The following is a 51,240-nucleotide window of genomic DNA, read 5'->3' on the forward strand; positions in this document are numbered from 1 at the left end:
AGGATCACCGCTATCGGGAATAATGGAGAGAGATTCATCGAGACAAAGAAAATGCTCGAGTTGAAATGACTTCGTCAATTCGACGAGAGTCCGCCGAAGTCCGCCCCTGGCGGACGCAGGCAGAAACGCCGGAAGATTCAATGAAGTCGTGAACATGGACAGGTATGCCAGCGGAGTGTATTTATATCGAATTACTGCGATTGGAATCAATAGTGAGAAGTTCGTCTCGATAAAGAAACTTGTGCTCATGAAGTGGGAGATTCGCTCATAGTTACCCATGGAAGACGCGGCACGAGTAATCGTGACGGGACTATCTATTCTTAACCTTCGGAGAACCTGTAGTTCAAAAGAAAACCCACTCCGTATCCTCATGTTCTCTTCGCTTGAAATCCACCCTCAGAAATAGTCTCCCCCCGCGCGAATCTTGGGACACCGACCGAAAGTCTAACCATCATATAGTTCGAGTCATCGTTCCGTTCGGCGAGCAAAGCCTGCCCGACATCGGAGACGCCCAGTTGATAGTCTGAATTCCGTTTCGTTCTCCTAATCAATCACTGTGTTACTCTCATCGGGGAAAATATTTCTATCGTGTGATTGGAGAATGACGTTGAGAGAAACGTTTCGGGCATGACCGGGTCACTCTGACTTGGTCATCTTCACCGCACAAGGCGGTCAATTGAAACTGAGTATCGGAATTGACCATATTCACAAGTCTGCACCGGGAAAGGCGTGAATAGAACCTGTAGATTGTATGATGGTTTCCATCGGACCCGGTGCTAGCGATTTCCACTTGCAAGGGCTGTTCAAAGCGGAGTGACCATGAAGAGAATTGCTGTACTCACAAGCGGTGGCGATGCTCCCGGCATGAATGCCGCCATTCGTTCTGTTGTACGGGTGGGCATCGACACGAACAAGGAAGTATACGGAGTAAACCACGGCTTCTTGGGCCTCGTGGCCGGAAATTTCGTCCCACTGGGTGCCCGCGATGTGAGCGGCACTCTGGAAAAGGGAGGATCGTTTCTCGGGAGCGCTCGCTGCCCCGAATTCAAGACCGAAGACGGCCAGTTGAAAGCTCTCCATGTGCTTCGCGAACATAAGATAGAAGGACTCGTCGTGATAGGCGGGAACGGTTCCCAGACCGGATCGTACGCTCTTACCAGAAGAGGATTCCCCGTCGTGGGAATTGCATCCACTATAGACAACGACCTTTACGGTTCGGAGATAACGATCGGCGTCGATACCGCGCTCAACGTTATCCTCGAAGCGATAGATCGCCTGAAAGTCACCGCATCATCTCACGAGAGGGCGTTCGTAATTGAGGTGATGGGACGCGATTGCGGATATCTTGCGCTCATGGCAGGCATCGCAGGGGGAGCCGAGGCCGTCATAATCCCGGAAGTCGAAACGGACCCCGATGCCGTGGCAGCTGAAATAAGGTCGGCTTATGAGAGAGGGAAGACACACGCAATTGTCGTCGCGGCGGAAGGCGCAAAATATAATGCTACCAGGCTCGAGGCATATTTCAGGGAGAATCACGAGCGAATCGGATTCGACCTAAGGGTCACGATACTCGGTCATGTCCAGCGCGGTGGAACGCCCAGCGCCTTCGACAGGATACTTGCATCGCGGTTTGGTGAAGCGGCCGTGCATGCCTTCGACGAGGGAGATGCGGGAGTCCTCGTGGGACTCGTGAACGACGAGATCGTCAAGACGCCTCTGTCGGAAGTGGTCAGCAAAAAGAAGGCGCTCAGCCCTCGGATCGTAAAACTCGCGGAGGTCCTCGCAAAGTAGGCTGAAAAGCCGATTCCGGTTTAGGATTGAATTAAACTGTAAAATCCCTACTAAGAACGACCCTCCCTCTGGCCATTTTCATGACATTCATGGGAAGTTTGACTTTCAAAAAGTTCGAGTCATCGTTCCGATCGGGGAGCATAACCGTGTCCGATGTGAAAACTTCCCGCTTAACGACTTCATATCCTTTCATGTCTGTATGCCAATTCCTTGTGTTACCACAGTAGCAAACTTACTCCCTTCTGCAGAAGACCAAGCGTGCGTGAAAGGTATTCGAGTTGTCAATGTCTTACCGGATTACTAACGTCACGTTGGTGAGTCAATCGAGGGCATATCAACCCTCTATCTGATTCTACCTTTCTATGATTTGGCAAATAATGTATTATTGGTCGCGGCCACAAAGTGATTAATCAAACCTTGGCAAAATTGTTTTGCATCCGGTAAATTCACCGCGACTAGAATTGAGCGTGATATGAAGAAGATGGTTAATCTTTTCAATTATTTATCGATCAATTTTCTGCTAGTTCTATTTTTCGCCCATCCAAGCTCGTCAAGCGCACAACAGGTGACAATTCTGACCATCAGTCAAATGCCGAATCTGCCTGCGCAATATGTAATGAGAAATTGGAAGGGGGTTGCGCGCGGATATGATTCTCTTGTATTCAATCCCGGCGCTTCGGGCCGCTACCTCCCTCTCGTGATGACCGGATTGGGCACTGAGAATTATCCGGGCCAGGCCCGATTCGGATTGTACACTGTGGTAGGACCGACTGCGAGCACCGGGACGGATGAAGCAATCAACTGCATTCCTGCCGTGATCGGCGCCTCCCTGGCAGGTGCCGACAAGTCCAGCCAATTCGGATATGATTGGTCCCAGATGTGCGAGGAATGGTTCAACAAATCGAACGGACAGAATATTTACAAGAACGGATACGATGATCAGACTAATGACGACTTCTGGTATGAGACAATGCCAAATGTCTTTTTTTATGAGCTTAACTACTTGTACCCGCACTTGCAAAACTTCGACAGCCAATTTGTATCAGTGGCAAATCAATTTACCAGAGCGGTTGCCGCAATGGGTGGAGCGACGACGCCATGGCAGCAGCCGAATATTAATCATGAGGGATTCGATTTTTTAAGGATGCTCCCCGTCGATATTTCGGGTAGCGGTGTTTCATGGAGGGAGCCCGAATCCGCAGGAGCTATCGGATGGATCCTTTATAATGCATATGTCGTTACCGGTAATACCAGGTACAGGGTCGGCGCCGAACTGTCGATGGAGGCATTGAACCAATTTCCATCCAATCCCGCTTATGAGCTGCAACTCTCTTACGGCGCCTACACCGCTGCGCGGATGAATGCCGAGATTGGAACGGGATATGACGTCGAGAAAATTGTGAACTGGCTCTTTACACAGAGCGTTGAACGACCCTGGGGGACGATTACCGGAAACTGGGGAGGATATCCTGTCGACGGCTTGGTTGGAGCGACGGACGATCCGACAGGATATGCATTTGCAATGAACACTTTTGAACAAATCGGATGTTTGGTCCCACTTGTCAGGTACGATCCAAGATTTGCAGCCGCGATAGGCAAGTGGGTCCTCAATGCATCGAACTCCGCACGCCTTTTCTACCCAAAGTACTTGCCTGCCGCTAATCAGGATTCCAGTTACAATTGGGCGATGCAGTACGATACGAGCTCGTTTATCGCACATGAGGCTATACATCAACAGAATCCGGCAAATGGAAAGATATCGCCCTACGCCTCCGGAGATGCAATCACAGGAGGGTGGGGGCTCACGACTCTGGCGCTGTACGGCTCGTCTCACGTGGGAATTTTGGGAGGCATCATAGATACGACGAACGTGAATGGAATCCTGCGGCTCGATCTATTGAAGACCGACTACTACCATGATAATGCTTACCCCTCGTTCCTATACTACAATCCGGACTCAACAGCTCAGACTGTCAACATCGACGTGGGAACGGGCGAGCACGACGTGTACGATGCTGTTTCAAAGGCGACGGTCCTTAGCAGTGTAACCGGCTCCACTTCGTTTTCCATTTCGCCGACATCAGCGATTGTCGCGGTCATCATCCCACCGGGACTCGCGCCGACCTACGATCATGATAAGATGCTGGTCGGCGGCATCGTCGTTGACTACCATTCGGGTCACGGCGCCGCGAATCTGCCACCGCGTATCAAGGCGCTGGCTGCGGGGAGCGCAACCCTTGCGCTGGGCGACTCCGTGAAGATTTATTGCACTGCTTCCGATCTGGACGGAGATCAGCTGACATTTGCGTGGCAATCGAACGGCGGCCTGATAGAAGGGAACAGTGCTACCATAACTTGGAAAGCTCCGGATACGGCGGGAGTCTACATCGTACATTGCCAGGTGGACGACGGTCACGGCCTTCAGGATACTGCGACGGTGTGGATCACAGTGGTGGCACGAATCAACTCTAACCCGATTATTCTAGGCATCGATGGAGATCCAAGAGTCGTGAATATTGGGGGGGAAATACAACTGACATGTCACGCGACCGACCCCGACCATGATACGCTGACTTATACGTGGGGAGCTTCTTCGGGGAGCGTCAGCGGCATTGATTCTACACGCACCTGGACAGCCCCGCTTATGACAGGATACTTCTATGTGGCGTGTACGGTGAGAGACGGATATGGTGGTACGGCAATGGATAGCCTGGGAATACTTGTGCAGGATTTTTCAAAGCCGCAAACGGGGAAGCTTGTTGCCTCCTACCCCTTTGACAATGGAAGTGCAAACGATGTGAGCGGCAACAACAATAATGGATCCAAATTCTACGTGACGTCGGACAGCGATCGTTTTGGGGTCCCGGATGGTGAGTTCTACTTCGACGGTACTACAAGCTACATTGAGGTGTCGAATACCACGTCTTTGAATTTCCAGAATGCGATTACGGTGAGCTTCTGGATGAAGATCGCACAGATATTTTCTCGCGAAGAATATCCGATCTCTCACAATAAGTGGAACAGGTGGAAAGTATCAATCTCAAACGGCCGTCTGAGATGGAGCATCACAACCTCCGCGGGTGTAAGTGATCTTGATTCGGATTCTCCTGTGATTGCCGACAGTCTTTACTTCGTCACGGTTATTTACGATGGATCGGCGATGGAGATTTTCCTAAACGGAAATCTGAATGCGTACGCCCCGTGGTCCGGGCTGCTTGCCACGACGAACATCAACCTTATGATCGGTGCCGTGTATCCCGGAGATAATACGGTGAGTTACTATGGCTCTCTGGACGACATCAGGATATCTGATTATGCAATTCCCTTCGACGACATCAGGAATCTATTCGTGACCGGAGTTAGGGATCGTGTCGTCAATCAATTGCCTAAGTCATTTGCATTGCATCAGAATTATCCGAACCCATTCAATCCGAGCACGACAATTGATTACGACGTTCCGACATCGTCTCATGTTTTGCTGGTAGTTTATGACGTGCTTGGTCGAAGAGTGAATACACTGGTTGACGCAAGATTGCAGCCTGGAAGATACTCGGTAGTTTTCAATACAAGCGGTCTGTCGAGCGGTGTGTATTTTTATGTTGTCCGCGCTGGTGCATTTTCCACAAGCAGGTCTATGATGTTGATAAAGTAGAGTCTCCCCTTTTTGCGGCAGTACACCGCCAAGAACGCTCTTTTACGATTACGATCACCCGGGGCGCGCGGAAATAGTTTGCGGGAGACTTGACATGGAAAGTTAAAATGCTTAAACTTTATCGAAACGTTTCGCTAAATCACTGAATCGAGGCGCCAAATTCTTTCAGATTCGCGGAAATTGACTAAAATCGTTTCATGAACCAGAGACGTTATACGATCAAAGACGTTGCGAAACATGCCGGCGTTGCTGTGAGTACCGCGTCTCTTGCGCTCAACAACAAAAGGTATGTCAGCGACAGTCTGAAAAAGAAAGTCCAGCTGGCGGTGGAGAAGCTGGAATACGTCCCCAATAGATCGGCACGATCTCTCATAAGTAAGGCTACAGGAAATATAGGCTTCATCGTCAGCGAAGAACACTTCTCAACTGCAGAGCCTTTTTATACAAGAGTCTTCCTCGGAACTGAATTCGCGGCACGGCAGAGAGATTACTACATCCTTCTTACCACGGTGCCCAACAAGTTCCTGTCGTCGCATCTCCCGAGATTTGTGCTGGAGAGAAACGTCGATGGAGTAATCCTCGCCGGAAAGATTAGCGAAGCATACGCTGCCGCCGTCACTTCAAGCGGAATACCGGCGGTGGTCGTCGACTACGATTTCAAGAAGACTCGCATGCCGGCAGTCAACGTCGATAACAAGATGGGGATTGGAATCGCTGTTGAGCATCTGTTCGGGTTGGGACATACTGACATCGCATTCATCGGCGGCGATCTTGCACATCCCTCCATCAGGCTCCGCCTGGAAGGTTATCGAAGCGCGATGGAAAGACTTGGTCTGAAAATGAACGATGCGCTCGTCTCTGTCGACGAACCGAACACAGGAGTTGAAGACGGTTACAAGGCGCTCTCGAAAATACTTGATAGGAAAATAAATTTCACCGCGGTGGTTTCGTGCAATGACGCAGTGGCGATTGGAGCAATGCGCGCATTGAAAGAACGAAGCCTCAGTATTCCTGATGATGTGTCGATTGTCGGATTCGATGATGTTGAATTGTGCGAGCACGTCGAACCTAGATTAAGCAGCATTGGAGTGCCGAAAGAAGAGCTTGGCGCGACCGCCCTCCGCATTCTCACGCAAGCCATTAGGGAAGGAAATCATAAGATCTCTACTGTCTTGATCCAGCCCGCACTTGTTGGGCGCGAATCTACGAAACAAACTCTAAACGACTAAGCGAAGAAAAATGCGCGGACTTGAACTCGACTCGAAGCTGAACCTGTCTCTCGTCGATAAGACAGACCGGCAGCCCAGGGACAGAGAAGTGATCGTGCGAGTCGTGTCAAGCGGAATTTGCGGAACCGATAACCACATTATCAAAGGTGAATCAAGAGTAACCCTCCCCGTTGTCCTCGGTCATGAGTTCGGCGGCTTTGTCCAGGATGTGGGCAAGAGTGTCCGCTCTCTGAAAAGGGGAGACCTCGTCGTCGTCGACCCTAACATACCCTGTCACTCCTGCGCGTATTGTCGCGAAGGCAAATTCAATCTGTGCAGCAACCTCACCGCGATTGGTGTGGACATCGACGGAGGGATGAGCGATGTCTGCATTGTGCCGGAAACGCAAGCTTACCCCGTCGCATCTTCATTCGATCCCACCGAACTTCCTTTCGTTGAACCTCTCTCGTGTGTGCTCCACGGCTTGGACAGGGCGGCTGTCAGGAGCGGAGAACGCGTCCTTGTTATCGGGGCGGGCACGATCGGCTTGATGTTTGTGATGTTATTGAAGGAAGTCGCAGCGGAGCTGTGCATCGATGAGCCTAATCCGGTCAGATCAGGGAAGGCGGCAACGCTGGGCGGGCGGATTAAGGGTGCAGACCGATCGGAGTACTTCGATGTCGTGGTAGAATGTTCGGGAACTGTCACCGGCTTCGCCGACGCGATTGCCAGGGTTAAGCGTGGGGGAAGAGTTCTGGTTTTCGGTGTCGCGCCGAGGAAGGCGGCTGCTTCTGTTTGGCCGAACGAGATCTACGCCAGGGAGCTTACAATATTGGGCTCATACGTGAACCCCAGTACATTCTCCAGAGCTGTTGAAATTGTTTCGAACAAGAAAATATCTCTCTCAAGCTTTGATGTGAAAGCGTACAAATTGAATGAATTCAACGATGCCTTTGAAGCATCACGGTCAGGTCGATATTCGAAAGTTATGTTCAGCCTGGAGGAGCGCGGTTTAGATTGAAGGTTATTTGCTACGGTGAAGTTGTCATAGACCTGATAGCGGAAAATAGGAGCACTATACTGCCTAAGGTTGGCGGCGCCCCCCTGAACGTGGCTGTCGGCCTGAGAAGACTTGGCGCCAGGAGTCTTTTTGTCTCGAGCATCGGAGCGGATTGGTTCGGAAAGCTGGCCATTGAATATCTTGATTCAAACGGAGTCGATCACTCCCTTGCTCTAAGAAAGAGCCTTGCGACCAGGCTTGCCCTGATCTTTCATGACAAGAACAACGAAAGATCGTTCGAATTCTCCCAAGGACTAGCGGCAGAGAACGTCCTGCCGGATAAAGAATTGCGATCAGCGTGTAGCTCCGGCCCGGGTGTTTTCTACTACGGTTCTTTTCCGTTTGCAAAGGGAAATTCACTGAATGCGTTTGAGAAACATGTGAGGCGGATGCGTGACGCCGGAACCGTCACACTATTTGATCCGAATCTCAGGCTGGAAATTTTCACTTCTCCTTCTGATGCCATAAAGAAATGCCGACGGCTGGCGGCCTTCGCGGATGTCGTGAGATTAAACGTTGAAGAGTTGCTCCATCTGATGCGTCTAACGAACGATTATCGAAACAAGAAATCTTTGATCCGGAAGGCTGCCGCCGCCCTGGCAAAAAAAGGTCCGAGGGCCATCTTCATTACCGATGGAAGCCAAGGGAGCTATTTCTTTTCGGCAGGGGAAATAGAGTATTGCCCCGCGTTCGCCGTTGATGCCGTGGACACCACCGGATGTGGAGACGCTTTCACTGCCGCAGTTATCGCAGAACATCTCTGCACGAAGAAATCTGTCCCGATGCCGGACGTTCTTCTTTTCGCAAATGCGGCCGGAGCTCTCGCCGCTACTAAGATGGGCGGTGGAGACTCGATGCCCACGCGACAATCAGTGGAGGAATTCGTGAAAATTCGCGAATCAAACAGGGGAAGTTCCGATGTCCCCAGGTCTTTTACCTCAAATCACGAACAGAATCATTTTTCTATTTAACTAAAAAGGAGGATTATCAAAATGCTGTTCCGAAACGATCTTGGTCGGTTTATTGAGCTGGCCATCATTGTTCGAGGTCTTGGAAAAGATTCTATCTCGGTCAAGAAGTTCATCTGTTTTAGAATGTCAAATAACACCAAACTTAAAGGAGGATCACATGAACAAAGTTAAACTTTCCTTCTGGTCCACGTTGGCTGTTCTCTTGATGGGTGTTTTGTTTGGTCCGCTAAATATTTTAGCTCAGACAAATTACACATTAAAGCAGATAGCCGGCTTTGAAGGGAGCGTGCCGTCTTTTTGGAATATGGGTAACCACCCATCAGGCAGCACTCTTACCTGGGCTACCGACCAGTCTCTTTCTATGGGGCACTCTATAGAAATACAAAAGAGTGCAACATCGGATTCTGCATCCTGGATTTCAGACAATATGTGCGATATCTGGTCGCCGACGGTTACTGCGAACGTTGATCTTTTATTCGGTGCCATGGTTAAGACGTCGGGAGTAAATACAAGTCCGACCTCCGACGATCAGAAGTGGTACATCGCATACAGTTTCTATGATAGTGCTGGGACTTTAATCGGCACCTTTAAACTTCCCATAGATCAAACGCAGGCGACTAGCACAAGCTGGATAGCTGATACAACAAGCGTAGGAGAAGTCTCGCTCCCCAGAGCTGCGTGGAAAATGATTCTCAGTTTTGTCGGCGGTAAAAATGCAACCGGAACTGTTTGGGCTGACAATTTTATTTTTACCGGAAGAGGAACCTGGGCTGGTCAAGATTGGAATACATCTTTAGGGGTGCCTACAGGCTGGTACTATTGGCTGCCGCCAAATGGTGGAAATGACGGGCTAATAAATTCCGGATTCGAAAATACAGTAGTCACAAACTCAACCGCTCATTCCGGAAACTATTCTTTGGAATTCAATATGCCGGCAGGCAGGGATGCACATGATGGTTATGTTGGTACTCATCGTTTGCCATTTAGTGCAATCGATCCAACCATTAAACCCGGAGATGTTATTCAAATAAGCGTTTGGATTAAAGGAAGTAATTTGCTCCCTGATTCAGCTGCCGCTCATCCAACTACATGGTCAGTCGGGATTACCCCACAGTTCGTTACTAAGCTTGGTAACAACGACGGCTATGATGGCACAGGAAGTGATTATAATTTCACATTTCCAAATGTTACTTCATTTGATTGGACAAAATATACTGTCGATGTTCCGGTTCCGACAAATCCAGCTACTTCGGGTTTGGAAATCCGGCTTCATGTTTATTCCACTTTTACGGGTACAGTGTATTTTGATGACATGAGTGTTACAAAGATTTCTAATCCGACATTTTCAGAAATTGCCGGATTTGAGGCTAATGAGCCGGCATTCTGGTACATGGGAAATAATCCCGGTAATAGCACAATGAGTTGGGCTACTGATCAATCGGTGTCATTGGGACACTCTCTTAAAATTCAAAAAGGCGTTACAAGCGACTCTGCTGCATGGGTCTCAGAAAACATGTGCGATATCTGGTCGCCCGATGTTCCTGCAAATGTTGATCTACTCTTCGGAGCTTGGGTAAAGACTCAAAATGTCAATACAAATCCGACATCAGATGATCAGAAGTGGTATATCGCTTACACGTTTTATGATACTAATGGTGTATTGATCGGCACTGTTGAACTACCGATTAATCAATCGCTAGCCTCAAGTTCCACATGGATTGCAGATACTACCACCGTTGGTCAGATATCTTTACCGAAAGACGCTTACAAAATGATTCTCAGTTTTGTCGGCGGCAGAAATGCAACCGGAACTGTTTGGGCTGACAATTTTATTTTTACCGGAAGAGGAACCTGGGCTGGTCAAGATTGGAATACATCTTTAGGGGTGCCTACAGGCTGGTACTATTGGCTGCCACCAAATGGTGGAAATGACGGACTATTAAATTCCGGATTTGAAAATACCGTCGTTACAAATGAGGCAGCACATAGCGGAAGCTATTCGCTGAAATTTGTAATGCCTGCAGGAAGAGATACGCATGATGGCTTTGTAAGCACTCATAGAATGCCTTTCACTTATATTGATTCGACGATTCATCCTGGTGATTATCTCACAGTCGGTATCTGGATTAAAGCAAGCAATCTGTTACCGGATTCTGCAGCTGCACATCCGGGGCAATGGGGTGTTGGAATAACCCCCCAATTCTTTACTCAATTGGGAAATAACGATGGCTTTTCTGGAACTGGTCCGGATTCCGTATTTACTTTACCGGCTGTTACATCATTTGATTGGACTCAATTCTTTATTGGTTTTCAGGTACCCAGTGACAAGGTTTATACGGGTGCGGAATTTCGCATTCATATATATTCCTTGTTTAGCGGTACAGTCTATTTTGATGACATGACAGTTCAAGAGGGTCTCACCGGGGTCAAAGATATCGGCAAATTAATTCCGGCAAAGTTCGAAGTTTTCCAGAATTATCCAAATCCGTTTAATCCGACAACCACCGTTAGTTATGCGTTGCCTAATCCTTCGCTTGTCAAAGTAGTAATTTATGATATTCTTGGACGTGAAGTGAAAACGCTCGTCGACGATAAGCAGGGACCTGGGGTTCACAATGTTATCTGGGGCGGATTAAATAATTCCGGACAACAAGTAGCCAGCGGAATTTATATTATTAGAGTTACCGCCGGTAGTAATGTTCAAGTAAAAAAGATGCTTTTGTTGAAGTAACTTTTCATAACCTTCGGGGTCAGTGTCTCTGATCCCGAAGGTTTTTTATTTGTAAGGCAAGCAAATAATCCTCTTGCTTAACACTCGTCAATCAGCAAGTGAAAAAGCCATGAGCAATTTTTACAAAGTGTTAAAAAATCTTTTACAATGTTTTTTAACTGTGGCGCTGTTGTCTGTCGATCTTTTTGCCGGAACGACGGGAAAGATAGCAGGCAGAGTTGTTGATGCCAAGACCAAAGAACCGCTGATAGGCGTTAACGTGCTCATTGTCGGTACATCAATGGGAGGCGCAACCGACGTTGATGGGAACTATTTTATTTTGAATGTACCGCCGGGTGCATATGAAGTGAAAGCATCCACGGTCGGATATGGTGCGGTGGTGGAAGAGAATGTGCGCGTATCCGCGGATCAAACTACCAAACTTAATTTTGAACTAAGCGAACAAGCAGTTCAGGTACAAACTGTTGTTGTTACCGCATCGAAGCCGATAGTTCAAAAGGATCTTACTTCAACTCAATCTAGTATTTCAGGAAGCAACATCTCCCTGCTTCCGGTTGAAGACGTTCAGTCTGTTATAAATCTTCAAGCAGGCGTGGTCGACGGTCACTTTAGGGGCGGCAGATTGGGCGAAGTAAAATATTTAATTGACGGCGTTTCGGTCAACGATGTTTATTCCGGCGACGCCACCATGGAAGCAGCTACTAACAGCATCCAGGAATTGCAGGTAATTACCGGCACATTTAACGCCGAGTACGGACAGGCTATGTCCGGCGTCGTAAATCAAATTACTAAAATTCCGGAAGATCATTATAACGGCGGTCTCTCCGTCTATTCAGGGGATTACGCTACTTCGAGGACGAATCTCTTTCAGTACATGGGCGGATTTAATCCATCAAGAACTTATAATATTCAGGGTAACTTGAGCGGCCCTATTCCATTATCGGATCAGTTTGCCAAATTTTTTGCATCTGCAAGATATCTTAGTGATGACGGATATCTTTACGGGAAAAGAGTGTTTAACCCGCAGGACTCCTCGAACTTTTCATCCGACGACCCCAGTAAATGGTACATTGGAGCTACCGGTAATGGCGCAGACGTTCCGATGAATTTTTCCAGGCAATTAACTTTGCAGGGCAAACTCAATTTTAAAGTCGGGCAGGGTAGAGGAATCGTACTCGAAGGACTTTACCAAAAACACGATTACGAAAACTATGACCACATGTTTATACTAGACCCTGATGGTAATTATAAGAATTACGAATACAGCTATCTCGCCAGTTTAAGTTACACCCATGTCTTCAGCGAGTCTGCATTTCTTGATCTGATGGCTTCGAATTATACTTCGGATTATAAGCAGTACGCTTTTGCTAATCCACTTGACCCGCAATATCAAAATCAGGATTTGTTTAGTGAAGTGAGCGGGAATGCTCTTTACGTTGGCGGAACCCAGAACTGGCATTTTATGCATAATACAAAAACGTATACTCTTAAGGCCGATTTTACCGATCAATTAAATTACATCCATGAATTGAAGACCGGCTTTGAAGCCGATCTAAATAAACTAAATTACCAAGATTTCCAGGTTTTGGTTGATGCATCGACCGGCAATAAACCAGCACTTCCTACGCCCGGCACTTTTGATTATAACGTTTATAACAACCACCCTTATCAGGTCGCAGCTTATATTCAGGACAAAATCGAACTTGATTATCTAATAGTGAATGTCGGACTCAGGTTCGATTATTTTCAGCCTGATGCTAGCGTTCTTAATGATCCGAATAATATAGCGGAGCTTGATACCTTACTTCCGCCTTTTCCAAGCAAATATTTTCACAGGGCATCTGCCAAATATCAATGGAGCCCGAGGCTTGGTATTTCTTATCCGATGAGCGACAAAGGCGCGATACATATTTCGTACGGACATTTTTTCCAGGTTCCTCCATTCCAATATTTATATGATAATCCGAATTTCAGAATTCCTCTCACGGGGAATTATCCCGATTTGGTCGGCAATACTATCGGCAATGCAGATCTGAAGCCGCAGGAAACTGTTATGTACGAAATAGGACTTCAGCAGGCGTTGACAGATGATATAGGATTAAACGTAACTGCTTATTACAAGGACATTCGTAATCTTTTGGGGGTCGAACTTTTTGTAAAAAATAATTTTAAGAAGTTTGCGGAATACATAAATACGGACTACGGTGACGTAACCGGTTTCACTCTTTCTTTGGATAAGAAATTTACCAACGGTATCGGTGCAAGTGTTGACTATACGTTTCAAGTTGCCAAAGGCGATGCTTCTGATCCTAATGAAGCTTACAACCTTGCTCAGGCTTCACCTCCCATAGAAGCGAATAAGCAACTGGTTTCGCTTGATTGGGATAGACGCAACTCATTGAATTTCACAATCACTACTGGTATCCCGGGTGATTTTATTGCCAGCGCTGTCGGGCAATTAGGTACGGGTCTGCCTTATACTCCTTCGTATCAAAATCAAAGAACCGGTCTAGAAAACAGTTCTAACAAGCCGACATTCTTCGACGTGGATATTTTTCTAACAAAATATTTAAAACTTTTCGGAATCAACTTTTCTATATTTGCAAAAATCTATAACGTCTTTGATACTCCTGATGAGCTTGACGTATTTACTGATACCGGCAGAGCGGGTTACACACTCGATGAAACACGAGCGCAAGCTCCGCCGAGGGGGGTTAATACGATACAAGAATATTTTACAAGACCGGATTTTTATTCGGCTCCAAGGCAAGTGTTGCTTGGAATGTCCATGGATTTTTGATTTAGAACTTTGAGGTAGGTTGCCGTGAAAACTAAATGGTCGCCAGATTATTTTTTCCTTCTTGTCGGAATAATACTTTTATGTTCATCAAGAAGCTTTGCACAGCAAATTGTCGATAAGAATAAAGGCAATCATAACTATACTAAAATGGGAATGATGGACGGCAATCTCGTCCAGACCGTCTTTTACAACTTCGGTGAAGTTGCCGACTGGCAGAACGAGCCGACATTGAGCGGTGTGTGGCCCAAAGGGACAAACCATACTTATGTCGATGGTGTCGCCATTATAGTCCAGTCAGAAGTAAACAAGGATGGACAGACGTTTCATCCGCTTGAAACTAATTACTACGAATATACTCGGTATAATCCTGCTACCGGAGTTACTTACGGCTGGTGGCCACTACCAGGCTACGCAAACCCAAATCAATCCAGCGTTGCACGAAGCGACGATCCAACCACGTGGCCCTCAACTTGGCCGGACAGACCAAGCGATTGGAATGGAACGTGGGACGGCTTCTTTGGAAAGGGAATTCGAAATGCCGACCTCGAATCATACTTTGTTTTCGATGACAATGAAGACCGCGATTACATAAATAGATATGGCTTTCACCCGGATGCTGAAGATACCACAAGAGGCGGATTGGGGATGCAGGTTCACGGAAGAGGGTTCCAGTGGTCCCAGGTTTTAGCCGAAGACGTAATCTTCTGGTATTATGAAATTACGAACATGGGCACTACCGACTATCCCAAAACTCTATTTGCTCAATATGTCGACTGGGGTATAGGCGGTCATGACAACTCTTCGAACAACGCGGGAGATTATGATCAGCTATTAAATATTTCTTATGCATGGTCAACAGTTTCTTATGGAAGCCCCGGACATTGGAGTCCTGTTGGAATGGCTGGCTATGCGTTTCTCGAAAGTCCGGGAATAGATTACGATGGCATCGATAACGACCATGATGGTATGATTGACGAAACCAGAGACGATCCCGCCGCAACTTGGCCGCATTACCCCGAACTTCATGGCCCTATTTACGAAGCGTCATCGCCTTACGCAGAAAGGTTACAAAAGCTCTATGGCGTTCCACCTGTTGCACCTGGCGGGGTAAAAGCGGCGTTCATTGCAACTCACGATACTGTTGCCTTCTTAAAGTTTTTTAATTACGGGTCAATTGATGACGTTCCTGCGGTTCAAAATAAATTGTGGTGGCCCGGTGATGAAAATGGAAATTGGAATCCGCAGTATGATGATGTCGGCAGTGATGGTATTGGTCCGTATGATGCCAATTACACAGGTCCTGATGCGGACAGTACCGAAGGAAATTTGAGACCGGACCAGGGCGAGCCTCATTTTGGTATATTGGATAAAGACGAATCAGACCAGCTTGGCTTAACAGGATTTTTGATAGCTGCTGTTCACACTTACGATTTGAATAACGATGAAAGAAACTGGGGTGCATTGTCGGCTCTGCCTTCTCCTCATGGCCAAACTTTAGTTGGAGTAAACCTGGCAAATTATTTTTCAAGCTATATGTTCCATATGGATGGCAGGAATACTTATTCGCAATCGCAGGGACAAATTGAAGAGACAGGCGAAACACAGAGATATTCCATGGCGTTAATTTTTGGAATTAACGCAGATGACCTCTTTAGAAGAAAGAATACAGTCCAATCTATTTATAACGCAAGTTATAATTTTGCTAAACCGCCCGACAAGCCGATTGTCACATCAATTGCCGGCGACCACAGAGTTACTTTGTATTGGGATGACAGAGCTGAGCGTACGTTCGATGCTTTCTATCAGCGCGTAAATTTTGAGGGCTACAGAATTTACCGTTCTACCGACCCTAATTTTCTTGAAGACCAGATCATTACCGATGCTTATGGCAAACCGACATTCAGACAGCCTCTCGCTCAATTTGATCTTGTGGATAGTGTCAGCGGGTTGTTTCCGATTTCTGTAAACGGTGCTATGTTTTATCAGGGAGACAACTCCGGACTTCAGCATTCTTACGTAGATACTACCGTCGAAAACGGACAAACTTATTTTTATGCTGTATGTGCTTACGATAAAGGTTTTCTGACCACAAACGTTGCCGGTCAGCAAGAAGGAATACCTCCCGCAGAGACAACCAGCATTATAAAGGAAGATGCGGCTGGTCATTACACAACGGATGTCAATACCGCCGTAGTTATTCCCAGTGCACCAGCGGCTGGTTATGTTCCCCCTGGAATATCTTCTGTAATTGCGAGCGGTCCCGGTACAGGTACCGAATCGATCCAGATACTTAATCCGGATTCAATAAAGAACTATGACACATACCGTGTGGTGTTCAAGGATAATTCTAAATTTCATGCCGACCCTGCTCCATATTACGCGGTGATCAATTACTCGGATAATGATACGCTCGTTCGTTTTACCCAATTCATAGGCAATCAAGCCATGACTCCGGTAATCGATGGCTTGAGCATAGGACTAAATAACGACACAAGCGTTACAATCAACCAGAGTAAATCCAGCTGGCAGACTGGAAGCAGCAGCTACATAGTCCAACTTGGATTTGATCCCAGGTACGCTAATAGTTTTGCAGGTCAACGTGTAAACTTTCCGGCAGATTTTGAAATTACCCTTACTCAGCCGGGACAGGGAGATACTTCATACCCGACAAGTGTTTTTGCTCAGCCGATACCTTCCAACGTAATTATTAAGGATGTTACCGATAGTATTCCCCATATGCAGTTCATGTTCTTCGATAACAATAACGATCAACAATTCGATGCCGGAGATGCTATCTTTATTATCGCGGGTGATTCTATTAGCGGGAAGGTAACCAGTAACTCAAACCGTCATGTCGGGTGGTCGATCTCATTGATTCAGGATACTTCCATCGCTGCTGCTAAACAAAAGGCTCCTCAGCCGGGTGACATTTACGAACTTTTCACTACCAAACCGTTCAGGACCGGCGAATATTATCAGTTCACAACAAAAGCATCGTACTTTGACAAATCGAAATTTCTCCAAGACATGAACGACATTGCAGTAGTTCCGAATCCATATCCAGGAGCAGCTTCATGGGAACCGGCTTCACAGCAAGTAGGAAGAGGAGAAAGGTTAGTCTACTTTATTCACCTTCCCAACAATTGCACGATAAGAATTTTTACGCTAAGCGGAAATCTTGTTCAAACACTTCATCATCAAAGTAATTTTGCAGACGGACAAGAGCCATGGAATCTTGTTTCAAAAGATGGAATGGATATCTCCTTCGGAATTTATGTTTTTGTAGTGGAGTCACAATTAGGAAAGAAAATCGGCAGGTTCGCTGTAATCAAATGAACACGCTGGGCGGAATTTTGGCTGAGAGGCGTTTATGAAAATTAAATTTTTACTCTGTCTTTCAATAGGTTTAATATACGTTGCTTCGTCTTTCGCGCAAGTAAGCGTTTCAAAAACGGGAACAACTGCAGCAACTTTTTTGGAAATTGGCGTCGGTGCAAACGCCAATGCTATGGGATCTGCTTACGTGACTCGCGCTGCAGATGCAACTTCTATTTACTGGAATCCCGCCGGTATCGCTCAACTTGAAAACGCTGATGCGGTTGTGGTTCATGCTAATTGGATTGCTTCTACAAATCTTGATTGGGCAGGACTTGTGCTGCCCTTGGGTGATTTCGGGAATATCGGTTTCAGTTTTACTTCACTTTCCATGCCTGATGATAAAGTAAGGACGGTTGAACAACCCGAAGGGACGGGAGAATATTTTAGTGCAGGGGATCTTGCTCTCGGAGTTTCTTACGCAAGAACTTTGACCGACCGTTTTTCAATCGGCTTCAATGGCAAGTACATCCAGGAATCAATCTGGCACATGTCGAGCAGCGCTTTTGCCTTCGATATCGGAACTTTGTTCAAAACAGATTTATTCGGCGGAATGATAATAGGTGCGTCAATTTCCAACTTTGGTACGCCGATGAAACTATCTGGAATTGATACCCGAACTTTTGCTCAGGTTGATCCGTCGATATACGGATCAAATGATCAAATCCCTTACAGCATTGACCTTGATTCGTGGGGTCTCCCCTTGCTGTTCAGAATCGGAGTATCAACAAACGCAATAAAGACCGATGATTACAGATGGACAATCGCAATCGATGCTCTTCATCCGAATGATAACTATGAGACATTGAATATCGGGACCGAATTCGCTTTCAAGGAATTCTTGTTTTTACGTGCAGGTTTCCAATCTCTTTATTTCGTTGATCCAAATACAGGGTCAGCCGATAAGAGTTTCTTCCGGCAGCCGCTCTATACAGGTCAAGGCGGGTTGTCTTTGGGTATTGGTGTAAACTCCAAGATGCTTTTTAGTACGGATGTCGTTGAGTTCGATTACGCGTACAGAAATTTTGGCATTCTCGAAGGGGTCCAATTCTTTTCTGTTGCCATTGAATTCTAATCACAGAACAAAATTACATACGAGCTCTTACTTGTGATCGATTTAGATAAAGCTGAGATAATACTGTTTGAAAATATTGAATTGTAAAGCAATGAAAAGTAATTCCAGGACAAGTTCCGCTTTAATATGCTCCTTGATCATTTTGCTTGCTGGTTTTTTTCAGGGCTTCTCATCTGAAAACAAATCCAAAACCAAAGGGATAGATTTTGATACTGCTTATAAATCTCCAATTGGAAATACTGTGCTTGCGAAAGTTGGAAATAAAAAAATAACCGTAAGGGAATTTTTATGCGGCTACGAATTCGGTCCGGCATTTGTAAAGAGGGAAAAGGATTCCAAGCGCCGCTATCTAAATTATATGATAAATGAAAAGCTGCTTGCAATGGAGGGCTACAAAGAAGGATTCGCCGATTCCGCAAGAGTTAAGGACCTTCTCGATGCCATCGAAGGTGATTTGGCTTCGATGGAAATGTATAAAGACGACATTCTAAGGAAAGTGACAATACCGGCAGACATGCTTAACAGAGCCACCGAAGAAAATAAAATTACATACAAATTGAAATGGATTTACGCTCCAACTGCCGACAGCATGGATTTTTATGTCACTGAACTCGGAAATGGGATCTCATTCGATTCGTTATTTAATCTGCAGTTGAAGGACTCTGTCGTTTACGCAGATCAAAGGTCGCTGGAAGAAACCGAGTTTAAGCTGAGGATGCGCAACTTGGCGATGTTCAAAGATGTCGCTAAGATGAAAGCCGGAGATATTTCCGAGCCGATTAAAGGACCTGACGGTTGGTACCTTTTCAAGCTCGTAGATGTCTGGAAGAATTTGATTACAACACAAACAGAATTTGAAAAAGAAGAGTATGATTCACGTCAGGCTCTAACTATCGATACCGCTGACACCCTTTCTGACGAGTATGTCAGGGCAATGATGCTTGAGCATAATCCGGTAATACAAGCAAGGGCCTTTGACATTCTCCGTTCTTACATGGGTAGTTATGTTTTAGCGGAAGATAAATTTAAAGCATGGAAACTTGACGATAGGATGCAAAGTGAAATTGGGCGTTTCGATTCCGTGAAGTCCCCGGACTTTTCCAAATTGATTCTTGTAACGCTGACTAACGAAAATATTTTTCTCGGCGATTTCATAAACTGGTACAAGATGCGTGATGCATACTTGAAATTCGACGAGACCGGATTTAATCCCTTCTCCGCTTCGCTCGAAAAAATGATCTGGCAAATGGTAAGAGATCATCTACTTGTTCAGAGGGCTTATTCAAGAGGCTACCAAAATTTGGATATTATAAAACAGCAGGCGGATTGGTGGCAGGACAAAATCGTTTATGCGGTTGTCAGAGATGAGATTGAAAAATCCATTGAATGGAACGTCGAATTGCCGGCAGGAAATAAAAATGATCACGTCGACAAAACGCAGGAAATGATCGCTAAGCTTTTTAGAAAACTTCAGCAGCTTAAGAAAGATTACAAGATTGAGATAAATACAAAAGTTCTGAATGAAATTCTCGTGAAGAACAATGATGAACCGAGTGCCATCGATGTTTACACCGTGAGGAAGGGAGGAACTTTTCCGCATCCGGTCTATCCTTCAATCGATTACTCGTGGCAGGATTGGGAATGATCGGATTGAAAACGGAATCGCAATTCAAGGACATCCTCTTTATCATTATTTCCTTAATATATTTCCCGGGTTTAATTCTAGCGCAAACACAACTTTCTGGGACGGATAATTTAGCTATGAAATTCGACGGGAAATATGGACAAGTCGAAGTCGGCGGGAACTATGTCGGCGCGGAATTCCACCATAGCCTCCCGCTTCCATCTCGTATAAGTTTTTATTATCCCGTTGCCAATAGTATTGACCTGAGTACAGATTATTGGAAAAGGGGAGAATCTCACCCGTTCAGTATCGTGGTGAATGTGGATAAGAGAACTGATACTGTCGGAGTCGAGCCTTGTGTCTATTCATGGACACCCTACCAGGCAATTTTTTTTGAGGATAAAGAAACTTACACTGTCAATTACAGCTATCAATTTTGTGATGACCTACCTTTGATGGTTGTCAGGGTGAAGTTCACGAATCGATCCACGGAGAAAAAGAAATTTAACGTCAACGTAAAACTCTCTACCGTTGTTCGCACTTGTCAAACTTACGCTTTCAAAGACACTGCTGAATTTAGATATGCTGATGCTGGTAAAATGTATGTGGCAGATTTTAAGTATCGTGATACAGATTCCACATCGGTATTCGTTGTAAACGCCGGCGATGTGCCGACTAAAGTGAAAGGAAATGACGATCTGAAGATAATGGCTAATCCCCGGGCAAGTTTTAGCTATTCAAAACTTTTGATCCCTTCAGGTAAATTGGAAATTGTTTTGCTCGTCGGCTCATGTAAAACAGACGAAGAAAGAAGAATGAGAGCGAAGGCATCGGACTACTGGTATAAAAGCGTTGCCAAAAATGAAGATCGCATCCAACGATATGTGTACCATGATACGAGAATATCCATGCCTGATAAAAACCTCGAGCAAACTGCATACTGGTCGAAAGCGACGCTTGCAACCGACAGGCATTATATTAATGGTTCCATTGTACCGATGCCCTGTCCGGCAGAATACAACTTTTTCTTTACGCACGATGTGCTTCTGACGGATCTTGGCGCAGTTTTTTACGATGTCCGCCGCGTCAAACACGATCTCCTCTATATAAAATCACTGACCCGGGTCGACTCGGTACTTCCTCACGCTTATTATTGGCGTGACGATGGGTTCAAGACTGAATTTGCGTCCGCCGACAACTGGAATCATCTTTGGTTCATGATTCTCTGCGGAACTTATTTGAAACACAGCGGCGACAATAGAACTCTGGCTGAAATCTATCCTGTCCTCAGAAAAAGTGTCGACATGACACTTTCTAACATAGGACCCAACAACCTGGTGTATTCAACAAGACCGGATTGGTGGGACATCGGCGACAATTATGGCGCGAGGTCTTATCTGACAGCTTTGATGGTAAGGGCCTTGCGAGAGTATTCGTTCGTTGCTGAGTCACTCCACAAAGATGCAGCCTTTGCTCTCCACTGTCTGAATATATCCGACTCACTCAAGGTCGACCTAGTTGATCGGCTTTGGGATAATCGTACGGGGTACCTGCTCGATACTTATGACACGAATTCGGTAGACATGCATTACTACGCCGGACCACTCGTCGCAGTAGACTATGATTTGTTGGATGAGAAGAAGGCTGAAACGTTAATGCAAACAGCTCGCCGGGAGTTGGTCGACCCGAATCTCGGTGTTAGAACTGCGATGCCTCCAGACTTTGATAAGCTTACGAGTCTCTACAAATTCAAGGAAGGGGAAGTGGGCGCGCCATTTGTTTATATCAACGGCGCAGTGTGGCCGCAGACCACAGCGTGGTACATACTCGGTCTGATCGAACTTGGCCATGCCGATTCTGCACTCGAGTCGCTCCTAAAATACTTCACTCTCTCCGGCATTGAGCATAGTCCGCATGGCCAACCATCTTTCTACGAGTATCGCTTTTCCGATCCGAACTCGCCTGACTATGGGAAAATCGACAAGCCGAACTTCCTGTGGGCTGGCGGGTGGTACCTGAACTGCCTTTACCACCTGATGGGGATCCATGAAAATGAATGGAACATTTCTTTCAGCCCGAGTGTCCCCGTGAAATTTACTGGTGTCCAATATGATCTCGCGTATAAGGGCCAGCTTGCCGGGATCACGCTGAGTGGGTCGGGAAAATTCTTCAAACAAATTATTGTCGACGGCAAATCCTGTCAGTCCGCCATTTTGACTGGAGATATCAGAAAGGTGAATCTCGAACTTGGAGTGCCCTCTGCTCCGTATGTCGCCGGTGCTTCCTGCATCGTAAATCAAGTGCGCGCTGCCGGGCACTCGAAGATATTGAACATCCTGGTAGAAGGTGTGGTGGGCCAGAAGTCGAAGATTATAGTTGTGTCACCAACCCCCATTCGAAAAGTAATGTTGGGCGGGACTGATCGCGGTACTCAGGTCATCAGTGAATCGCTTGACAGCGCTTATCAGGTCACACTTCCTTTCACTTTTGATAAACAGGTCGAGAGTGCATATTTTGAGTTTTGAGCTGCATCGAATCAAACCAAGGGCTATCCGCATTTGATTGAGAGGACTTATCGAATTTGTCCGATTAGTGTACGGCTTGCGGTTCCTGTCATGTTCCTGTCTGTCCTTCAGTTAAGCTGCGGCAGTACCGGGACAAGGTCGGATGCGAACCCAAACAAAATAGATCTTACGTACTGGGCAGCTCCGAATCCTGAAGAGATTGAACTGGCCAATAAACTTGTGGCCGAATGGAACGAGTCTCATCCCGATGTTGTCGTGCACATGCAGCCGCTGCCGGTCAATCTTTCAAGCGAAGAAGTTTTGATGGCCGCTATTGCTGCGAAGACAACTCCCGACGTTTGCTCGAACATCTGGCCGGGAAGTGTGCCGGAATACGCGAGGGCCGGTGCACTTGTGAAGCTGAATTCCTTTCCTGATTTTGATTCTCTCGTTTCCGTTCGCGTAGGAAATGAAATCCAGCTCCAATATCAATCGGTCGACGGGAATTTCTACCAGATTCCGTGGAAAACAAATCCGACTATGATGATTTACAACAAGAAGTTGTTTGAAAAGGCCGGAATAGAGAGTCCTCCACGAACCTATTCGGAATTCCTGAGGGATGCACCCAAGTTGACGTACGACGCGAATGGAGACGGGATCATAGATCATTGGATGTGTTATCGTGATGTGAGGCCCTTGTGGTGGCAGCGTTTTTTCGACTTCTTTGCCTTCTATAAGGCGGCGTGCGGCGGCAAACCTTTCGCGAGAAACGGTGAGGTGGTTGCAGATACTCAGGCGGTGACTGAAGTATTTAATTTCTTCAGGACTTGCTTTCAGAAAGGATTTTTCCCCAGGACATATTTTTCATACGATCCTTTCATGGAAGGTGTCGTCGCGTCCGAATTTGTCGGCCCATGGACGATATCGTACATAAAGAAGAGTTATGGCGGGCGGCTCGATTACGGAGTCGTGCCCATACCCGTCCCTGACGGTCACGTCGGTCCGGTCGACACGTATGGGGACCACAAATGCGTTGCCATATTCAGCACTACAAAACATCCTCGCGAGTCGTGGGAATTTCTGAAGTTCATCCTGAGTGACCACGCAGACCTTGAATTGATGAGGATCGCAAGTCAGCTTCCCGTTCGGCAGAATATCCTGACATCCAAAGACTTCTCAGGTTTCTTCAAGAGCAATCCTGACATGAAGATTTTTGCAGAGGAAGTTCCGTACGCTTTTGAAGTGGACCAGACACCTGACCAGAAAGAGATCTTCGACGCAATTTCGCAAGAGTTCGAAAAATGTTCTGTTTATAATGTGAGCGATCCCTCACTTGCCGCCTACAACCTGATGCGAAATGTCAACGTGATCCTCAATTGGGACAAATGATGAGGAAGTCAGGCAAGCTTGGTTTCGCCCTGTCAGCTCCATACCTGATATACGCTCTCATGTTCGTCATATTCCCGCTCCTGTTTTCGGTGTTCCTGATTTTCCACAGGTGGGATGGTATGTCGGCTCCGACATGGATCGGATTGAAAAACCTGGTCAGGCTGGTTAATGATTCGTTGTTCTACCGCTCACTCCTTAATACTCTTCAATTCCTGTTGATCCACATCCCGCTGCAAATCTTCTTTGCACTTCTGTTCGCTGTGGCATTGAACTCGGTGAAGCTGCTGAGAGGATTCTTCAGGGCCGTATATTTTATGCCGGTAGTAGTCTCAGGAGTCGTGGTGACTATTGTGTGGCTGCAACTCTATTCTTACGACAACGGAATACTGAACGGTATCCTCACCTCGATTCACCTCCCTCGTGTTCCATGGCTCACCAGCACGACGTTCGCGATGCCTTCTATCGCCGTCATGGCGACCTGGAAAAATGTCGGGCTTTACACAATCATGTTCCTCGCGGGACTCCAGGGAATTCCCGACGAGTTTTATGAAGCGGCGACAATGGACGGCGCGTCCCAATATCGCAAATTTGTCAGCATAACTATACCACTGCTGGCCCCGACAATGACACTTGTCGTCGTGCTCTCAACTATTAACGGGTTTTCCCTCTTTGTCGAGCCGTTCGTTATGACCGGCGGCGGTCCGCTCAATGCAACACTCTCCTCCGTATTATACGTCTATAACCAGGCTTTCTCATTCGGCCACCTCGGTTACGCTGCCGCGCTCGGTTTCGTCTTTGCTTTGGTAATTCTTCTCTCTATACTCATTCAAAGAAAATTCTTGGGGGCGGAATGAAAAAGGGAGGATCGAAGGCATTCACTTATATCTTCCTCGTATTTTTCGCCTTAATATTTTTGTATCCCTTTCTCTGGATGCTATCAGGATCTCTTAAGCCCGATTTTGACGTGATGAACCTCGGGCTTTACTCATCTCACTTTACGTCTTCGAATTATTCACTCGTGTTTGATAGAATACCTATTCTCAGATCCTTCGTAAACAGCTTGATTGTCGCAACCGCGGTGACGTTCTGTGTCGTTGTGTTCGGTGCCATCGTCGGATACGCGCTCGCGAAAGTGAACTGGAAAGGCGCTCGATATCTTATTGTCTTTCTTATCTTTACTATGACGATCCCGTTCCAGCTCACTCTCATTCCTCTTTATACTATGATCGTAAAATTCCGTCTGACGGATAACCTCCTCGGATTGATACTTCCGAACATGATGACCGCAGTTTCAATTATAATGTTCAGGCAGTTCTTCCTGTCGCTTCCCGATTCGCTGATCGAGGCGGCACGGATCGATGGCTGCAGTGAATTGAAGCTGATCTTTAAAATTGTCGTACCCCTTTCGAGACCGGCAGTCGTGACCGTCGCCATAATTACATTCTTGACGTCGTGGAATGATGTCCTCTGGCCTCTGATCGTAATACGTAACCGGAGCCTTATGACACTTCCGCAGCTAATAACGATTTTTGTCCTCGGCGGTGAAGCTGAATCCCATCTCGGCGCTGAACTCGCTGCTTCTACAATGCTCGCCGTCCCGATTCTATTGTTATATTCTTTCTTCCAACGATATTTCATTCAGAGTTTCGTTTCATCCGGGGTCAAGGGATGAGTGCTATTGTTCTCTTGATTGCTGCCGTTGCCGGCCTCTCAACTTCCGGAATTAATGCACCATCAAGTCCCGACTCGATTAGATTTAAATCGATGGACGATCCTGTTCTTGACTCTCTGGTCGTCGTTACAGTTGGGAGTGTCAGGCTGACCCGGGAAGTTGCCCAACTCGGGTTCGATTCTGTTTACGCAGCAGCTGATTCGTCCGGCGGTTTTCGAAAAGCCACAGACTATTTCCATCTCAAGATGAATTCGCCCGAAATCCTCAAAATGATGAGCGAAGAAAAGGAAGGGAGTGTCTCTGAACCCGTTAGGGGACCGGACGGCTACTATATTTTTAGGATCGATGAAACTTCACTTTCACCAATAACAACAGATTACGAGAAGACGAATCTAAGTCAGCAGCTGGAGAATGAAATCAAGCAGCATGAGGCTGACATAGCTTCTGATGCTTATGTTGAAGAATTAATGAAGTCGGTGCAGCCGGTTATCAAGCGGAACGCTTTCAACCTGTTATGCGGAAACATTGCATCAGAATATCTGCCGCGCGATAAGTTCGACGACTGGCACTTGTCACGCCTCCTGATGTCCGAAGCCGGACCCATTCGCGGCGACCAGGTTCGAAATCACAGTTCTGTCCCTTTGATCGACTTCAATGGAGGGAACGTTAACCTTGGTGAGTTCTTCGAGTGGTACAACTTGAGAAGCGCGAACTTTAATATTGCCGCCGACACGAGAAATAAAATCATGAGTATTGTTGAGAGTTACGTCTGGCGAATGCTCAGAGACAAGCTCCTGGTGAAACAAACCGTCAAGGAAGGTTTGAATAGATCTGAGACCTACAAGAGTCAGATGAAGAAATGGAACGCGAAATTATCGTACCTGTCGCTTCAGCGGCATTTAAGCGGACTGATGAGGACCGACTCGGAGAGCGTTGCGAGATATTTTCTCGAGAATTATCCCGACTACGGGAAGAGCGGCGACACCACACTCGATCTCGGCGAGAAATACGATGACGCGAAATGCGATTATGTCGAATTCATGACGAGGTCGAGTCTCCTTCACACAATTGCATTCGCGCGACAATATGTCAAAGTCAAGGAAATTTACTCGGTAGTTGACAGGCTCGCCCTGCCACCTCAATCCGGGCACAATCCCGTAGAAGTTCTCTTCTTCAAGACCGGCGGGACTTTCCCTCGTAAAGCTTTTCCTAATATAGATGATGTATGGCAGAAGATAATACCATGAAAGGATCGATTTGATTTATCGTTATCCGGTAGAAAAATTACATGCGGGTTCCAATCTCGGCAACTTATTTACATTTGTTCAGCTGGACGCCGAGAGCAACATCCACGGAATTTGGTCGTCAGTAGACAACAGATTCTATCTCGGAAGATTGTCGACTCAATTCAGCTCGGACTCCCGGGCGCCCAAACCAGTCGAGACGATATTCGCTGAATGCGAACAGTCGACTCACTTCGAGGGAAGCGGTGTCCGGTTCGCGAAAAAGATCTGGCTCCCTTATTCCAGCTTGTCCAACTCCTCCGTGAAAGAGCTGCAATCAATATTTATCGAAATTGAGATAAACAATCTTTCCGATTCTCAAAAGACGATAGGGATTTCGGCGGAATTCAATTTTCCACCGGTGGCTTCATCGCTCTTCACGAAGAAACCGCCACTTGAAGAAACGAAGAGGAAATTCAAGATCGATCACACCGCCGGATCGATTTACGCTAAAGATGCCGGCAGCCAGAAGACGACGAGGGTTCTGTTTTCAGATGACGGCGAGGTAAGTGTCGTCGATGACAAATCCGTCCGGGCCGAATTCAAATTCCTACTTTCGCGTAATGAAACAAGGAAGTTTAATATTGGTGTGGCGCTGGATCCGGCGGGAAAGAGAGAAATCAACGCGAAGAATTTCTTCGGACAAAGCGCTTCTTTGAAGGAGAGTACCGCATCAGCACTCCACGATATGCTTTCGCGCTCCGAATTTCTCACCCCGAGCGGCACAATAAACAGAGGAATCTATTGGGCAAAGGTGAACACTCTTCGTGTTCAGCACAAGTTCAGATCTGGATTCGCCTTCACGAATGATCCACCTCAGGATATTGTCGTTGTCCGGGATCTTGCATGGTATGCTATGGGCTGTGATTTCCTGTCCCCGGAATTCTCCGGAAGACTTATTGAATTCGGTGAGCAGTTCTGTTTTCATCCCGAAGGGAAGCTGACTGAATACATCCATGCCGACGAAGATAAACCGGTTCTCCATGACTACGACCTGAACATAAACGACGACACGCCTCTTTTCATACTGGCGCTTGAACATCACGCGGAAGTCAGCGGAGATGCGAATTTCAGGTTGAAGGCTGTCGGCCTGGCCGCACATGCTGCGGATTATATCATAAGTCAGCTTAACGACGGACTTGTATATTGTGATGCGCACGGCGTGAACGTGTGGGGAATAGCGAGTTGGCGAAACATTATAGATGATTATAACCTGACCGGATTCGTGACTGAGATTAATGCGGAATGTTGTGCGGCTCTTCGTTCTGCCGCCCGCCTTGCGAAATCGGTTGGCAGCTCCTCTCTGTCAGAAAGGTACCAATCAGAAGCGAAAAAGCTGGAAAGTAATATTCTGAAAAAACTGCGAAAGGACGGATCGAGCCTGTTCTACCTCAATATCGACCAGGAAGGGAAACTTCACGATGACCTGACGGGCGACCTGGTCTTCCCTGCGATGTTCGAAATTGGGAATGAGACATCAAACCGGAGCGTCGTTGAAAGACTTTTCCAGGCTGACCTCTGGACCGACTATGGAGCGAGGACGGTTGCGAAATCCGATCCCAGTTACAACCCGGAGTCGGGTATGAATCTAATGGGAGGTGTTTGGCCGAATCTGACTGCATGGTTTGCGATGGCCGCGAGACCATTTTATCCCGAAAGAGTCGCCGAAGCGATGGAACGCATCTACAAAATAAGCGAGCCGGAATCTCCGGTGAAATTCGGTAATGTGATACCGGGTGAATTCCCGGAAAGGCTTCATGGCGACAATTTCAAAAGCATGGGCATGGGAATGAGCCCCTGGATGCCTCCTTCTTTTCTCTGGCTGGGGATTGAAGGTCTGCTCGGACTGGAAATCGTTGATGGAGAAGTGACAATAGATCCGGCTTTGCCGGATGGGTGGAAGTTCCTTTGTGTCTTTGATCTTCCGGTGATCGGTCGCAGGTTGGATGCGATTTATTTTGACGGGATGATTTTCACAAACCTGGAAGTCCGCTCGAGACTTCCGGTCAGAGTGGGCTCGATCAAGCATTTCGAAGACTCGGCGGGCGTACGAGTATTTCAGTTTGCAGATAAGCTTGGGAAGAAGATATTCGCATTTTCATCTACGGGATTTGAAGGAAATATCTCCATCCCGGTTAACGCTCATCTGAAGGGTGTAGATCTGGAACTTCGTCAGAATGAAATGAAGGAGATTAGTGTTAGCGAAGAGTAAAAGCCCGATACTTCTCCTCCTTTTAATTTCGGCTTCGGTTTCAGTTTCGCAACCACTTGCTGTCAACAAGGCACACCTTCTGGCACTCACTGAAGAATTGAAATTCGACGGCGACTCGATAGCTGTTGTGGATATTTATTCTAACTACCCCGCTTACGAGCCGGTTGATGCCAAAGGAGAAGGTTTCGCCTGCGTTGATGACGCCGCCCGTGCCGCAGTTTTCTTCATGAGGTATAATGAGGTGTATGGAAAATCCGAGGACGAAAAGATAATCCGCGGGCTAATAAATTTTGTCCTCCGCATGCAGACGAGCGACGGTAGATTCTACAATTTTCTCCAGAGAAGCGGCGGAGAGATTCAAATTAATGAATCGGGTCGGACAAGTTATGCGTGCTTCGGCTGGTGGGCGGCTCGAGCGATCTGGGCTCTCGGTGAAGCGTCGACATACTTCAAGAATAGAAATCATGAAATGTATGTCGAGGTCGTCTCTGCCGCGGAGAGATCACTTCCGCAACTCGATTCCATTTTGACCAATTACGACAGACTCGACAGCCTTGGCTACCCGACATGGCTGCTGTACAATGATGGCGGAGATGCCGCTTCTGAGCTCGTGCTCGGGTTGAATCGACTCTACAGTGCAACCGGAGACAAAAGGTACCTCAAGATGTCGGAAGAATTTTGCGATGGAATGATGAGACTTCAATCCGGGAGTCGCCGAACCCGACCATACTCCATGTTTCTTTCAAACCATGATGGCTGGCACGGATGGGCGAATTCACAATCAGCGGCGATACTGGAATATTCAAGATTGGCGAATGACCGCTCGGTGGCCGAGAAAGCGCTTCAGGAGTTGGAATCCTTCTTCCCGCGTTGGGCTGGATCTCTCTTCTTTAGATCCTGCGATAGGACCGGAAGGAATTTGGACTATTCAGGTCAGATCGCATACGCAATCCAGCCTGCTGTGTCTGCAGCGGCCGAAGCGTTCGAGATTACGCACGACCGCAGGTTCAAAACGCTTGCTTCCATTCTCGCTTCATGGTTTCTCGGCAACAATACTGCGAAGACAGGATTCTATAATTCTGGAAGCGGAATTTGCTTTGACGGTACCGAGGATTCGCTTCACGTCAACAGGAATTCCGGGGCCGAGTCCACCATCGAAGCGTTGCTGACCATGGTAGATCTGAAAAGGCTCGGAGCCGATTTCAAAAGTATAAAACTGATAAGTCGTCCGTCGTTTGACGCCGAACGCTACATTTATGAAATCGACGGACGCAAAGTGATTTTTAAAATGAACGCAACGGGTTTTTCAATTCAATAACTATCCGAACTATTACAAATCTCCATCACGAAATAATCCAGACAAGACATGAATGACCGAGTTCTACCCGAAGTGCTTAACGTGGAACGTTTGCACGACTCAAAACCGATCTTGTCCGCCGTAAGAGAGCATCCGTGGGAAAGTGAAGTTGTATTCAATCCGGCGTGCTTTCTTCTGAACGAAAAGTCGGACATCTCCCGTCTCCTCGAAAACTTGTCCCTGCCAAAACATCTGCTCGAGAATTTGAAAAACAGCAAGGCAATCTGCGTGTTGATCTACAGGGCGCAGGGAATCACGACGGAGGCCGAGGACTTTCGCCGTTCCAGGTTGGGGCTGGCGCTTCTGACCCCGGAACTCGAACTACTGTACAGACATCTGGCGCCGATTGTCACACCGGAAAACGATTATGAGGATCTCGGCGTCGAGGACCCAAGAATAATCAGAATCAAGAATAGATTCTTCATGCTCTATACCGGATATTCATCGAAAGCGACAGGAGAGCATGGATCCACTCACGCAAACAAGATTAATATTTGCCTGGCAGTTTCAGATGATCTCGTGAGCTGGAAGAAATTCGGAGTTCTGAAAGGGAAGTTGAACGAGATCGACAATAAGAATGCAGTCTTCTTTTCCAAGAAAGTCGGCAGCAAATACCAAATGCTGCACAGACCGATGGAAGGAAAGGACCCAATGTCGATTCATATTGCGCATTCGGCCCGGATCTTCGGTGAATGGACGGATGATGGGGTCGCTCTCCGAGCAGATGAAGCAGCACGATTCTCGAAATCCTGGATCGGCGCCGGAGCACCGCCTCTGCAAATATCAAATAATAAGTTTCTTATGCTGTATCACACCGGGCATTACAAGATCAATGGCGCTCGGGAATATGACCTTGGTCTATGTGTATTCAGTCTCGACGGCGGGTTCCAGGTGTTGGAAAAGGTCGAGCCCTTAATGATTCCTGAAACTTCTGCTGAGACGGAGGGGAATGTGTCGCTCGGGGTCAACAACGTCCTCTTCGTTTGCGGTTCATATTTCTACGGCGGCTATTTGTATTTCCCATACGCCGGCGCAGACAGCGTCATCTTGGGCGCAAGAATCAAAATGGACATTTGAGAAGACGATTCAAAAATGATAATGTCGAAGTCTAATTGAATAAGAGAATCAGCCTCAACGGAGAATGGAGACTGAGGTCGTTCGGGAAAGCTCCGGCGGGTGTTGACGTATCCCAAGCAGAGATTAAGGCGACTGTTCCGGGAACGGTACACACCGATCTTTTGAAGGAAGGGATTATTCCGGATCCGTTCTACCGAGACAACGAATCGAAGGTCCAGTGGATTGAAAAGGTCGATTGGGAGTATTCAAGAGAATTCCATCTTAATGAAGGTGAAGTTTCATCTCCTTTGATCTACCTGACGTTTGAGGGTATCGACACGGTTGCAGACGTTTACTTTAATAACAGGTGTATTTTACGTACAGCAAATATGTTCGTGACTCATCGAGTAAGGATAGAAAAGATCGCGCGTGCGGGAGAAAATTCCCTTAGGGTGATCATTCACTCTCCAACAAAATACGCGGAGGCGCAGGAGCGTAAGCACGGGAAAATCTTTGCGGAGTTAGACACTTACAGAGTGCATATCAGAAAGGCCCAATACTCGTTCGGCTGGGATTGGGGCCCGCGATTGGCAACAAGCGGAATATGGAAAAGTGTCTATCTCGATTTTGTGAAGGATGCTTTGATAGAACAGCCGCGTCTTTCGACGCTCGACGTCAGAGGAAAAAAAGTTGACGCTTTATTAGCGGCCAATCTTACGTTTCCTCCCGGATATAGCGCATCCGGCAAGAGGTTACACTTAACATTCTCGGGTAATCAGTATCCGATCACTCTCTCTATGCCGAAGGGAGAAGTGCTAAAAAAGAAGCTAAGACTCACCGACGTCGATTTGTGGTGGACGCACGATCTGGGAAGTCCCAAACTGTACGAAGTGAAAATGGAAATCGTCGGAGTAGACGGAGAAGTTTTGTCGACCTGCTCCTTCACAACGGGTTTCAAGGTCGTCAAACTAATTCGCGATAGAGACAAAAATGGCGAGAGTTTCATATTCGAATTGAATCAAAGGAAGATCTTTGCCAGAGGAGCGGACTGGATTCCATCTGACAGTTTCTTGCCGAGGCTCAAGGCTGACGACTACCGAACTCTTGTGGCTGCTGCAAGAGAAGCCGGAATGAATATGCTCCGCGTTTGGGGAGGAGGAGTGTACGAAGACGAGGAATTCTACAAGGCTTGCGATGAGTATGGAATTCTAGTCTGGCAGGATTTCATGTTCGCGTGTGCTTCTTATCCAGACTACCGCAAATTTGTAAATGAAGTCGAAATCGAAGCGATTCAGAATGTGCAGAGAATTTCACGGCATCCGTGCGTCGCGATCTTCTGCGGCAACAACGAATCAGAATGGACATGGAAAACCAAAACCGGACAACCGGTCGATGAAATGCCGGGGACACTTCTATTCAAACGAAAGCTCCGGGAGATCGTCGGTAGAATCTCGCCGGAAATTCCTTACTGGCGGTCATCTCCGTTTGGTGGAATTGATCCGGACAGCCAGGACGAAGGGAATCACCATCAATGGGAAGTCTGGAGCGGTTTCAAGCCGCCCTCGGCCTACAAAAATAATCGGGCAAGATTTGTGACGGAGTTCGGATTTCAGTCGCCGCCCACTCTCGCCACTATAAAGGAGTTCACAGAAGTCCAGGATCAGGACATGCAGAGCAGGGTGATGAGACTGCACAACAAACAGGTGGAGGGGACGGAGCGACTTTTTCGATTCGCTGCAGGTGAGGTCCGGATCGCAGGCAATTTTGAGGATGTAGTCCTGCAGATGCAGCTTGTGCAGGCTAAGGCCATCAAGACCGGAGTGGAGCACTGGCGGAAAAGGAAATGGAAAACTTCCGGTACCCTCTTTTGGCAGCTCAATGACTGCTGGCCTGTTTCCAGCTGGTCCGCCATAGATCATCGAAAACGTCCCAAGGCACTTTATTATTGGGCAAAGAAATTTTACAAGCCCATGAAGCTTGTGATGGAACAACGGAATGATCTCGTAGAGATATACTTCGTGAACGACATCCTGACTCCACTCGAATGCGAAGTGCGCATATTTGCAATGGATATTTCTGGAAATGTTTTCAAGAAACAGTCCAAGAATGTCCGCGCAAGAGGCAATTCAGCATCACTGGTTGACACAATCGATGCGTCGGGTTTTCGAAAGGATGAGACCGTTATCCACGCAGATGTTGTCGGGTTGAGGGATGGAGCCATGATCGACGAAGACGACGCTATTCTTGTTCCCTGGTTGGATTTCAAATTCCAGCTTCCGAGGCTGGAGATTAATGCGTCCGACGGAAATGAGGGACATCTCATCAGTTTAAGATCGGACAAATTTTTGCAGGGGGTCTATCTTCCTCTCGACGAATTCGTTGGGGATCTTTCTGACAATTTCTTTAGCCTCCAGCCGAACAAAGAAAAGACAATCTTGTATAAAGGGAATAGTTCTTTGTCCAGCCTGCGGCCGAGGTTCCCGCTCATATCAAGTATCGATTCGGTTTAGCGCGAGCGTACCTCTGAGATTGCGTTTGCAAGCCTTCCGCAAGTGTCATCGGTTTGAGTATGGCGTTCTTCTCAGGAATGGTCAGTCTTTGATTCTCTTCAAAGCACTTAATGCTTTACTTACCCACGCGCGACTCGTCCCAAGATATACTGCAAGCACAGACTGGTTCTTTACAACTCCACTGTCGATAAGAGATTTGTACTCCAGAGCTCTTTTCACCGGATCAGTTCTCACTATGGGTGATCTTTGACGATCATGATAAATGATTTTGTCGCAAAGGGCGCTTGACAGAATATCGATGTCGACATTTCTAGGTCGAAGTACCGGGCCAATTCGGTCGAATTGAGATAGAATATATTCTCGCCTCTCTCGGTTTTCTTGCAGATCATCGGGAATTTGAGGATTAAAAAGTTGGTGGAATTGGGCAGACCGGTGAGCAAAGGGCAGAGATCTTCCAACTGCCGCGCGAGCGGCGGCTGAAGATCTAGTAAACAGAAAAACTGGCACTCAATTTCTCTGGCAGTCTACCGAACATCGTCCCCAGGATTCCAGCCATTTCTGTCCGAGTAATCATGAAGAGTGAAGTAACTTGTCAGGGTGGCACGCAACGATGCCTGACCGTCCCACTATCTTCACAATAGTGCGTCAATCGGGGGCAGGTCGGTGAATCTATTTTATCACCAGGATTTTAGTTGTCTTATTTCCATGATCGGTGTCCATCCTGCATAAATAAAGTCCGCTGGCAAGCCCCCGGCCGTCGAACCCGATGATGTAAGTACCAGCTTGTTGGTACCCTTCGTTCAATGATTTCACCTTTCTTCCCAACAGATCAAAAATATCAAACGATATATGACTATCTGCGCCAATGCTGTATTGAATTTGCGCGTTCCCGTTAAAGGGGTTGGGAAAGAATACAATTGACATTGGCCCTGAAAGCGGCGGAAGAGTCGAATCGGTCCGTACCCCTATCTGCTTGATTATCTTGTCGCCAGGATCCACGAGGATGGAATCTATCGATGCCGCGAAGGGGAACCTAACACTCTGAAGTCTCAGCGAATCGACAAAACTGAAGACCGTCTCCTCCCCATTGGAATAAACCCCCAGGTCGACGGGCATTTTATAAATCGGAGCATCATTTTGCTCCTGCTTCAAATAAAAAGTAAACGAGTTTCCGGAAGCCCTGTAGGTCCAGCTGTAGACGGGATATCCTTGCTGGTAAATCCATTCATCGAAGAACCAACTCATATCAAAGTGCGTTACCCGGCTTGCCACATTGACGAAGTCGGAGGTGACTGCCGTCCCGAATCGAAAATCGGATAGGTAGGTACTTAATATGTTAAAGTATGTCGAGTCGCCGACTAAATTCTTCAGCATGTGAAGTACCCATGCTGCCTTGTAGTATTCCGCCAGACCAAATATCAGTCCCGGTGGAGGCGCATATATCGCATACTTCACGGTGTCGTATTCCAGAAAATACTGGCTCGCGTAATAATCCATTTCATCCTTAAATGATTGCGGATCGAGATGCTTCAATTGCAAGGCTTCCGAATAAACAGCGAAACCTTCGTTCAGCCAGATGTCTTTCCACGTTCCCAGGGTTACGTTATCACCCCACCAGTGATGCGCAAGTTCGTGAACGACGTATCGTCTGAAGAACTCGTGATTCCGATTTAATGTGGTGATCGTGGTGTGTTCCATTCCGCCATACTTGAACGGTTCGATGCAGGCCATTCCGTATTTCTCGTATGGGTATTCCCCGTAGATCGACGAATAGAACCTGATCATTGACGCGACCGTGTCGATGTTGCATTCAGTATTGGAGACGGCTGCTGAGGAGTCTTCCGGGTAAACATAATACTGAACGGGGATTGTGTCGCCGGGTGCTCTCACGTAGCTAGTCTGCACGATCGAAAACACCGATGCGGTTACACACATCAGATAAGTGGCGACAGGAAAATTCTCCTTCCAGTGGAATGTCCGGCTCCCATCACCGTTATCGGTATTCGAAAGCATCTCACCGTTCGACACTGCCGTGTATCCGGAGGGTACCCTGACGGTTACTTCTTCCAGTGCTTTGTCGGAAGGGTCGTCGTAACAAGGCATCCAATATCGTGCATCGCTCGGCTCGCTCATAGTGTAGGCAACGGTCTGCGGGACGACATAATTATTTGCAAGCTGTTCCCCGCCGTAGTAGAGATAGAATCCTGTCTGTGGATTGCTGCTTGAAGCCCCAGGACTATCGACATGATAGTATAGCACTACCGCTGCAGTGTCTGTGGTTAAGTATGGTCTCTCAAGTCGGACGGTCAGCATCCCCCCCGTTGCTCTGAATTGAAGCAGTTCCCCTTCGGAGAATGCTGAGTCGACGGTCAGATAAGGCGAGCCGATGTCGAGAGATATGGAATCAAGGGGGCTCACAAGGTTGGGGAGAAAGGAAACCTGCATGACCCCGTAATACCTGAGTGATTCGTCTGATAGAACATTATACCAGTCCATGAAAAGGGTGTACTTGATCACGTCGTATGAATGGCCCAGTGTGAAAGTCGAGCTGGAGATCGCATCCGATCCCAAGTGGGGCTCTTCCTTTCGTCCGAAGCCAATGCCCTGAGCAAAGGAAGGCAATGTCCACAAGATAAGGAGAATCGTAATAGCTCTGATTCTCATTACAGTCTCCTCCAGCTCCTTTTTTTCAGCATTAAACATGAAAGCTGCTTTAGACTCTCTATCCCTCCACTCATTATGCATCGCCGGCTCGAAGCAGTTTTGCGAGAGAATACAATCGGGGATCTTCCTCACTCACAAAGCAAAGGTAATAACAGAGATGTCCAAATGACATTGCCGGCATTTATTCACTTCCTGAAAAGCCTGGCGGAGTTGAGTATGAACGCCATCTCGGAACCAACGTGAATCAACGCTGCAAGGAGCGGTGTAAGGAATCCGAAGAAGGCGAGGAGAATACCTGCAGTGTCAACTCCGATTGTTCCCCAAAAGTTAAACATGATTACGCGCATACATTGTCTGCTAATCTTAATTGCGTCTACTATTTTCAGCAGATTGTTTGTCGTTAAAGCCATATCAGCACTCTCAATTGCCACATCGGTTCCAGTTCCCATTGCGATGCCGACATTTGCCTCAACGAGAGCAGGCGCATCGTTGATTCCGTCTCCTATCATGGCGACACCCCGGCTCTTCTGTTTGAGCGTGCGGATCTTATCTAGCTTCTGATGCGGAAGTAATTCTCCAATGGACTCATCCACATGGAGCAATTCTCCAACGGCCTTCGTCGTGGCTGCTGAGTCGCCGGATAGAAGGATGATTCGACAATCAAGTTTCTTTAAAAGATCTACTGCCTGCGATGCTTCATTTCGCAATATATCGGCGACGCCAAAGTCACCAACAAGTCTCCCGTTTGCTGCTACAAAGACACTTGTCTCACCTTCCTTATGTGTCTCCTCGATGTGCTTCTCGATATTACGGATGTTCTTTACCAGGAATTTTTCCATTAGTGAAGATGTACCAATAAGCACCAGTTTGTCATCAACATGGCATACGACTCCCTCGCCGGGGAGGTACTCGACTTCGGAATATTTGAGAATCTCTACGCCTTTCTGCTTCGCTTCTCTAAGAATTGAATTTGCTATAGGATGTTCGGAATGTTGTTCAGCACAAGCGGCAAGTCCGAGAATTTCGTTTTTGCTGATGTCATCGAATTCATGGATATGTGTGACCTGCGGAGTGCCGAGCGTTAATGTTCCTGTCTTATCGACGACAATGGTATCAACCTTAGCAAGCTCTTCCAGGTATATTCCGCCTTTTGTGATTATGCCCTCCTTAGCGAAACGACCGATTCCCGCAAGAATTGCAAGGGGTGTTCCTGCGGCGACACCGCAAGCCCCTGCGACTACCAATGCTGAAATTGCGAACATGATGTTATGGGTGACGAGAAATGTAACTACAGCGCCGCCAATGGCGAAATAAACTAAACGGGCGGCGAGCTTATCGGCGACTTTCTGGATCGGCGCTTTGGATTTTTCTGCTTTCTCAACAATATCGATTATCTTTCCGAATGTCGTGTCTTTGCCGATCCGCCTTGGATTTACCTCAAGGACACCGACCTGATTTATCGTACCTGCGAGCACTTCACTTCCGGCAGTTTTATCGATAGGCATAGATTCACCCGTGAGGGAAGACTGGTCAACCGAAGAAGTTCCTTTTGCCACAACACCATCGACCGGAATTCTAGAGCCGGGTTTAACTATGACGATATCCTGGAGTGTAAGCGCGGCGGTGTTGATTTCCTTTTCTTCCATGTTGCGTCGCACTGTTACCTTTTGCGGCAACAGCTCAATAAGTTTTGAAATGGCATTCCTGCCTCTTTCAACGGTCATGTGTTCCAGCAGTTCGGCAAATAGAACGAAAGAAGTGACGACCAGTGCTGTAAAGAATTGTCCAACCAGCAAGGTCGCGACTACCGCTATCGACATCGATAGTTCCATTGTCATTCGCTTCTTTGCCGCAGACAGGAACGCTTCTTTAAACATCGGATACCCGCCTATCAACGTTGCGGCAAGAGCGATGAAATCGACCGGGAGCAGAAGCTTCCATACCCCGAACCAGCTCAGCGGCAGAGCGAGAATCATGAGTGCTAAACCGCCCCACACCTTAATATATCTTCTAACCTCAATCATCGTTACCTCTCCTTAACATGAGTGCAATGGTGTCATCGCGAGGAGTCTCTTCCTTAGGCATAAACTCCGTGACGAAGAAATCTCATGTTATTCCAGTAAATTGAACAAACGAGATTGCTTCAATCACAATTACGATTTCTTTATTCTTCAAATCAGTTCACTAAATGATTCGGCGATTTACAAATGATATGCGATCTTGAATACCATGTTTCTCGGCTCTTCCCAGCTTGCGCCAGTGGTGTATGCACCTTTGATCAAATGTATGTGGTTAAATATGTTTGTCACATAAAGAGAAGGCTTGAAAAAGGTTTCTCCAAGGAGATTGAAAACATAGCCCGCGCCGAAATTCAGAATCCAATATGGAGTAGTATGCGCAGCCTGGTTGAAATCGAATAGACCTGTTTTGTAAACGGCAACAGACTGCGGAAAGCCGTTGGAAAGTCCCGAGCCGTAGGTCGCCTCAAGATTAATGAACCAGTCCTCTGGCTGGTAATTAATATCGGCGACAAATGAAAGCCTTTGGTCATGGTCTAGATCGGTCCCTGCTCCGTCGCTGCTCGGAGGCAGGAAACCGCCCGTCAGCGGTCCGTAGCCAATGGCATGGATGATCGACGAATTCAAATGTCCTGATAGTGGTGTGCCGGGATCGTTGTAGGAAAGAGACAACTCTATTCCAGTTGTTTTCACGGAAGAAATGTTGAACGGAGTTTTGATTGCGGTGTTGCCGATCGTGGCATCGTCTGTGAACGGATGCGAATGCTTGTAGAAGCCTGCTGCTTTCAACCTAAGGCCAATTGAAAAACTATGTGTGTAAACCATTTCATAGAAATCACTTCGTTCCGGATATGTTGGCATCACGGCGTTGCTGACATTTTCAGCAATTGATCGCAGCCCTTCGATGTTTGTCGGCATGAAGAGTTTACCATAATAGATGTAAGCCGAATTATTCTCGTCGATCAGAAAATTCCATCGTAAGCGTGGATTCACTTGACGCTGCAGAGCAACATCAGGTGCAATATGCTGGTCATAGCGCACACCCATTTCTAACGAAGTCCAATCAAGAACACGCCAATCAGATTCCGCGAAAGCACCAAAATCAGATCCCGTGAAAGGACTGTGAACGGAAGGTCCTGGATTATTAAGAGAATCTTGAGATGAAAAGTTTTCTCTACCTGTTGTGCTGCTGAAATTGATGCCGACCTTATACATAAACCCATGAGATAGCCTTTTCTCGTAAGCAGATCGAACGCCGGTAGTGTTGAAGTCTCTGTTTTCAAAAAGGCGATACGACTTTGCTGTGTCATCAGTATATTTGGATGTAAACTGGAAATTGGGAGGATCGATATCTCCTGGAGTATAAATCAAACCGCCTTGCCGAGCATACGCTCCGATGAACAAATTCTCCTGCTGGTCAGACTGCGAGTTTATCTCACGGAAATAAGAAAGGGCCTGGAAGGAGTTTGTGGTTTCCTGAAGGTCTGAGGCTATTTGAACATCGGGATCATAAGGAACTTGTGTATATGTTCTTCCGAAATTTAGGTTTGCTGTTATATAATCAACATCGCTGATTATATAGTCGAACTTACCATAGAGGAAATAATCGAATCCATGGTCATGGAACAAATTCGGCACCGGCGTGTCGATTCGTCGGTCGGTTTCCTGCCGTGACCCGGAGAAGTAAAATCCGAGTTTGCCGAGGTGATCACTTATTGAAAGATCTTGACCGTTAGAGTTCAGCGCCCGAAATGGACCGACTTGACCGCCGAGCGTGTCACCCGGAGCGGAGCTTGATGGGCCAGATGCAACCTCGGCTCCCGGAGAGAAAGGCTTTGCTCCGTTGAGAACAAGATAGCTCCCTGCATAAGTGGAGGCATCGAGATGGAAAGATCCCGTAGGGACGCGGTTATGGAGGTCTATGATGGCGGACATCTGACCGCCATACTCAGCGGGGAAACCTCCCGTTATAAAAGTTGCGTGGTCGATTACCTTCGGGTCAACGACCTCATTCAATCCTCCAAATACACCGAGAGGAACTGGAATGCCGTCGATATAATATGTGAACTCTCCATGCTGTCCCCGGATATGAACTTCACTTGTCGGCGCGCGAGCAGCACCCGTTACGTTTTCCTGAATTAAGTTCGTCATCTGAGCAGTTGGCGGAACATGGTAGGTCTCCGATTCGAAGGATTGATCTCCTGTTCTTATGTCGATGGTCGAAGCGCCGAGTTCCCGTTGACCGTACACATTAACGCCTTTAAGCTTGTTGTTCTGAGGTACCAGCTTCATTGCATAGGCTGTGTGATTCTCGTCGACAGGAATAGAATCTGAATAAGTTTCATAGCCGACGAACCAAGCCGTTATTTTATACGAGCCGGGTTTGATCTCTCTGAACCAGAGTTGACCCACGATGTTGGTTTCACCCTGAGCAATGACTTTCCCATCAGTCTGCAAGATCACTCTCGCAAGCCCGATAGGTACTTTCTCTTCGGCATCAGAAACAGTTATCCTAATATCAACTGTATGGCCTTTTTCTGCGGAATTTATTTCTTGTGAATAACAAGGTTTCTGAGCCATCATATACAAACAGGATAATATCACAAAAATAGTCCTGCTTCGCATCTTTTGGTCATTGATGAGAATGGTACAACACGCGTAATTAGAACAAAACAATCGCGTCAATTCATCGGTTCCCAGATTGACCGAAGTCGTTTACAGGTTAACATTCGATGAGTTCTTTTTATTCAATAAGGAGACGAGGTTGTAACACCTCGTCTCCAGTTCGATTATAAATGATATGCAATTTTGAAAACGATATTTCTCGGCTCTTCGTAGCTGGCGGCGCTGAAGTACGCTCCCTTGATCAGATGGATATGGTCAAGGATATTCGTGATGTAAAGGGACGGAACAAGAGTCGACCCATCTCCAAGTGATAGAGTATATCCACCAGAAACGTCGAATATCCAGGAAGGCGCGGTGTGAGTAGCGGGGTTAAAATCGAAGAGGCCCGTCTTGTATTCGATGCCATTAGGGTTTCCATTTGTAAGTCCGGAACCGTAGATGCCTGTGAGGTTTACGTACCAGTTTATCGGCTGGTAATTAATGGAAGCCACGACGGATAGTCGTTGGTCGTGATCCAGGTCCGTCGCTGTTCCGTCATCACTTATGGGAAGGAACCCGCCGGTCACTGCACCGGAGCCATACGCATGGATGATGGAGGTATTGATGTACCCTGAGAACGGAGTCGAAGGATCGTTGTATGAAAATCCAAGTTCAATGCCGGGAGTATGAGTGACAGCTATGTTGACCGGAGTCTTGATTGCGCTCGACCCCACGGTCTCGTCGTCGATGCCCGGAGTTGAGTACTTATAGAATCCGTCCAGCTTGCTTCTTAAACCGAATCCGAAATCGTGAATATACCCGACCTCGTAGAAGTCATCCCGTTCAGGAAGCGTTGGCTGACCGGTGTTGATTACGTTCGATGCGATTGTCCGCAAGCCCTCTACATTTGTTGGGATAAAAAGACGCCCGTAATAAAGATAGGCGGTATTCGATTCGTCGAAGAGAATATTCCATTTGATGCGGGGGCTTACTTGATTCTGGAGAGGTGCATCTGGCGCTATATGCTGATCGTACCTTACTCCGAGCTCAATCCTCGTCCATTCTAATGGATGGATTTCACTTTCGGCGAATATGCCGAAGTCGGAGCCGTTGAAATTTGTCATGACCGCCGGTCCGACATGCCCAGCACTATCTTTGGATGTGAAGTCCTCCTTGCCGTGTGTTGCGCTAAAGTTCAAACCGATTGCATACATGAAATGATGGGAGAGGCGAGAATCAAATTTCACTCTTGTGCCCACGGTTGTAAACGAGCGATCTTCAGCGAGGATGTAGTTATTTGTCGTATCTCCAGCGAATTGAAATGTGGCAGGGTCGCCGGGTCCGGGAGTGTAACTAAGTCCGCCTTCTCGTGCGTATCCTCCCACAAAGAGATTGCTCTCCCTGTCCGTCTCGGAGGAAATGACGTGGTAATACGAGAGAGTCTGGAAACCGTTGCTCGTGTTTTGCAGGTCGTTCATTATGCCTTCAACGGAATCGTATGGAACCTGCGTGTAGGTGTTGCTGTAATTAAGGTTGGAGGTGAGATAGTCGACATCGCTGAGTGCATAATCGAGCTTGCCATAAAGGAAGTAATCGAAACCGTGGTCGTGAAAGATATCCGCGACAGGCGGATCGATGCGGCGGTCGCTTTCCTGGCGCGTCCCGGACAGGAACAAGCCCAGATTGCCAATGTGGTCGCTGAGCGAGAGATTTTGTCCGTTGGAACTCAACGCCTTGAAAGATCCGACTTTCTTTCCAAGAGTGTCGTTGGAATTGGGAGCAAAGTAACTCCCTGCGTAAGTCGATGCGTCGAGATGAAAGCCGCCAGGCGGCACTCGATTTTGAAGATCGATTATAGCTGCAGTTTGTCCGCCATACTCGGCTGTCCAGCCACCATCAATAAACGTCGCACGGTCGATTACTTTCGGATCGACCACGTCGTTAAGTCCACCGAAGACGCCCAGCGGCACGGGTATTCCATCGATATAGTACGTGAACTCACCGTGCATGCCACGAATATGCACTTCGCCTGTCGGAGCGCGCGCGACTCCCATCAGATTCTCCTGTATAAGTTCGGTCATGTGTGCCGTCGGAGGGGCGTGATAGGTCTCAGACTCAAATACCTGATTCCCAGTGGTGAGACCGAACGTGGTGACCGGCGTAATATGCTGACCTACGACTACCTGCTCGTTGAAAGTCAGGGTAGTGAGGGCAACAGAATCGACAAGATGGTTCTTGTCGATGACGACAGATTTTGACACGTCATTATATCCGACAGAGTGAACTGAAAGATTATAAGTCCCGTCATCGATGTCAACGAATACCGCGACGCCAGATTGGCTCGTGACTTTTTCCTGTATGATTGTACCGTCACGACGGAGCGCAACCAAAGCAAGTTGTATAGGAACGTTAAGGATCGAATCGGAAACGACAACAGTGTAGGACTCACCCTCTTGTGGAACTGTTCCGCCGCTCGCGATATTCGCCGAAGAGCGGGCTGCGACCTGTGCCAATACGACGGGGGCCGCACTAAATGCGGAACAATATATCAAGAATAGAAAAATGCGTTTAAGCATTGCATACTCCTTAGTGTTATATGAAAACAGTTAGCACACGCCACATAGATAGTGGCGCGCCAATTTTAAAGGTAGATTAAGGAGTTATGCTTGTGGAGGTGCGCGGGTGGAATAGCTTCGGGTAGGTTCCGAGAAATGCCGGCTGATCCTACCTGTCGGAAAGAAAGAAACTTCTGTCCGGGATATGAATTCATGGCTTATAGCAGGTGTACCGGTCGTCGATTGTGCAAAGTTATGCGCGGGGCAGGTAAGTTCGAAGTCGTTCGCATCAACCACATGGTGCGAACCGGGTTGGGAATTAAAATCAAGCTGGCCTTCGAGAGGAACAAAGTCTTTGTGATCGAGGGAGAAGGTTGCTGTAATGAGGACATAAAGCACTAGGATTGTCTTCGCGACGGCTTTATGGTGCTTCAGATACATGTTCTCCCTTAGCTTTTTCTGTCGAGTATAGCTACCGAAGTATTATAATCAAATAGACAAAAGAAAACGTCGTTTAGTTCCGGTCTACAGTGCCATAAGGTCCTTGTCCACGTCAGTTTTCCAAAGCCTCACAGGTTCAATGATATTGTATTAGCACATCAATCGGGGGCAGGTCACCGGAGGTCCCGTCTTTGACCATGGGGCACTTTCTTTTTTTGACAGTCGTTTCAGAAGCCAGGATCCGAAAATCAAGGAGGTGAGATTCTAGCAGGTTCTAAATCCAGTTTGACCTGGTGTACGCTCAAGTATACCTCTCCTCGGGCCACTGGTAGAATAGCAAGTGGGATTTCGACCATTAATAAGTTCGAGTCATCGTTCCGATCGGGGAGCAACTTGTCTTGGGAAACATCTGAACTCATAGGTTAATTCAAGTGTCGCTCAGCAAACGGATTCCAATAGCAATTTCCTCATTCTTCTTCTGTTAGAAATAGCAAAGTCCCGCTCACGCGGGACTTTTTGTGTTTAGACCAATTTGGTTTGATCAGTACATGTCGCCCATTTGAGGAGATGGCGCAGCTGATCTCTCTTTCTCGGGCTTCTCACATACCACTGCTTCAGTGGTGAGGAGTAAGCTTGCAACGCTTGCAGCGTTCTGAAGTGCGGTACGTGTCACCTTTGTCGGGTCGATCACGCCGGCCTTGATAAGGTTCTCGTACTTCTCAGTCTGCGCGTTGAATCCGAAATCGTCTTTACCCTCTCTTACCTTCTGGAGGACAACGGAGCCTTCCAATCCAGCATTGTTGACGATCCATCTCAAAGGCTCTTCGAGAGCTTTCTTTATTATCTCAACGCCAATCTTCTGGTCTTCGTTTTCAGTTTTAACCGAATCCAGCGTGGAAACCGTTCTAAGGAAGGCAACGCCGCCGCCGGGAACAATACCTTCTTCAACTGCTGCACGCGTTGCATGAAGTGCATCCTCTACGCGGCCCTTTTTCTCTTTCATCTCGACCTCGGTGGTAGCGCCCATCTTAAGTACGGCGACGCCGCCGGATAACTTTGCCAGTCTCTCCTGCAGTTTCTCTTTGTCATAGTCCGATGTCGTCTTATCGATCTGCGCTTTGACTTCGTTGATGCGGCGCTTGATATCATCTTTCAATCCCGCACCTTCGACGATCGTTGTGTTGTCCTTGTCAACGGTTACCTTTTTCGCCGTACCGAGGAGCGCAAGTGTTGTATTTTCGAGCTTGAATCCCTTCTCTTCAGAGATAACCTGTCCACCGGTCAGGACGGCGATGTCCTCAAGCATCGCCTTCCGCCTATCGCCGAATCCGGGAGCCTTCACGCCCACACACTTCAAAGTGCCGCGAATCTTGTTCACGACCAGCGTCGCAAGTGCCTCACCCTCGAGGTCCTCCGCAATAATGACGGTCGAGCGTCCGGTTTGGGCAATCTTCTCGAGTACCGGCAGAAGGTCCTTCATTGCGGAGATCTTCTTGTCGTGGATAAGTATGTACGGATCCTCCATATTCGCTTCCATGGATTCTGTGTCCGTCACGAAGTAGGGCGATAGATAGCCGCGGTCGAACTGCATTCCCTCGACCACTTCCAGTGTCGTGTCCGTACCCTTCGCCTCTTCAACAGTGATTACGCCGTCCTTTCCCACTTTGTCCATCGCTTTCGCGATAAGCTCGCCGATCTCGCTGTCATTGTTCGCGGAAATTGTTCCGACTTGAGCGATCTCTTTCTTGTCCGTCACCTTGCGACTCATTTGTTTCAAGCCCGCGACTATTTGTTGGACAGCGAGATCGATACCGCGCTTCAGGTCCATCGGGTTTGCACCTGCAGTTACGTTTTTCAATCCTTCACGATAAATCGCTTGAGCGAGGACTGTTGCCGTGGTGGTCCCGTCGCCTGCGACGTCGGAAGTCTTGGATGCGACTTCGCGAACCATCTGTGCGCCCATGTTCTCGATCGCATCTTCAAGTTCGATTTCTTTCGCTACCGTCACGCCGTCCTTGGTTACGGTTGGGGCACCGTACTTCTTGTCGATGATGACGTTGCGTCCGCGTGGTCCGAGAGTCACTTTCACGGCATCTGCCAGCTTGTCAACACCTCGTTTCAGTGCTGAACGGGCATCGGGACCAAATTGAATTATCTTTGCTGCCATTATTTTATACTCCTTCTATTTCATATAATTGCAAAAATGTCGCTTTCGCGCATGATGAGATACTCCGTGCCTTCGTAATTGACTTCGGTTCCGGAGTACTTCCCGTACAAAATTTTGTCTCCAACTTTGACTTCAATCTGAATCTTCTTGCCTTCGTCGGTAACCCTTCCAGGTCCGATTGCGACTATCTCACCTTCCTGCGGACGTTCCTTCGCAGTATCGGGAACAAAAAGTCCACCTTTGGTTTTCTCGTCAGCCGGCAATGGTTTTACGACAACTCTGTCTGCCAATGGTTTAATCCTCATTTAACGACCCTCCTATTTTCTAAATCTCTTCTTAATTTTTTTGCTCATCCAAAGACTTGGATGTATTTTCGAACCTGGCCTTTGAGAGTGCTGATTTAGCGCTCTATAATTTTGGAGTCAGGGACTCAAACGTTGAGACGCATTGACTCAACTCAGTCTATTCACACTTAAAGGAATTCGCCAAATCCTTGACGTTTTTACGCGCGTCCTTCCGAACATCGTCCTGGCGCTTTTCTTTCGATACCTGCTCGAGGGCAAACTGCTTGTATGAAAAGTTTGCTGCATCAAATGTCTCTTTAATAGCAGACAGATTCGTCGTTGTGATCTCTTGAAGTAGACGTGTCACAAGAAATCTCCCGTGCAACCTTGCCTCGGGTCCAGATCTTTACATGCTAGTCCAAAAGATATCTCTCCATGCCGGCAGAGGAATTTCTGACGATTCGAAATACGCTTGACACGCTGTATATGATCCCGGTTTTAAGGGGCTTGTCTGCAATGAGACCCACAATCCGTATCCCATGAATTGTATGAATCGAAACGTCTTAGTTCGGCACCTCCCATTCAAGAACGGAATAGGTCTTTCTGAATCTTGAATAGTGTACCAATCGTGACCTCGATAACCAATCGACTGAAGGGATGATAGAGTAGCTAATCCTCTCTGGGAGGCGAAAGTGACTGCCAAAGCAAGTGTGCGTTCCCTTATTTGCTACTTAGTGCTGCCCTTCAGAGCTTATCGAACAGAAAAGGATAAGAAGATAGAGAATGGAATTGAGTTCATGGTACTGCAGAACTAGAATCGATCGGTGTACATTGAATCCAGATCCGAGAATGGATTGCGTACTCCCAAGGATGTTTCAATTGTTCTCCCGGTTACGGAGGAAAATGAATGCCGTTTCGGTTATAATATGTGGCAGGTGCCGCAGATCGGCCACGGCGCTTGCCGCGCCACCAGGTATGGCTTAGGTAACTTAGTTAATCTGAATTTTTCAAAGAGGAATATTGCAATGATTCAATTCCATCCGGCTTTCTGGAGTATTTCCTTAACCGATATGCTCAAAGAGCTGGAAGCAGTAAAGGATGGGTTGACTGCCGATGACGCCAGAAGGCGCCTCACCACTTATGGCTCTAATATCCTTAAGCCTCCAAAGCGAACGGATGTTTTGACGCTCCTGCTCAACCAGTTCAAGAGTCCGATCATCCTCATCCTTTTCTTCGCCACGGGGTTGTCGTTTTTTCTAAGTGATCCGGTCGACGCTTTTATCATTCTTTCAATCGTCCTAGTCAGCGGCTTGCTGGGGTTCTGGCAGGAGCGGAGCGCATCGAACGCCGTAGAAAAACTCCTTTCCATCGTTGAGATCAAATCGGCGGTAATGCGTGATGGAAGATCACAGGAAATCCCAGTCGAAGAAATTGTGCCTGGTGACATCGTCATCCTGAACGCCGGGGATGTCGTTCCCGGTGACGGGCTGGTTCAAGAATCCCAAGATTTGTTCGTCGACGAAGCTATGCTGACGGGCGAGACTTTTCCCGCTGAAAAAATAGCGGGACAGTTACCGGCGGAGACACCTTTGGGTCAGCGGACAAACGCGCTATGGATGGGCACGCACGTAGTGAGCGGCAGCGCAAGGGCGCTGGTTGTCCACACCGGGAAGAACACCGAGTTCGGAAAAGTGTCCGAGCGTTTAAAACTCCGACCCCAGGAAACGGATTTTGAACATGGCATCCGGAGATTCGGCTATTTCCTGATGGAAGTCACTCTGGTGCTCGTGGTTGCTATCTTTGCCTTCAATGTCTATCTGGCGCGTCCGGTCCTGGACTCGTTTCTCTTCTCGCTCGCGCTCGCAGTCGGACTGACGCCACAGCTGCTTCCGGCGATTATCAGCATCAATCTATCCCATGGCGCCAAACGGATGGCTGAAAAGAAGGTCATTGTTAAGAGGCTCGCTTCAATTGAAAACTTCGGCAGCATGAGCGTTCTCTGTTCCGATAAAACCGGAACGCTTACCGAAGGAGTCGTGCACGTTCAATCAGCCCTTGATTCGGAAGGCAATACCAGCGAGAGAGTTCTTCATCAGGCGTATCTAAATGCCATCTACGAGACTGGCTTCACAAATCCGATCGACGAGGCCATCCGCACTTATCGGCAGTTTGATTTGTCCGGCTACCGGAAAGAGGACGAAATCCCATATGATTTTCTTCGCAAACGATTGAGTGTGTTAGTTTCACATGATGGTACGCATGAGATGGTGACAAAGGGCGCGCTCTTGAATGTGCTCGCTGTCTGCTCATCGGTCGACGGCGGAGAGGGCGCCACGGCCGATATCGCTGCTGCGAGAGAGCGTATTCAGAAACACTTTGAGGAATTCAGTAGTAAGGGGTTTCGAACGCTGGGCATTGCTTACAAAAACATGGGGTCAGAGTCACGCATCAGCAAAGATGACGAGACGGGCATGACGTTCTCGGGATTCCTTGTCCTTTCCGATCTGCCCAAGCCCGGTATCGTCGAGACGATTACCAGCCTGAAGAATCTTGGAGTTGCGCTCAAGATCATCACGGGCGACAATCATCTCGTCGCTGCTAATGTCGGTCAACAGATGGGGTTGTCTGACAGGGCGATCCTCACGGGGCCGGACATTAGTAAATTGAGCGATGCCGCACTTATCAACCGCGTGGCGGGCGTTGATCTTTTCGCTGAGATAGAACCGAATCAGAAAGAGCGTATCATCCTCGCTCTGAGAAAAGCCGGAAATGTCGTCGGGTACATGGGCGACGGCATGAATGACGCCTCGGCGCTTCATGTTGCCGATGTCGGGATTTCCGTCGAGAGCGCTGTAGATGTTGCCAAGGATGCGGCGGACATCGTCTTACTCGAAAAGGACCTGGGCGTTCTGGTGCAGGGTGTGCGCGAAGGGAGGGCGACTTTTGCCAACACACTCAAGTATGTGTTCATGGCAACCAGCGCCAACTTTGGAAACATGTTCAGTATGGCCGGCGTATCTCTCATCCTGCCATTTCTTCCGTTACTCCCGAAGCAGATTCTCCTCACGAATCTCTTGACGGATTTCCCGGAGATGACTATCGCCACCGATAGTGTGGATAAAGAAATGATCGACTACCCGAGACGATGGGACATTAAGGCAATCCGCAAGTTTATGATTACGTTCGGGATCGTGAGTTCGGTTTTTGATTATCTAACTTTTGCCGTGCTTCTGCTGTACCTTCATGCCACTCAGGTCCAGTTCAGAACCGGGTGGTTCGTGGAGTCAGTTGTCTCAGCATCATTGATCGTCCTTATCATTCGAAGTAGGAAACCGTTCTTCAAGAGTCGACCGGGGAATTATCTGTTAACGGCGACTCTGGTAATTGCTGTCGTAACGGTGATTGTACCATTCACTCCATTTGCGGAGATTTTCGGGTTCAGCCCGCTGCCAATTCCATTTCTTCTGTTTATCGGTGTTATTGTATTGCTATACATTTTCACCGCCGAAATAGCGAAGAAGGTTTTTTACAAGAGGGTGAAAATGTGAAGCGCAAGTATACGCCTGTCAAACCGAGAAATAAGGCCGATTGGACCGAAAGATAAGCTCGGAGTATCATCGGGATTGTGGCACCGATCGGCGACTACGCCTACACCTCCAAAGAGTTAATCCCTTTGAACGATTTCATTGAAAAAACGGTTATTGTATCTTGATTGTCGACGAAAAGCGACACCGGCAACGGTACGGATATCAAAGAGAATGCAAAAACAGGAGCCTTTATCAAACGCAAACTACATATAGGAATAATCGACCTGGTTACCAAGGGGCCGACGCGTGCGCTGTGGGCGCGTGTGATGTACGCAAACTTTGCGAGCATCATGCCCCAGGTGCTGGGTGTGTGGTGTGAGGAACTCGGGCACGATGTGACACTGGTTTGCTATACGGGTTTTGAGAACCTGGTAGATGAACTTCCGCAGGATGTCGACGTCGTGTTCATCGGCGCATTCAGCGAAGCTGGACAGACAGCTTACGCACTGAGCAACTTGTTCAGGTCTCGCGGTGCGATCACCGTGCTCGGGGGTCCGCATGCGCGCTGTTATCCGCAGGACGCGCAGAAATATTTCGATTACGTCGTAGGACTGACGGACAAAGAAGTAATCCGGGAAGTGCTGGACGACTGCTCTCAACATCGTCCTGTCGGTGTGCATATCACTGCAAAGCAGCAGCCTTCTTCGATA

At 47.6% G+C, this 51,240-nt stretch carries 30 protein-coding genes; 21 read left to right on the top strand and 9 right to left on the bottom strand.

Annotated elements, in window-relative coordinates:
• Window positions 1-249 (bottom strand): hypothetical protein (locus tag VIS48_05050; protein HEY9165508.1); only part of this gene is annotated, 249 nt, incomplete at its 3' end.
• Window positions 250-819: 570 nt separating this feature from the next.
• On the opposite strand from VIS48_05050, the gene pfkA reads away from it, so the two are divergent.
• From pfkA to VIS48_05145, 19 genes are all read left to right on the top strand, one after another.
• Window positions 820-1,791 (top strand): 6-phosphofructokinase, encoded by a 972-nt coding sequence (gene pfkA, locus VIS48_05055; protein ID HEY9165509.1) that lies wholly within the window; start codon window positions 820-822, stop codon window positions 1,789-1,791.
• Between the two features lie 472 nt (window positions 1,792-2,263).
• Complete coding sequence (locus VIS48_05060; protein ID HEY9165510.1) at window positions 2,264-5,443, top strand: LamG-like jellyroll fold domain-containing protein; 3,180 nt, start codon at window positions 2,264-2,266, stop codon at window positions 5,441-5,443.
• Window positions 5,444-5,640: 197 nt separating this feature from the next.
• On the top strand, window positions 5,641-6,672 hold the full coding sequence (locus VIS48_05065; GenBank protein HEY9165511.1) for a LacI family DNA-binding transcriptional regulator: 1,032 nt from the start codon (window positions 5,641-5,643) through the stop codon (window positions 6,670-6,672).
• A 10-nt stretch (window positions 6,673-6,682) separates the two neighbouring features.
• The gene (locus tag VIS48_05070) at window positions 6,683-7,672 is read left to right on the top strand and encodes an alcohol dehydrogenase catalytic domain-containing protein (protein ID HEY9165512.1); all 990 of its coding nucleotides are present in this window, start codon (window positions 6,683-6,685) and stop codon (window positions 7,670-7,672) included.
• Window positions 7,669-8,682 (top strand): PfkB family carbohydrate kinase, encoded by a 1,014-nt coding sequence (locus tag VIS48_05075; GenBank protein HEY9165513.1) that lies wholly within the window; start codon window positions 7,669-7,671, stop codon window positions 8,680-8,682. The genes VIS48_05070 and VIS48_05075 overlap by 4 nt, the downstream gene beginning before the upstream one ends.
• A gap of 157 nt (window positions 8,683-8,839) precedes the next feature.
• Window positions 8,840-11,413, top strand: a complete 2,574-nt coding sequence (locus VIS48_05080; GenBank protein ID HEY9165514.1) for a T9SS type A sorting domain-containing protein — start codon at window positions 8,840-8,842, stop codon at window positions 11,411-11,413.
• Window positions 11,414-11,522: 109 nt separating this feature from the next.
• Window positions 11,523-14,213 carry a TonB-dependent receptor gene (locus VIS48_05085; protein ID HEY9165515.1) on the top strand — a complete coding sequence of 897 codons (2,691 nt, stop codon included), beginning with the start codon at window positions 11,523-11,525 and terminating at the stop codon, window positions 14,211-14,213.
• A gap of 24 nt (window positions 14,214-14,237) precedes the next feature.
• A complete protein-coding gene (locus VIS48_05090) occupies window positions 14,238-17,549 on the top strand; it encodes a hypothetical protein (GenBank protein ID HEY9165516.1) in 3,312 nt (1,103 codons plus the stop codon).
• Between the two features lie 34 nt (window positions 17,550-17,583).
• Entirely contained in the window at window positions 17,584-18,663 is a 1,080-nt protein-coding gene (locus VIS48_05095) for a PorV/PorQ family protein (GenBank protein HEY9165517.1), read from the top strand.
• A gap of 241 nt (window positions 18,664-18,904) precedes the next feature.
• Complete coding sequence (locus VIS48_05100) at window positions 18,905-20,308, top strand: peptidylprolyl isomerase (GenBank protein HEY9165518.1); 1,404 nt, start codon at window positions 18,905-18,907, stop codon at window positions 20,306-20,308.
• A complete protein-coding gene (locus VIS48_05105) occupies window positions 20,305-22,812 on the top strand; it encodes an amylo-alpha-1,6-glucosidase (GenBank protein HEY9165519.1) in 2,508 nt (835 codons plus the stop codon). The genes VIS48_05100 and VIS48_05105 overlap by 4 nt, the downstream gene beginning before the upstream one ends.
• 90 nt (window positions 22,813-22,902) lie before the next feature.
• A complete protein-coding gene (locus VIS48_05110) occupies window positions 22,903-24,180 on the top strand; it encodes an extracellular solute-binding protein (GenBank protein ID HEY9165520.1) in 1,278 nt (425 codons plus the stop codon).
• The gene (locus tag VIS48_05115; protein HEY9165521.1) at window positions 24,180-25,034 is read left to right on the top strand and encodes a sugar ABC transporter permease; all 855 of its coding nucleotides are present in this window, start codon (window positions 24,180-24,182) and stop codon (window positions 25,032-25,034) included. Before VIS48_05110 ends, VIS48_05115 begins: the two co-directional genes overlap by 1 nt.
• Window positions 25,031-25,852, top strand: coding sequence for a carbohydrate ABC transporter permease (locus VIS48_05120; GenBank protein ID HEY9165522.1), 822 nt, complete (start codon window positions 25,031-25,033; stop codon window positions 25,850-25,852). Before VIS48_05115 ends, VIS48_05120 begins: the two co-directional genes overlap by 4 nt.
• Window positions 25,849-27,099, top strand: coding sequence for a hypothetical protein (locus VIS48_05125; protein HEY9165523.1), 1,251 nt, complete (start codon window positions 25,849-25,851; stop codon window positions 27,097-27,099). Before VIS48_05120 ends, VIS48_05125 begins: the two co-directional genes overlap by 4 nt.
• 10 nt (window positions 27,100-27,109) lie before the next feature.
• Window positions 27,110-29,347 carry a hypothetical protein gene (locus VIS48_05130; protein ID HEY9165524.1) on the top strand — a complete coding sequence of 746 codons (2,238 nt, stop codon included), beginning with the start codon at window positions 27,110-27,112 and terminating at the stop codon, window positions 29,345-29,347.
• Window positions 29,331-30,665 (top strand): hypothetical protein, encoded by a 1,335-nt coding sequence (locus VIS48_05135; protein HEY9165525.1) that lies wholly within the window; start codon window positions 29,331-29,333, stop codon window positions 30,663-30,665. Before VIS48_05130 ends, VIS48_05135 begins: the two co-directional genes overlap by 17 nt.
• A gap of 48 nt (window positions 30,666-30,713) precedes the next feature.
• A complete protein-coding gene (locus VIS48_05140; GenBank protein HEY9165526.1) occupies window positions 30,714-31,781 on the top strand; it encodes a glycosidase in 1,068 nt (355 codons plus the stop codon).
• A 35-nt stretch (window positions 31,782-31,816) separates the two neighbouring features.
• Complete coding sequence (locus VIS48_05145; protein HEY9165527.1) at window positions 31,817-34,270, top strand: sugar-binding domain-containing protein; 2,454 nt, start codon at window positions 31,817-31,819, stop codon at window positions 34,268-34,270.
• An 81-nt stretch (window positions 34,271-34,351) separates the two neighbouring features.
• On the opposite strand, the gene VIS48_05150 is transcribed toward VIS48_05145, so the two are convergent.
• The 8 genes from VIS48_05150 to groES form a co-directional block, all read right to left on the bottom strand.
• A complete protein-coding gene (locus VIS48_05150) occupies window positions 34,352-34,489 on the bottom strand; it encodes a hypothetical protein (GenBank protein HEY9165528.1) in 138 nt (45 codons plus the stop codon).
• A gap of 450 nt (window positions 34,490-34,939) precedes the next feature.
• Window positions 34,940-36,934: a M1 family aminopeptidase gene (locus VIS48_05155; protein ID HEY9165529.1), complete on the bottom strand. Its 1,995-nt coding sequence runs from the start codon at window positions 36,932-36,934 to the stop codon at window positions 34,940-34,942.
• 185 nt (window positions 36,935-37,119) lie between these two features.
• On the bottom strand, window positions 37,120-38,958 hold the full coding sequence (locus tag VIS48_05160; protein HEY9165530.1) for a cation-translocating P-type ATPase: 1,839 nt from the start codon (window positions 38,956-38,958) through the stop codon (window positions 37,120-37,122).
• Window positions 38,959-39,135: 177 nt separating this feature from the next.
• Window positions 39,136-41,556, bottom strand: a complete 2,421-nt coding sequence (locus VIS48_05165; GenBank protein ID HEY9165531.1) for a TonB-dependent receptor — start codon at window positions 41,554-41,556, stop codon at window positions 39,136-39,138.
• Between the two features lie 185 nt (window positions 41,557-41,741).
• A complete protein-coding gene (locus VIS48_05170) occupies window positions 41,742-44,132 on the bottom strand; it encodes a hypothetical protein (protein ID HEY9165532.1) in 2,391 nt (796 codons plus the stop codon).
• A gap of 84 nt (window positions 44,133-44,216) precedes the next feature.
• The gene (locus VIS48_05175) at window positions 44,217-44,552 is read right to left on the bottom strand and encodes a hypothetical protein (protein HEY9165533.1); all 336 of its coding nucleotides are present in this window, start codon (window positions 44,550-44,552) and stop codon (window positions 44,217-44,219) included.
• A gap of 541 nt (window positions 44,553-45,093) precedes the next feature.
• Window positions 45,094-46,719 (bottom strand): chaperonin GroEL, encoded by a 1,626-nt coding sequence (groL, locus tag VIS48_05180; GenBank protein ID HEY9165534.1) that lies wholly within the window; start codon window positions 46,717-46,719, stop codon window positions 45,094-45,096.
• Between the two features lie 20 nt (window positions 46,720-46,739).
• Entirely contained in the window at window positions 46,740-47,024 is a 285-nt protein-coding gene (groES, locus tag VIS48_05185; protein ID HEY9165535.1) for a co-chaperone GroES, read from the bottom strand.
• 1,004 nt (window positions 47,025-48,028) lie between these two features.
• Here groES and mgtA point away from each other — a divergent pair.
• On the top strand, window positions 48,029-50,551 hold the full coding sequence (gene mgtA / locus VIS48_05190) for a magnesium-translocating P-type ATPase (protein ID HEY9165536.1): 2,523 nt from the start codon (window positions 48,029-48,031) through the stop codon (window positions 50,549-50,551).
• 164 nt (window positions 50,552-50,715) lie between these two features.
• The coding region (locus VIS48_05195; protein ID HEY9165537.1) for a hypothetical protein at window positions 50,716-51,240 on the top strand (525 nt) is incomplete at its 3' end.

The organism is Candidatus Kryptoniota bacterium (genome assembly GCA_036567965.1).
Classification (GTDB): domain Bacteria; phylum Bacteroidota; class Ignavibacteria; order Kryptoniales; family JAKASW01; genus JAKASW01.

Excerpts from the sequence above, each read along its gene's own strand:
- pfkA (HEY9165509.1), top strand. The coding sequence starts at position 820 with ATGAAGAGAATTGCTGTACTCACAAGCGGTGGCGATGCTCCCGGCATG.
- VIS48_05060 (HEY9165510.1), top strand. The coding sequence starts at position 2,264 with ATGAAGAAGATGGTTAATCTTTTCAATTATTTATCGATCAATTTTCTG.
- VIS48_05065 (HEY9165511.1), top strand. The coding sequence starts at position 5,641 with ATGAACCAGAGACGTTATACGATCAAAGACGTTGCGAAACATGCCGGC.
- VIS48_05070 (HEY9165512.1), top strand. The coding sequence starts at position 6,683 with ATGCGCGGACTTGAACTCGACTCGAAGCTGAACCTGTCTCTCGTCGAT.
- VIS48_05080 (HEY9165514.1), top strand. The coding sequence starts at position 8,840 with ATGAACAAAGTTAAACTTTCCTTCTGGTCCACGTTGGCTGTTCTCTTG.
- VIS48_05085 (HEY9165515.1), top strand. The coding sequence starts at position 11,523 with ATGAGCAATTTTTACAAAGTGTTAAAAAATCTTTTACAATGTTTTTTA.
- VIS48_05095 (HEY9165517.1), top strand. The coding sequence starts at position 17,584 with ATGAAAATTAAATTTTTACTCTGTCTTTCAATAGGTTTAATATACGTT.
- VIS48_05105 (HEY9165519.1), top strand. The coding sequence starts at position 20,305 with ATGATCGGATTGAAAACGGAATCGCAATTCAAGGACATCCTCTTTATC.
- VIS48_05110 (HEY9165520.1), top strand. The coding sequence starts at position 22,903 with ATGTTCCTGTCTGTCCTTCAGTTAAGCTGCGGCAGTACCGGGACAAGG.
- VIS48_05115 (HEY9165521.1), top strand. The coding sequence starts at position 24,180 with ATGAGGAAGTCAGGCAAGCTTGGTTTCGCCCTGTCAGCTCCATACCTG.
- VIS48_05120 (HEY9165522.1), top strand. The coding sequence starts at position 25,031 with ATGAAAAAGGGAGGATCGAAGGCATTCACTTATATCTTCCTCGTATTT.
- VIS48_05125 (HEY9165523.1), top strand. The coding sequence starts at position 25,849 with ATGAGTGCTATTGTTCTCTTGATTGCTGCCGTTGCCGGCCTCTCAACT.
- VIS48_05140 (HEY9165526.1), top strand. The coding sequence starts at position 30,714 with ATGAATGACCGAGTTCTACCCGAAGTGCTTAACGTGGAACGTTTGCAC.
- VIS48_05155 (HEY9165529.1), bottom strand. The coding sequence starts at position 36,934 with ATGAGAATCAGAGCTATTACGATTCTCCTTATCTTGTGGACATTGCCT.
- VIS48_05160 (HEY9165530.1), bottom strand. The coding sequence starts at position 38,958 with ATGATTGAGGTTAGAAGATATATTAAGGTGTGGGGCGGTTTAGCACTC.
- VIS48_05170 (HEY9165532.1), bottom strand. The coding sequence starts at position 44,132 with ATGCTTAAACGCATTTTTCTATTCTTGATATATTGTTCCGCATTTAGT.
- VIS48_05175 (HEY9165533.1), bottom strand. The coding sequence starts at position 44,552 with ATGTATCTGAAGCACCATAAAGCCGTCGCGAAGACAATCCTAGTGCTT.
- groL (HEY9165534.1), bottom strand. The coding sequence starts at position 46,719 with ATGGCAGCAAAGATAATTCAATTTGGTCCCGATGCCCGTTCAGCACTG.
- groES (HEY9165535.1), bottom strand. The coding sequence starts at position 47,024 with ATGAGGATTAAACCATTGGCAGACAGAGTTGTCGTAAAACCATTGCCG.
- mgtA (HEY9165536.1), top strand. The coding sequence starts at position 48,029 with ATGATTCAATTCCATCCGGCTTTCTGGAGTATTTCCTTAACCGATATG.